The sequence below is a fragment of the Acidihalobacter sp. genome, from assembly GCF_037381185.1.
Classification (GTDB): domain Bacteria; phylum Pseudomonadota; class Gammaproteobacteria; order DSM-5130; family Acidihalobacteraceae; genus Acidihalobacter_A.
In genome coordinates, this window is record NZ_JARRQY010000010.1 from 1 (window position 1) to 56,658 (window position 56,658).

52 protein-coding genes and 3 pseudogenes (1 of these 55 only partly in view) are annotated in these 56,658 nt (G+C 64.0%); 36 read left to right on the plus strand and 19 right to left on the minus strand.

What is annotated here, in order from left to right; all coding sequences use genetic code 11:
- Window positions 1-134: 134 nt before the first annotated feature.
- The 3 genes from P8014_RS04505 to P8014_RS04515 all read left to right on the plus strand — a co-directional run bounded on the left by P8014_RS04505 (window position 135) and on the right by P8014_RS04515 (window position 2,936).
- Window positions 135-545 (plus strand): hypothetical protein, encoded by a 411-nt coding sequence (locus P8014_RS04505; RefSeq protein WP_337816112.1) that lies wholly within the window; start codon window positions 135-137, stop codon window positions 543-545.
- Window positions 546-813: 268 nt separating this feature from the next.
- Window positions 814-1,722 carry a sterol desaturase family protein gene (locus P8014_RS04510; RefSeq protein ID WP_337816113.1) on the plus strand — a complete coding sequence of 303 codons (909 nt, stop codon included), beginning with the start codon at window positions 814-816 and terminating at the stop codon, window positions 1,720-1,722.
- A complete protein-coding gene (locus P8014_RS04515) occupies window positions 1,719-2,936 on the plus strand; it encodes a cytochrome c peroxidase (RefSeq protein ID WP_337816114.1) in 1,218 nt (405 codons plus the stop codon). The genes P8014_RS04510 and P8014_RS04515 overlap by 4 nt, the downstream gene beginning before the upstream one ends.
- Window positions 2,937-2,954: 18 nt before the next feature.
- Here P8014_RS04515 and P8014_RS04520 read toward each other — a convergent pair.
- Window positions 2,955-3,469: pseudogene (locus P8014_RS04520) on the minus strand (DDE-type integrase/transposase/recombinase); the annotation flags it as partial.
- Here P8014_RS04520 and P8014_RS04525 point away from each other — a divergent pair.
- Window positions 3,465-3,590 (plus strand): annotated as a pseudogene (locus P8014_RS04525) (IS3 family transposase); the annotation flags it as partial. The pseudogenes P8014_RS04520 and P8014_RS04525 overlap by 5 nt on opposite strands.
- 40 nt (window positions 3,591-3,630) lie before the next feature.
- On the opposite strand, the gene alkB reads toward P8014_RS04525, so the two are convergent.
- The 8 genes from alkB to P8014_RS04565 all read right to left on the minus strand — a co-directional run bounded on the left by alkB (window position 3,631) and on the right by P8014_RS04565 (window position 9,876).
- Entirely contained in the window at window positions 3,631-4,290 is a 660-nt protein-coding gene (gene alkB, locus P8014_RS04530) for a DNA oxidative demethylase AlkB (RefSeq protein ID WP_337816115.1), read from the minus strand.
- Window positions 4,291-4,309: 19 nt separating this feature from the next.
- Window positions 4,310-5,401 carry a bifunctional DNA-binding transcriptional regulator/O6-methylguanine-DNA methyltransferase Ada gene (gene ada, locus P8014_RS04535; protein ID WP_337816116.1) on the minus strand — a complete coding sequence of 364 codons (1,092 nt, stop codon included), beginning with the start codon at window positions 5,399-5,401 and terminating at the stop codon, window positions 4,310-4,312.
- 110 nt (window positions 5,402-5,511) lie between these two features.
- The gene (locus P8014_RS04540) at window positions 5,512-5,727 is read right to left on the minus strand and encodes a hypothetical protein (protein ID WP_337816117.1); all 216 of its coding nucleotides are present in this window, start codon (window positions 5,725-5,727) and stop codon (window positions 5,512-5,514) included.
- A 106-nt stretch (window positions 5,728-5,833) separates the two neighbouring features.
- Window positions 5,834-6,877: an AarF/ABC1/UbiB kinase family protein gene (locus P8014_RS04545; protein ID WP_337816118.1), complete on the minus strand. Its 1,044-nt coding sequence runs from the start codon at window positions 6,875-6,877 to the stop codon at window positions 5,834-5,836.
- Window positions 6,783-7,151: a hypothetical protein gene (locus P8014_RS04550; protein ID WP_337816119.1), complete on the minus strand. Its 369-nt coding sequence runs from the start codon at window positions 7,149-7,151 to the stop codon at window positions 6,783-6,785. Before P8014_RS04550 ends, P8014_RS04545 begins: the two co-directional genes overlap by 95 nt.
- A 58-nt stretch (window positions 7,152-7,209) precedes the next feature.
- Window positions 7,210-7,620 (minus strand): desulfoferrodoxin family protein, encoded by a 411-nt coding sequence (locus P8014_RS04555; protein ID WP_337816120.1) that lies wholly within the window; start codon window positions 7,618-7,620, stop codon window positions 7,210-7,212.
- A 106-nt stretch (window positions 7,621-7,726) separates the two neighbouring features.
- Window positions 7,727-8,269 carry a peroxiredoxin gene (locus tag P8014_RS04560; protein ID WP_337816121.1) on the minus strand — a complete coding sequence of 181 codons (543 nt, stop codon included), beginning with the start codon at window positions 8,267-8,269 and terminating at the stop codon, window positions 7,727-7,729.
- Window positions 8,270-8,337: 68 nt separating this feature from the next.
- Window positions 8,338-9,876, minus strand: a complete 1,539-nt coding sequence (locus P8014_RS04565; protein WP_337816122.1) for a deoxyribodipyrimidine photo-lyase — start codon at window positions 9,874-9,876, stop codon at window positions 8,338-8,340.
- Between the two features lie 177 nt (window positions 9,877-10,053).
- On the opposite strand from P8014_RS04565, the gene P8014_RS04570 reads away from it, so the two are divergent.
- The 10 genes from P8014_RS04570 to P8014_RS04615 all read left to right on the plus strand — a co-directional run bounded on the left by P8014_RS04570 (window position 10,054) and on the right by P8014_RS04615 (window position 20,235).
- Window positions 10,054-10,641 carry a GMC family oxidoreductase gene (locus tag P8014_RS04570; RefSeq protein ID WP_337816123.1) on the plus strand — a complete coding sequence of 196 codons (588 nt, stop codon included), beginning with the start codon at window positions 10,054-10,056 and terminating at the stop codon, window positions 10,639-10,641.
- Window positions 10,631-11,512, plus strand: coding sequence for a GMC oxidoreductase (locus P8014_RS04575; RefSeq protein ID WP_337816124.1), 882 nt, complete (start codon window positions 10,631-10,633; stop codon window positions 11,510-11,512). The genes P8014_RS04570 and P8014_RS04575 overlap by 11 nt, the downstream gene beginning before the upstream one ends.
- 65 nt (window positions 11,513-11,577) lie before the next feature.
- Entirely contained in the window at window positions 11,578-12,723 is a 1,146-nt protein-coding gene (locus P8014_RS04580; RefSeq protein ID WP_337816125.1) for an MFS transporter, read from the plus strand.
- A 364-nt stretch (window positions 12,724-13,087) separates the two neighbouring features.
- A complete protein-coding gene (locus tag P8014_RS04585) occupies window positions 13,088-13,870 on the plus strand; it encodes an ATP-binding cassette domain-containing protein (RefSeq protein ID WP_337816126.1) in 783 nt (260 codons plus the stop codon).
- On the plus strand, window positions 13,867-14,949 hold the full coding sequence (locus P8014_RS04590) for an ABC transporter permease (protein ID WP_337816127.1): 1,083 nt from the start codon (window positions 13,867-13,869) through the stop codon (window positions 14,947-14,949). The genes P8014_RS04585 and P8014_RS04590 overlap by 4 nt, the downstream gene beginning before the upstream one ends.
- A 15-nt stretch (window positions 14,950-14,964) precedes the next feature.
- Complete coding sequence (locus P8014_RS04595) at window positions 14,965-15,963, plus strand: substrate-binding domain-containing protein (RefSeq protein ID WP_337816128.1); 999 nt, start codon at window positions 14,965-14,967, stop codon at window positions 15,961-15,963.
- 117 nt (window positions 15,964-16,080) lie between these two features.
- Window positions 16,081-17,016 (plus strand): hypothetical protein, encoded by a 936-nt coding sequence (locus P8014_RS04600; protein ID WP_337816129.1) that lies wholly within the window; start codon window positions 16,081-16,083, stop codon window positions 17,014-17,016.
- A gap of 307 nt (window positions 17,017-17,323) precedes the next feature.
- Window positions 17,324-18,418 carry a sugar ABC transporter substrate-binding protein gene (locus P8014_RS04605; RefSeq protein ID WP_337816130.1) on the plus strand — a complete coding sequence of 365 codons (1,095 nt, stop codon included), beginning with the start codon at window positions 17,324-17,326 and terminating at the stop codon, window positions 18,416-18,418.
- 6 nt (window positions 18,419-18,424) lie between these two features.
- On the plus strand, window positions 18,425-19,453 hold the full coding sequence (locus P8014_RS04610) for an ABC transporter permease (protein ID WP_337816131.1): 1,029 nt from the start codon (window positions 18,425-18,427) through the stop codon (window positions 19,451-19,453).
- Entirely contained in the window at window positions 19,450-20,235 is a 786-nt protein-coding gene (locus P8014_RS04615; RefSeq protein WP_337816132.1) for an ATP-binding cassette domain-containing protein, read from the plus strand. Before P8014_RS04610 ends, P8014_RS04615 begins: the two co-directional genes overlap by 4 nt.
- Window positions 20,236-20,285: 50 nt before the next feature.
- Here P8014_RS04615 and P8014_RS04620 read toward each other — a convergent pair whose 3' ends face one another.
- Window positions 20,286-21,062: an SDR family oxidoreductase gene (locus tag P8014_RS04620; protein ID WP_337816133.1), complete on the minus strand. Its 777-nt coding sequence runs from the start codon at window positions 21,060-21,062 to the stop codon at window positions 20,286-20,288.
- A gap of 139 nt (window positions 21,063-21,201) precedes the next feature.
- Here P8014_RS04620 and P8014_RS04625 point away from each other — a divergent pair, with 139 nt between their 5' ends.
- On the plus strand, window positions 21,202-22,932 hold the full coding sequence (locus P8014_RS04625; protein ID WP_337816134.1) for an IlvD/Edd family dehydratase: 1,731 nt from the start codon (window positions 21,202-21,204) through the stop codon (window positions 22,930-22,932).
- A gap of 452 nt (window positions 22,933-23,384) precedes the next feature.
- On the opposite strand, the gene P8014_RS04630 is transcribed toward P8014_RS04625, so the two are convergent.
- On the minus strand, window positions 23,385-24,329 hold the full coding sequence (locus P8014_RS04630; RefSeq protein ID WP_337816135.1) for a LysR family transcriptional regulator: 945 nt from the start codon (window positions 24,327-24,329) through the stop codon (window positions 23,385-23,387).
- Window positions 24,330-24,459: 130 nt separating this feature from the next.
- On the opposite strand from P8014_RS04630, the gene P8014_RS04635 reads away from it, so the two are divergent.
- From P8014_RS04635 to P8014_RS04660, 6 genes are all read left to right on the plus strand, one after another.
- Entirely contained in the window at window positions 24,460-25,353 is an 894-nt protein-coding gene (locus tag P8014_RS04635) for an SMP-30/gluconolactonase/LRE family protein (protein ID WP_337816136.1), read from the plus strand.
- 91 nt (window positions 25,354-25,444) lie between these two features.
- Window positions 25,445-26,440, plus strand: a complete 996-nt coding sequence (gene araD1, locus P8014_RS04640) for an AraD1 family protein (protein WP_337816137.1) — start codon at window positions 25,445-25,447, stop codon at window positions 26,438-26,440.
- The gene (locus P8014_RS04645) at window positions 26,437-27,618 is read left to right on the plus strand and encodes a fumarylacetoacetate hydrolase family protein (protein ID WP_337816138.1); all 1,182 of its coding nucleotides are present in this window, start codon (window positions 26,437-26,439) and stop codon (window positions 27,616-27,618) included. Before araD1 ends, P8014_RS04645 begins: the two co-directional genes overlap by 4 nt.
- A 37-nt stretch (window positions 27,619-27,655) precedes the next feature.
- Window positions 27,656-29,197 carry an aldehyde dehydrogenase (NADP(+)) gene (locus P8014_RS04650; protein ID WP_337816139.1) on the plus strand — a complete coding sequence of 514 codons (1,542 nt, stop codon included), beginning with the start codon at window positions 27,656-27,658 and terminating at the stop codon, window positions 29,195-29,197.
- A complete protein-coding gene (locus tag P8014_RS04655; protein ID WP_337816140.1) occupies window positions 29,197-30,195 on the plus strand; it encodes a 2-dehydro-3-deoxygalactonokinase in 999 nt (332 codons plus the stop codon). The genes P8014_RS04650 and P8014_RS04655 overlap by 1 nt, the downstream gene beginning before the upstream one ends.
- Before the next feature lie 15 nt (window positions 30,196-30,210).
- Window positions 30,211-30,849: a bifunctional 4-hydroxy-2-oxoglutarate aldolase/2-dehydro-3-deoxy-phosphogluconate aldolase gene (locus tag P8014_RS04660; RefSeq protein ID WP_337816141.1), complete on the plus strand. Its 639-nt coding sequence runs from the start codon at window positions 30,211-30,213 to the stop codon at window positions 30,847-30,849.
- A gap of 169 nt (window positions 30,850-31,018) precedes the next feature.
- Here the strand turns inward: P8014_RS04660 and P8014_RS04665 are convergent.
- A pseudogene (locus tag P8014_RS04665) lies at window positions 31,019-31,546 on the minus strand (DUF1697 domain-containing protein).
- 85 nt (window positions 31,547-31,631) lie between these two features.
- On the opposite strand from P8014_RS04665, the gene P8014_RS04670 reads away from it, so the two are divergent.
- Complete coding sequence (locus tag P8014_RS04670; protein ID WP_337816142.1) at window positions 31,632-32,300, plus strand: hypothetical protein; 669 nt, start codon at window positions 31,632-31,634, stop codon at window positions 32,298-32,300.
- A gap of 228 nt (window positions 32,301-32,528) precedes the next feature.
- On the opposite strand, the gene ubiM is transcribed toward P8014_RS04670, so the two are convergent.
- From ubiM to P8014_RS04705, 7 genes are all read right to left on the minus strand, one after another.
- The gene (gene ubiM / locus P8014_RS04675; protein ID WP_337816143.1) at window positions 32,529-33,743 is read right to left on the minus strand and encodes a 5-demethoxyubiquinol-8 5-hydroxylase UbiM; all 1,215 of its coding nucleotides are present in this window, start codon (window positions 33,741-33,743) and stop codon (window positions 32,529-32,531) included.
- Window positions 33,744-33,837: 94 nt separating this feature from the next.
- Complete coding sequence (locus P8014_RS04680; protein ID WP_337816144.1) at window positions 33,838-34,866, minus strand: M14 family metallopeptidase; 1,029 nt, start codon at window positions 34,864-34,866, stop codon at window positions 33,838-33,840.
- Window positions 34,867-34,906: 40 nt separating this feature from the next.
- On the minus strand, window positions 34,907-35,416 hold the full coding sequence (locus tag P8014_RS04685; RefSeq protein ID WP_337816145.1) for a hypothetical protein: 510 nt from the start codon (window positions 35,414-35,416) through the stop codon (window positions 34,907-34,909).
- 328 nt (window positions 35,417-35,744) lie between these two features.
- Window positions 35,745-37,748 (minus strand): ABC transporter ATP-binding protein, encoded by a 2,004-nt coding sequence (locus tag P8014_RS04690; RefSeq protein WP_337816146.1) that lies wholly within the window; start codon window positions 37,746-37,748, stop codon window positions 35,745-35,747.
- Window positions 37,749-38,130: 382 nt separating this feature from the next.
- The gene (locus P8014_RS04695) at window positions 38,131-38,931 is read right to left on the minus strand and encodes an ABC transporter permease (RefSeq protein ID WP_337816147.1); all 801 of its coding nucleotides are present in this window, start codon (window positions 38,929-38,931) and stop codon (window positions 38,131-38,133) included.
- Window positions 38,932-38,963: 32 nt separating this feature from the next.
- On the minus strand, window positions 38,964-39,920 hold the full coding sequence (locus P8014_RS04700; protein WP_337816148.1) for an ABC transporter permease: 957 nt from the start codon (window positions 39,918-39,920) through the stop codon (window positions 38,964-38,966).
- Between the two features lie 13 nt (window positions 39,921-39,933).
- Entirely contained in the window at window positions 39,934-41,517 is a 1,584-nt protein-coding gene (locus P8014_RS04705) for an ABC transporter substrate-binding protein (protein WP_337816149.1), read from the minus strand.
- Between the two features lie 246 nt (window positions 41,518-41,763).
- On the opposite strand from P8014_RS04705, the gene P8014_RS04710 reads away from it, so the two are divergent.
- The 14 genes from P8014_RS04710 to flgL form a co-directional block, all read left to right on the plus strand.
- Window positions 41,764-43,380: a glycerol-3-phosphate dehydrogenase/oxidase gene (locus tag P8014_RS04710; RefSeq protein WP_337816150.1), complete on the plus strand. Its 1,617-nt coding sequence runs from the start codon at window positions 41,764-41,766 to the stop codon at window positions 43,378-43,380.
- 97 nt (window positions 43,381-43,477) lie between these two features.
- On the plus strand, window positions 43,478-44,101 hold the full coding sequence (gene rhtB / locus P8014_RS04715; RefSeq protein ID WP_337816151.1) for a homoserine/homoserine lactone efflux protein: 624 nt from the start codon (window positions 43,478-43,480) through the stop codon (window positions 44,099-44,101).
- A gap of 227 nt (window positions 44,102-44,328) precedes the next feature.
- Complete coding sequence (locus P8014_RS04720; protein WP_337816152.1) at window positions 44,329-46,215, plus strand: methyl-accepting chemotaxis protein; 1,887 nt, start codon at window positions 44,329-44,331, stop codon at window positions 46,213-46,215.
- 331 nt (window positions 46,216-46,546) lie between these two features.
- Window positions 46,547-46,948 (plus strand): flagellar basal body rod protein FlgB, encoded by a 402-nt coding sequence (flgB, locus tag P8014_RS04725; RefSeq protein WP_337816153.1) that lies wholly within the window; start codon window positions 46,547-46,549, stop codon window positions 46,946-46,948.
- A 3-nt stretch (window positions 46,949-46,951) separates the two neighbouring features.
- A complete protein-coding gene (flgC, locus tag P8014_RS04730) occupies window positions 46,952-47,383 on the plus strand; it encodes a flagellar basal body rod protein FlgC (protein ID WP_337816154.1) in 432 nt (143 codons plus the stop codon).
- A gap of 20 nt (window positions 47,384-47,403) precedes the next feature.
- Window positions 47,404-48,105, plus strand: a complete 702-nt coding sequence (locus P8014_RS04735) for a flagellar hook assembly protein FlgD (protein ID WP_337816155.1) — start codon at window positions 47,404-47,406, stop codon at window positions 48,103-48,105.
- Window positions 48,106-48,140: 35 nt separating this feature from the next.
- Entirely contained in the window at window positions 48,141-49,409 is a 1,269-nt protein-coding gene (flgE, locus tag P8014_RS04740; protein ID WP_337816156.1) for a flagellar hook protein FlgE, read from the plus strand.
- A gap of 32 nt (window positions 49,410-49,441) precedes the next feature.
- Complete coding sequence (gene flgF, locus P8014_RS04745; RefSeq protein WP_337816157.1) at window positions 49,442-50,182, plus strand: flagellar basal-body rod protein FlgF; 741 nt, start codon at window positions 49,442-49,444, stop codon at window positions 50,180-50,182.
- A gap of 24 nt (window positions 50,183-50,206) precedes the next feature.
- A complete protein-coding gene (gene flgG, locus P8014_RS04750; RefSeq protein WP_337816158.1) occupies window positions 50,207-50,992 on the plus strand; it encodes a flagellar basal-body rod protein FlgG in 786 nt (261 codons plus the stop codon).
- Window positions 50,993-51,003: 11 nt separating this feature from the next.
- A complete protein-coding gene (gene flgH, locus P8014_RS04755) occupies window positions 51,004-51,699 on the plus strand; it encodes a flagellar basal body L-ring protein FlgH (RefSeq protein ID WP_337816159.1) in 696 nt (231 codons plus the stop codon).
- 68 nt (window positions 51,700-51,767) lie between these two features.
- Complete coding sequence (locus P8014_RS04760; RefSeq protein ID WP_337816248.1) at window positions 51,768-52,829, plus strand: flagellar basal body P-ring protein FlgI; 1,062 nt, start codon at window positions 51,768-51,770, stop codon at window positions 52,827-52,829.
- A 1-nt stretch (window position 52,830) separates the two neighbouring features.
- Window positions 52,831-53,781, plus strand: coding sequence for a flagellar assembly peptidoglycan hydrolase FlgJ (flgJ, locus tag P8014_RS04765; RefSeq protein WP_337816160.1), 951 nt, complete (start codon window positions 52,831-52,833; stop codon window positions 53,779-53,781).
- A gap of 41 nt (window positions 53,782-53,822) precedes the next feature.
- Window positions 53,823-55,751 (plus strand): flagellar hook-associated protein FlgK, encoded by a 1,929-nt coding sequence (flgK, locus tag P8014_RS04770; protein ID WP_337816161.1) that lies wholly within the window; start codon window positions 53,823-53,825, stop codon window positions 55,749-55,751.
- A 10-nt stretch (window positions 55,752-55,761) separates the two neighbouring features.
- On the plus strand, window positions 55,762-56,658 hold the 5' portion of the coding sequence (flgL, locus tag P8014_RS04775; protein ID WP_337816162.1) for a flagellar hook-associated protein FlgL. It continues 306 nt past the right edge of the window; only the first 897 of its 1,203 coding nucleotides appear in the window; its start codon is at window positions 55,762-55,764; its stop codon lies off the right edge, out of view.

The window sequence follows — 56,658 nt, forward strand, 5'->3', positions numbered from 1 at the left end:
CGCCAGGAAAAGGTTCTGTTCATGGGGAAAGACGTCAATTTGGTCATTACCCCTCTGGACCCAGGTTCGTATGACTACTTCGACGACTTCGCACCGGGCGTGAACGGGAAGATCGTTGCTAAACCCGGGAAGGAATGAAGTATGGGCCAAGTTATTTTCGTTGTTTGTCGCGAAAGCATCGAAGCGCTGCTGGCTATCTCGGAGATTCTAAAAAGGCGCTGTCCCTGCTGATCAATGCCATGCTCGAGAGCATCTACAAGACACGCGACTGGCGCATCGCTCAGGTCAGCGGTCTGAACAAGCAGACTCTGGGGCAATACCTGCCGCAGAACCAGCAGTACCCCTACAGCAAGGCGTCGTGGGCGGCCATCGGCGCAACCATCGATACCTACGCACAGCTGATCGGCGCAGACCGGCAACCCAATATAGCGACTATCGCGCACGCGAAAAATGCCGATAGCGGTCTGCTCGCGGTCCAGAAAGCGCTGGCGATGACGCAGCAAGCTTATCGCGATACGCCGCCTGGACGGGCGTTCCAGCTTTGAGGAAATGATTCCGCTGTTCCAGGGCCTGCAGGACATGCAGAAGGCGTTCTATCGGCATCTGGTCGGCAGTGTCGGCGTTACCGCCAACATCCTCGACGCCGACGCCGACTAGGGAATCTCTGATCGAAACATGAACGACGATCTGCCAGCCCGCTCTCCGAGATTCGAGCAGAGGCTCCCTAGCGTGCATGCGGTTTGGCGCAGAGAGCGTCGGCGTTCGGTGTCCATGCACGGCCGAACGGTTTCGGACGCAAGCGGATAAGTGCCGATGCACTCGCCATTGCACGCATTGTTGGACGGAGGAGAGCGGCTTTTCTGGGGGTACCTCCTGGCCAGTGCCGCCATCGCTCTGCTGCTGTCGCTGCACAGGGGACAGAGGCTTACGTTAGCACGGGCAAAGGCCTATTTCTGGAGCGCCGATGCGCAGCTCGATTACCGCTATTTTCTGTTCAACTGGCTGATCAAGGCGCTGCTGATCGCTCTGTTCGTCGTTTCCGCGCAGAGCATCGCCCTGTGGACGCTGGATGTCCTGAATGCGTACGCCGAACCTCCGTTCCTGCCATGGCGTTATCGCCATATTGTGTTGGCCTACACGCTGACTTTGTTCGTCGCGGGAGATCTCAGCCGTTACTGGCTGCACCGCCTGATGCATGCCAATCGCTGGCTGTGGCAGTTTCACAAGGTTCACCACAGCGCGGAAAGCCTCAACCCGTTTACCTACTATCGCCTGCATCCGGTGGAGAATATGCTGTTCGCGTTGCGTCATGCCATGGTCGTCGGCGCGGTGACGGGCGGCTTTGTCTTCTGTTTCGGAGCATGCCTGGATCTCTATCCCATCCTGGGCAGCAATCTGTTCATCGTCGCCCTGTTCGCATTCACCAGTAATCTTCGGCACAGCCATATTCGCCTCGGTTACGGCCGGTGGCTCGAGTATCTGCTCGTTTCGCCTGCGCAGCATCAGGCCCATCACGACCTGCGGCACATGCGGCGCAGCTTCGGCAGTGCGCTGGCGCTGTGGGACTGGCTGTTCGGTACGTTGACGCTCTCGCGCAACGTCGAGCGTACGCATCGATTCGGGCTCGGCCGCAATCAGCGGGAGCGCTACGACAGCGTGACGAAGCTCATCGTCAGGCCCTTTCAGGACATTCGGACACGTATGCGGCGGACGGTCTCATGAGGAAGTATCTGTTTTTGTTGTTGCTGGCGCAGTTCGGTGCGCAGGCCATGGCTGGGGAAGCTGCCTCCGAGGCCGAGTTGGGCAAGATGCTGTTCTTCGATCCTTCGTTTTCCGTCAATCGCACGATGTCCTGCGCGACCTGCCACGATCCCGGCAAGGGCTTGGCGGATCACCGCAGCAATTTCGGAGAAGGGATGGTATCTCTAGGAGATGACGGGCATTCGCTCGGCAATCGCAATGCCCCGACCGCAAGCTATGCCAATACGATTCCAAGGTTCCACTACGACGCCAAGCAGAAGGAATACGTCGGCGGGCAGTTCCTCGACGGCCGGGCGGCAACGCTGGCGGAGCAGGCGATGCAGCCGCCCCTCAATCCGCTCGAAATGGCCATGGCGAGTCCGGCGGAAGTGGTCAAACGTCTGCGGGAAAACCCCATCTACAGAAAACTGTTCGTCCGGCTCTACGGAGAGCACGTTTTCGACAGGCCGACGAACCCGAGTGCCGTGCTTCCCGCTTATGCGGCTTTCGGCAAGGCCATACAGGCGTTCGAGAGAACCGATGCCTTTTCGAGTTACGACAGCAAATACGATCGCTATCTGAAAGGCGAATACCAATTGACGGTGCTGGAGGATTTGGGACGGACCTTGTTCTTCTCCAACAACAACGTCAATTGCGCCTCTTGCCACAGGCTAAGGCGCGAGGACGGTACGCATGAGCCGTTCAGCAACTTTCGCTATCGGAACATCGGCGTTCCGTCGAATCCGAAGCTGCTGGCGCTGGGGAATCTGAAAAAAGGCTATATCGACCACGGACTGCTGGAGAATCCCGCGGTCGCCGATCCGAAGTACGACGGCAAGTTCAGGGTGCCGACGCTGCGCAACGTTGCGGTCACCGGCCCCTACATGCACAACGGCGTGTTCACGGATCTGCGCACAGTGCTATTGTTCTACGATCACTACAACAACCCTAAGCGCAGAATCAACCCGGAAACCGGCAAACCCTGGCGTGCACCCGAAGTGCCGCGTACCGTCGACAGGGAAGAACTCATGGCGCATGCGCTTTCCGACCGCAAGATCGAAGCGCTGGCGGCATTCCTGAAACTGCTGACCGACAAACGCTACGAGCCATTGCTCAAGCAACGGACGCACGAATGCACGGGCGGAGTGAAATGTCAGAGGCACGACACGGCGCGCGCGGGTGGGGCGTCGAGGTAGGGCTGCAACTCGGGGCGGTGCCTCGCCCAAGCGCTCGGTGTAGCGGAGGCTCACATATTGCGAGCCTCTGTCGGAGTGATCAATGATGGGGTGGGAGTCGTGAGGCCGACGCGCATAGAGCGCCTGTTCCAGTGCATCGAGCACGAAGTCGGTGGTCATGGCGGTGCTCACGCGCCAGCCCACGATGCGCCGCGCAAAAACGTCGATGACGAAGGCGACATACACCCGCCCCGCCAGGTCGAGACATAGATGAAATCCGAGACTTAGAGCTGATTGGGCCGCTATGCCGTGAACCGGCGCATCAGGCGTTCTACCGTGCAGCGGACGACGGCAACACCCTCACGGCGCAACGGCTTCCAGACCTTGTCGGCGCCATACACGCACAGGTTGGCCTGCCAGAGACGTTCGATCTGCGGCATCAGCAATTTATCGCGCTGAGCGCGAGCGCTGCGTCGATCAGGGTTGCGCTGCCTCGCGGCATGACGCCGATAGGCCGACGGGGCGATCTGCAACACGCGGTAGATCGGCTCGACGGTGATTTTGCATTCAGATCGAGGCTGTCAGTTCACCAATGGCGACTATCAGCGTTTTCTGCGCCAGAACGCGCGGATCAGCAGCATGAGTGCTGTAGGTCATTGCGGGGACTCGTCCTCTGCCTTTGTCGTTTTCTTCATCGTTGGATGAAGATCGGGATTCAGCGCGCCCGGCGCAGGGTCAGGTTGATCCTGCAGGTGCCGGTCAGCGGGTGCTCGCCCTCGGGCAGCGGTGCGATGCCGTGGAAGTTCAGGCGGGCGGACCCGCCCCAGACGATGACGTCGCCGCTTTGCACCACGATGCGGCGGGGGCGTTCGTTACGTTTCGATCCGCCGAACAGGAAAGTGGCGGATAGTCCCAGCGAGACGGACACGATCGGCGCCGAGAAGTCCTGCTCGTCCCTGTCCTGATGCAGTGACATTTTGGCGCCGGGCGCATAGCGGTTGATCAGGCAGGCGTCCGGTTCGAAGTCGGCATGGCCGGCCGCTGCCGCGGCGCGGCGGGCGAGCGTTGCGATGACGCCGGGTATGGGCGGCCATGGACGGCCGGTGTCGGGGTCGGTGGTCTCGTAGCGGTAGCCACGGTGATCGGTAACCCAGCCGTAGCGGCCGCAGTTGCTCATGGCCGCCGACATGCGGTGCCCTCCGGGGGTGATCATGTGGCGCGGCGGCGCTTGTGCGTATACGCCGGTAATCGCCTCCATCAACTGCGTGGCTTCCGCAGCGGCGAATCCGTGCAGCAACACGGCGCCTTCGCAGATGGTCGTTGAACCCGTATCCGCGAACAGATCGCCTGTTGCTGCATCGGGAATTCTGCTCACGTCCGTTGCTCTGCGCCCATTATTCGGAGGCTTCGCGTTCGAGCAGCGCCTGCTTGCGTTCCACACCCCAGCGATAGCCGGACAGCGAGCCGTCCGTGCGTATGACGCGGTGGCAGGGGATGGCGACGGCGAGCGGGTTGGCTGCACAGGCGCGGGCAACGGCGCGGGTGGCGGCCGGTTGGCCGATGCGTCTGGCGATGTCGGCGTAGTTCGCGGTCGAGCCGGATGGAATCTCGCGCAGGGCCTGCCACACGCGTTGCTGGAAGGCGGTGCCGCGGATGTCGAGAGGCAGCTCGAGGCCGCGCTCGGGAGCCTGCAGGAAGCCGATGACCTCGGCGATCGAGCGCTCGAAGTCCGCATCCCCGCCGATCAGTTGAGCCTTGGGAAAACGCTGCTGCAGCTCGCGCAGCAACACATCGGGCTCGTCGCCCAGGGAAATCGCGCAGACGCCCTTGTCCGTGGCCGCGACCAGCACCGTGCCTAGCCAGCATTCGCCGAGCGCGAAACGGATGCCGAGGCCGGTGCCGCCGTCGCGGTACGCAGTAGGTGTCATGCCGAGCAGTGCGGGGGCGGCTTCGTAGAAGCGGCCGCTGGAGTTGAAGCCGGCGTCGTACAGCGCTTCGGTGACGCTGGAACCTTGCGCCAGCGCCCTGCGGGCACGACCGCCGCGATGGGCCGCCGCGTAGGCGCGCGGCGTGATGCCGGTCAGTTCCTTGAAAACGCGTTGGAAATGGAAGCGGCTCATGCCGACTGCGCCGGCCAGCGCATCGACGCCGGGCGGGGTGTCGGCCGTTTCGATCATGCGGCAGGCGGCGGTGATCGCTGCGGCATGCCGTTCGGTCAGCGTGGCCTGGTCGGGACGGCAGCGCTTGCAGGCGCGAAAGCCGGCCTGCTCGGCCTCGCCGCAGGTGTCGTAGAAACGGACGTTCTCGCGGCGCGGTCGGCGCGAGGCGCAGGACGGACGGCAGTATACGCCGGTGCTGACGACGGCGTAGTAGAAGCTGCCGTCGGCGCTGCGGTCGCGGGTCAGGACGGCCTGCCAGCGCTGCTCTTCGTCCGGCTGGACGGCGCTTTGTCGTTCGTCGCCGGCTGTTGCCCGATTCGTGTCCATGCGTGCCTCCCGGCTCTATTCCATCACCGAAACGATATGGGAGGCAAAATAGATCGTTCGCCGAAGTTTGGCGCTCCGCATTGTGCTTTCGAATCCCGTTGCGGCGCGGATCAGCTTTCCGCCTGCGTATCGTCGCTGCCGCAGCAGCTTGCGGCCGTGTGCCGCAGAGCGTCGGCAGCGCGCTGCATGAGCGCAGCCCAATCCGTGTGGCCGGCCTGGACGCAGGCTTCGGCTTCAGTGGCGAGCGCCTCGACGAGCTTGACCTGCTCCCGGCCTTGCCGGCACAGCCGCGACAGGCGCCGGCAACTGCCGTCACACGCGCGCATGGCGGTGGCCTCCGGTTGCGAGTTGGGTTGAAAAGCGAGGCTTCATGAATCCGAGCGTAGCATGCCGAGGTTGGGTTTGATGCCCAATAGGAACATCCTGATTTGATCAGCGTGCCTCCAGCACTTCTCTCACGATCGTCCTCATTGGCAGCGTCGCGTTCAGGCGCGCCATCAGCAGGTACTGCCCGCTGATCTTGCGGTGCAGGTAGAGCACGTCCATCGGCGGAAGGCGGGTGAAATTGTCGCGCAGGCGCAGTTGCACCAGCGCGTCGCGCATGCGCTGGGGCAGATCGGAACCGGCGAAGGTGAAGGACGCGTCCCGGCGCGCGGGTTCGGCGGCTATGCGCAGGAGTTCTACAAAGGCCTGGCGATAGCGCTGCGGGTCGTCTTCGGCAAGGTAGCCGACCTGGATGGCGGCGCGGGCGACGTCGTCGTCACCGCCTTCCACGGTGGCCAGCAGCAGGTTGCGCATGGCGTCGCGGCGCGCCGGTGGGTAGATCCGGGTGGCGCCGAAGTCGAGCAGCTGCAGTTGGCCGGTAGCGGGGTTGTAGCGATAGTTGGCGAAGTTGGGATCGGACTGCACCAGGCCCCAGCGGAAGACTTCGCGCAGGGCGAGTTCGAGAAGGGTGGCGGCGAGGCGGGTGCGCTCCGGCGTCGGTAGTTGCTCGACGGCTTCGATCGGCTGTCCGTCGAGAAACTGCATGCACAGCACTTCGGCGGTGCTGCGTTCGTTGAGCGGCAGGGGGAGTTCGAAGCGCGGGTCGTCGCCAAGGCGCTCGGCGTAGCGGAAGATGTGCGCCGCCTCGAGCAGGTAGTCGGCTTCCTCGTGCAGTTGGCGCTTGGCTTCGGTGAGCAGGGGCATGAGATCGAGTTCTTCGGGTAGCGCCCGGGTCAGGCGCAGCAGGGTGGCCATGTTGTCGACGTCGCTGTCGATGCTGCGGCGTACGCCGGGATACTGCACCTTGACCGCCACGCGCGGGCCGTCGCGCAGCTGCGCATCGTGGACCTGGCCGATCGAGGCGGCGGCGAGCGGAGTGAAGACGAAGCGTTCGAAGTCACGGTCCCACCCAGTGCTTGCCCCAGGCGCTTTCGAGCACCTGGGCGACCTGGCCCAGCGGCATGTAGTGGGCCTTGTCGCGCAGATGGGCAAGCGCGTCGCTCAGTTCGGGCGGCAGCACGGTGCCGCCGTCCATGGAAATGAGCTGACCGAGCTTCATGGCTGCGCCGCGCATCTCGGACAGGCGGTCGCCCAGACGGCGGGCGTTGTCGGGGGTGAGCAGCAGCCGGTCGAGTCGTGGGCGCTTGCCGCTGGCGAGCTGGCGCGCGCCTTCGCTCACCATGCCGGTGGCGAGGCCGCCGGCAAGCCGGCCCATCTTGGCGAGCCGTGCGAGGCGCGAGCTGGGCATGCGGTGTTCGTTGGACATGGCTCTGCCTGTTGAAGAGAGGGCGCCAGCCGGAGGTTTCCGGTCGGCACAGTATGGATCAGACGCCGATTTCCTTGACCCAGAAGTCGTGCAGGTTGCAGGTGCTGGTGACGTAGACCTTGCCTTTGTAGCCCGTCGGCAGCTTGTGCTCGGACACGGGCTTGTCCCTCCAGTTGAAGGTTTTGCGGCCGAGGAATTTACCGCCTTCGAGTACGACGGTGTGGCTGACGATGTAGTGAGGTTCGCTCATCGGGTGCGGGGTGGTGACCTTGAGCATGCCGCCCATGCTCTCGACTTCCGGGACGTGCAGTTTCTCCAGCGCGGCCCAGTGGCCGGGATCTTCGGCGGTGAAGACGAGGTTGGGCAACTGGGTGTACGGACCGCCCATCGAGGCGGCGTGGCCGACGGCGGGCAGAGCGGCGGCGGCGCCGGCGATGCCCCCGAGGGCGATGAAATGGCGACGGTTCATGGCGATTCTCCGAATGCGGAACGGTCGTTTGGCCTTTCCCGGGGCAACGACCGCCCATGCGACGCCGAGGTGGCGCCTGGCGGCCACACGTCCGTGTGCGGTGTCTTTAGCTTGAGACCTTCATCAGGCTCTGAAGTTTGATGACGATCTGTTGAGGATTCTGCGCCGGGTCGACATTCAGGTATATGGCGGCGATGTGGCCCCGAGGGTCGATGATGAAGGTATGGCGCTTGGCGAACTTCAGGATGCCGAAGATGTTGTAGAGCGATTCGTAGGCAGCGGCGACCTTGCCCTTGTCGTCGGCGAGCAGGGTGTAGTCGAGGTGGTAGGTCTCGGCGAATTTGGCGTGGTTCTTCACGCTGTCCTCGCTGACGCCGATCACGGCGGCGCCGAGTTTTTCGATGTCGGGCACGGCGTCGCGGAAATGCTGCGCTTCGGTGGTGCAGCCGGGCGTGAAGTCCTTGGGATAGAAATACAGCACCAGCCACTTCCCTCGGTAGTCGGCGAGGCTGACGGTTCTGCCGGTCTGATCGGGCAGGCTGAAGTCCGGCGCGGGTTGGCCGACTTCGAGGGCGGACTTGGCTGCGGCGCTGCCGGGTAGCACCAGCAGGTTGCACGATGCGAGCAACAGGCGGATGGTCTTCTGCACGAGTGATTCCTCGGGATATGCGGCAGACGTAGTGAGCGGCGGCCGCGGTGTTATTGGTGAAGTATGGATCACTCAGCCTGTTTGATGGTTGCGTACGCGCTCAAGGCGCGGCTCCTGCTGGCGGCGAGATCGACGATGGGCTGCGGATAGTCCTGCCCCAGCCGCAGGCCGGCGCGTTGCAGGGTATGCGGTGGAGCCTCCCAGGGCGCGTGCAGGTCGCGATCCGGCAGGGCCCCGAGTTCGGGCAGCCAGCGGCGCAGATATCGGCCCTCGGGGTCGAACTTGCGGCTTTGCAGCACGGGATTGAAGACGCGGAAGTAGGGCGCGGCATCCGCACCGCAGCCGGCCGTCCACTGCCAGCCCTGGGTGTTGTTGGCCAGGTCGGCGTCGAGCAGCGTGTCCCAGAACCACTGCGCTCCCTCCTGCCAGGGGATCAGCAGGTTCTTGGTGAGGAAGGACGCCGTGACCATGCGCACGCGGTTGTGCATCCAGCCCGTGTGCCAGAGTTCGCGCATGCCCGCGTCGACCAGCGGGATGCCGGTGCGGCCGCGGCGCCAGGCGTCGACGGCCTCGCGGGCCCCGCTGTCCCAGGGGAAGTGCGCGAAGCGTTCGTCCAGACTGTGTTGCGGGGTATGCGGGAAGTGGTACAGCAGATGGTGGGAGAACTCGCGCCAGCCGAGTTCGCGCATAAATCCTTCCAGGCCGGAGACGAGTCCTTCGCGCCCGGCAATGGCTAGGCACTCCTGCACCATGGAAACGATCCGGCGCGGACTCAGTTCACCGAAGTGCAGATGCGGCGATACCCGCGAGGTGGAGCGTGTGCCCGGATGATCGCGTCCGTCGGCGTAACTCGCGGCGGCGGTGTCCAGAAAGGTGTCCAGCATGTTCCGTGCGCCGGCTTCGCCGGGCTGCCAGTGTTCGCGGAAGCCCTTGTCCCAGGGAATGCGTGGCAGCAGTTCCAGGGATTCGAGCGCTGCGGATTCGGCACTGGCCAGCGTGAGCGAAGCCGGTGGCGGGCCCGCATCCTGCGGCAGCCCGAGCTGTAGGCAACTCTTCCAGAACGGCGTGAAAACCCTGTAGGGGCGCCCGTCCCGGGTGCTGACGCTCCAGGGTTCGAACAGCAGCGCGGCGTTGTGGCTGTGCGCGGCGATTCCCCTGTCGCGCAGCGTTCGCTTGACGAGGCTGTCGCGTTCGATGGCAGCCGGCTCGTAGAGGCGGTTCCAGTGTATTTCTCTGGCGCCGGTCTGCTCGGTAAGCCCGAGCAGCGTGGTGAGGCTGTCACCGGTGCTGACGATAAGACGCCCGCCGTAGCGTTGCAGGCTGTCGTCGAGCGCGGTCAGGCTGTGATGCAGCCACCAGCGCGAAGCGCCGCCGGGAGCCCACGGCCGCTCTTCGTCGGGGGCATGGATATAGACCGGCAGGATGCGCGCGCCGCTCCGGGCAGCGGCCTGCAGGGCGGGATTGTCGTCCAGACGCAGATCGCGCCTGAACCAGACGATGACGACAGGTGTCGATCCGCTGCGAATGGGGGCGGTTACGTTGGGCGGTCCGTTTCGTGTACTTGCCATGCGTGCAGGATAGCGGTTTGCAGCACTTTGTACGTTCATGGCCCGTGATGGATGGGAATTCCAGCCGGGCCGGGCCGTGGCTGCGGCACCGTCTTTACCGCATTCCGGCAGAAATCATCCACTGCCGGTGACAAACGCTAAACTCCTGAGGTCGCGCCGGCGAGGCGCTTTGCGGGTTTGATTCACGGCCGGGTGTCGCGGACAAAGAGGGGGTATATGACCGATTCGGATTCCAGGCCATACGATTACGTCATCGTCGGCGCCGGTACTGCCGGCTGTCTGCTTGCCAACCGGCTCAGCGCCGAGCCGTCGTTGCGGGTTCTGCTGTTGGAAGCCGGCGGACGCGACAATTATCTGTGGATTCACATCCCGGTCGGTTATCTCTTCACCATGAACAACCCGCGCACGGACTGGTGTTTCCGTACCGAGCCGGAAAAGGGACTGAATGGCCGTTGGCTGAACTATCCGCGCGGGCGGGTACTCGGCGGCAGCAGCTCGATCAACGGCATGATCTACATGCGCGGCCAGGCGGCGGATTACGATCACTGGCGCGACCTGGGCAATCCGGGCTGGGGCTGGGACGACGTGCTGCCGGAGTTCCTGAAGCACGAGGATCATGGCGTGCTGCGCGACGAATGGCACCGCCAGGGCGGTGAGTGGCGCGTGGAGCACCAGCGTCTGCGCTGGGATGTATTGGACGTGTTTCGTGCCGCGGCGGCGGAGGCCGGCATTCCCCCGGTCGAGGATTTCAATCGGGGAGACAACGAGGGACGGGGAACAGCGGCAGGCGAGGGTGGCCGGTGAGCTGTTGCTGGCTGCCGGTGCCGTCGGTTCGCCGCATCTGCTGCAGGTTTCCGGCGTCGGGCCGGCCGCGCTGCTGCGCGAGAACGGTGTGGCGGTGGAGCGGGATCTGCCGGGCGTGGGTGAGAACCTGCAGGATCATCTGCAGATCCGCACGGTGTACCGCGTGGAGGGAGCGGTCACGCTCAATCAACGCGCCAACAGCCTGTGGGGCAAGGCGGCGATGGGGCTGGAATATGCGCTGCGGCGGTCGGGACCGCTGTCGATGGCGCCCAGCCAGCTCGGCTGCTTCGCGCGCAGCGATGCCGGGCAGGCGAGGGCGAACCTCGAGTACCATGTGCAGCCGCTCAGTACCGACAAGCTCGGCGAGCCGCTGCATCCCTATCCGGCGATTACCGCCTCGGTCTGCAATCTGCGCCCCGAGAGCCGCGGGAGGGTCGTCATGCGCGGTCCGGATGCACGCGAGGCGCCGGCGATCGCGCCGAACTATCTGTCCACCGAGGGCGACCGCCGCGTGGCCGCGGACGCCATCCGGCTGACGCGGCGGATCTTTGCGACGCAGGCCATGGCCCGGTTCAACCCGGTGGAACTGCTGCCCGGGCCGGATTGCACGGATGAAGTGTCGTTGGCCCGTGCCGCCGGCGATATCGCCACGACCATCTTCCACCCGGTCGGAACCTGCGCGATGGGGCCGGATCCGGCCGCTGGGGCCGTGGTGGACGCCCGCCTGCGCGTGCACGGCGTAGCGGGACTGCGCGTGATCGATGCCTCGATCATGCCGACGATCACCTCCGGCAATACGAACTCCCCTACGCTCATGATCGCGGAGAAGGCGGCGGGTATGATCCTGCAGGACAGGCGCGCTGCCGGCTGAGTCTCGGAGGCGCTGACAAGGGCACCGGCGTGCTTTCGTAGCGCGGCGCACCGTACGACGGCAATATGAATTCTCTGGACAAGCCGGCCATGTGGCGGCTCGCGGCGGCGATCACGATCTCCGCCACCGTGTTTACCGCGATGCAGGGGCTGACGTACCCGCTGTTGGCACTGATCCTGGAGCGCCAGGGCGTGTCAGCCTGGCTGATCGGGGTCAATGCGGCGATGATGCCGCTCGGCGTGATCGTCGCCGCGCCGCTCACGCCCTATCTGATGCAGCGTCTGGGCGCTCTGCGTTTTGTGGTGTCCAGTCAGCTCGGTACGTTGCTCTGCCTGTTGCTCATCGGTGCTCAGCACGACGCTTGGCTGTGGCTGCCTCTGCGTTTCATGATGGGGCTGTTTCTGGCGTCGCAGTTCGTGGTCACCGAGACCTGGATCAACCAGATCGCCAGCGATGCCTATCGCGGCCGCATCCTGGGTTTCTATGCCACCGTGCTGTCGGCCGGCTTCGCTGCGGGACCGGCCATTCTGCTTGGCGTCGGCACGCAGGGTTGGGCGCCGTTCACCGCCGGAGCGGCGCTATTGCTGGGCGCGTTTCTGGTGTTGTGGTCGGTGCGCAGGGCCCTGCCGGCGGCGCGCAGCGAGCGGCCGATGTCGGTGTTCGCTTTCCTGCCCCTGGCGCCGTTGCTGTTGCTGGCGGTGGCTGCGGTGGCGTTCGCCGACGAAGGATCGATGTCGCTGCTGCCGATCTACGTCATCCAGCACGGCTATGGCGAACAAGTCGGTACTGCTGCGCTGATCGCGATGATTGCGGGCAGCGTGAGCATGCAGTACCCGATCGGTTGGCTGGCGGACCGTTTTTCGCGCCGACGTGTGATGCTCGGCTGCGCCCTGGTGGCGGCGGTCAGCGCCATGGTGCAGGGCATCGCCGTGGGCGTGCCCTGGTTGTTCTGGAGCGTGGTGTTCGTCTGGGGCGGGTCGTATTACGCCCTGCACGTGCTCAGCCTGATCCGACTCGGGGAGCGCTTCAGCGGCGCGGCCCTGATCGCCGGCAACAGCGCGATGGGAGCGATGTGGGGCGTCGGTGGCATCGTCGGTCCACCGTTGCTGGGCGGTGCCATGTCCTCGTTCGGCCCGAACGGCTTGCCGGTCGTACTGGCGTTGTTGTTCGTCGCGATCGCGCTGGTAATCGCCAGAAGCGGTTCCGAATAAGCGCTATCCGGCGCTGTCCTTGCTGTGCGGTAAGCAATCCGTTCGATCGTTCGGAACGCGGCAGCAAGCTGTTCCCCCGCGGGCAGAATCGATCGATCGCCTGACAGGGCGGGGCGCCATATCGCCGTGTCGACAAGACGCATGCGGTCGCATTGCCGCCAAAATCGAATACGCCCTCCGTACCCTCGATTGAGTAGGGTGCCTGCTATTCGTATAACAAAATAAATATCAAAAAGGGCATGAATTCGTATTTGTAGGTTATTGGTTTCCGCTCTATACCTTTGCGAACCGGCATTGCCGGGATGTTGCACCGAGGCGGACCGCGAGGTCCGGCACATCCAGACAAATGTTTCGCGGTAAGGATATGGACAAAAACTACAAACACATCATCCGCGCCGAGCGGCTCTGCGTTTCCTTCGGTAAGGTCCGTGCACTGAGCGATATCGATCTGGCGATCGGACGCAACGAGATCGTCGGCTTGATCGGCGACAACGGCGCCGGCAAGTCCACTCTGATCAAAGCGTTGACCGGTGTTATCCCGCCGACCTCGGGGCGCTTGTTCATTCGCGACGAAGCCGTAGATCTTCACAACTATTCGGTGAGCCGGGCGCACGCACTGCGCTTCGAGACCGTCTACCAGGAGAAGTCGCTCGGCGAGAAGCAGCCGCTGTGGCGCAATTTCTTCGTCGGACGGCAGATCACGAACCGCTTCGGTTTCATCAACGTGCGGGAGCAGCGGCGGATAGCCAACGAGATCCTGCAGCGTCAACTGGGTTTCCGCGGTGTCGGCATCGATGCCGATTCGACCGTTTCGAAACTCTCGGGCGGCGAACGCCAGGGTATCGCGATCGGCCGCGCGATGTACTTCGATGCGGATCTGATCATTCTCGACGAGCCGACCACGGCGCTGGCGATCAAGGAAGTGCGGAAGGTTCTGGACTTCGTCCGTTCGATAAAGGAGGCAGGGCGCGCGGCCATCTACATCGAGCACAACCTGGCGCATGTGCATGCGCTCGCCGATCGGCTTCTGGTGCTCGACCGCGGCCGCATCGTGGCGGACATCCGCCCGGCCGACATGAGCTTGCAGGATCTCACCACCTTTCTCATCGAGCAGCAGCAGTCGCGTGAAGTGGAGTCGGTCGCATGAGCGAAACAAAGGCTGGATATACGGACAGCCCCCGTGTGGCCGTCACGGCCGACGCTACGCCGTTGTGGCGGCGCTTCAAGCTGGAAAGTCTGCCGATCATCGTCGTGTTCTTCGTCCTGATCGGCGTGTACATAACGTTTGCGCCAAGCGTCTTCCTGCGCTGGCCGATCTACAATTCCTTTCTGATTACCATTCCGCCGCTGATGGTGCTCTCGCTGGGCCTGACGCTCGTTATCGCCGCCGGTGAGATGGATCTCTCGTTTCCGGCCGTCATAACGCTTTCGGGATTTCTGTTCGCTTATTGCACCCTGCACCTAGGGTCGCCTTGGCTAGGGCTTCTGGCGGCCATCGCCGGCGGCGCGCTGGTCGGAGCGATCAACGGTTTCCTGGTGGCGGTCATCGGCATCCCCTCGATCATCATCACTATTGGCACTTCGTTTTTCTGGACTGGGGTGGCGACCGTGCTGTCGGGCGGCATGTCCTATGCCCTGCAGAACCTGGCCGAGAAGCCGATTGCGGCGATTTTCTCCGGTACGCTGTTCGGGATTCCGACCGAGGCGTTATGGGCGCTCGCCGTCGCAGTGGGCATTTGGTTCATCCTCAACCGCCACCGCTTCGGCGAGCATCTGCTGTTCATTGGCGATGCCCGGGAGGTTGCCCGCGTGGTCGGCATCAACACCACACGCGAGCGCGTCAAGCTGTTCACTCTGATGGGAGCGCTGGCCGGCTTCTCCAGCTTCCTGCTGACCATTCAGAACCTCAATTATTTCGCCACTCAGGGGCAGGGCATGCTGCTGTCCGCTCTGGCCGCCGTGTTCATCGGCGGCTCCTCGGTTTTCGGCGGCGCGGCCACGGTGGTCGGCAGTTTCTTCGGCGCCTTGATCATCGGCATGCTCAACGCCGGGATCGTGGCCACCGGCGTGGCCGGTTTCTGGGTCGAAGTGATTGTCGGCCTCGTGTTCGTGATCGCCGTCGTACTTCATACCGTGCTGGGCAGTCCGGGACGGATGAAGCAATTGCGCGCGCGTCTGTCGTTGGACGGCATGCTGCGCCGCGACAAAAACCACGCACGATGGTGACAGGGAGAGAGCGACATGAAGTCAGTACATTCGATGACCTACGCGGTGGCCGTTGCAGCTGCGGCCGGCCTACTGGCGTTTGGTACGGCCCAGGCTTCGACTCAATTGGGGCATGGACTCAGGATGTATTTCCAGATGGGCGGTAGCCCTGGAGATGCATCGACGCTGCCGCGCGAGATCGGTGCCAAGGACGCTGCCCAGGCGCTGGGCGTGAAGCTGATTTCGCAGTATTCCAGCTGGCAGCCGCAAAACATGATCAGCCAGTTCCGGCAGGCCATGGCGGCCAGTCCGGACTGCATCGAGATCATGGGGCATCCAGGCAATGCCGCATTCACACCGCTGGTGACGCAGGCGGAGAAGCAGGGCATCGTGGTGACCGCCGGCAACGTGCCGTTGCCCAAGCTGGAGGCGCGCTACCGGGCCAACGGCTTCGGCTATGCCGGAACCTATCTGTTCAAGGGCGGCGAGATCACCGCACAGTCCATGATCAAGGCCGGGCATCTGAAAAAGGGCGATGAGGCGCTGGTCTACGGCGTTTTCGCGGAGGGTATCCGCGGGCAGTCGGCCAAAGGTGTGGTCCACGGTCTCGAAAAGGCCGGGCTCAAGGTCTTTAAGCTCAATATCACGGATGCGGTGAACAACAATCCCTCGCAGGCCGTGCCGACGCTGGTGGCGTTCATCGAGCGTCACCCGAACCTCAAGGCGATCGGCACGCAGCAGGGGCTGGTGACCTCGTTCATTCCCCAGGCGCTGAAGGAAGCCGGCAAGAAACCGGGCCAGATCACCGTCGGCGGTATCGACCTCGCGCCCTCGACGCTGGCCGGAGTCAAGGACGGCTATATCGCCGCGACGCTGAATCAGCAGCTCTACCTGCAGGGTTTCATCCCGGTCCTGCAGTGCGTGCTCACCAAGCGTTACGGGCTCGAGGGGATGAACGTCAACACCGCCGCAGGCACCGATGCCAAGGCGATGATCGGCAAGCTCACGCCTCTCATCAAGAAGGGAATCTACTAACTCTCCTCCACAGAACTGGGGTCGGCGCGGCGGTATGCCGGCGCCGACCTCCATTTTTGAGTCATGTGATTGCGGTCGGCATGCGATTTGCGCTGGCGTGGGATGGAGGAGGTCGGCTTGACGGTTCTGGGCAACAGGAAGGTCGGGCGTTACGAGGCGTATTCGCTGCGCGATGCGTCCGGCTGGGGGATCGAGGTGATGCCGGAGTTCGGCGCCCGTCTCAACGCCCTATGGCTGCGCGACGGCCCGCTATGCCTGAACGTCATCGACGGCCTGGACGGAGAGGAGGAGCCGCAAAAGAACCGGCCCTACTACAACGTGCTGCTGTTTCCCTTCGTCAACCGCCTGGCATCCGGACGCTACAGCCACGGGCAGCGCAGTTACCGCTTTCCGATCAACGAGCCGGCCAGGGACAACGCACTGCACGGATTTCTGTTCGATGCGCCGTTTCGCATCGTTCATGCCAAGGCCGACGCCGACGAGGTGTCGTTGGCCTTGTCTCATGAGTACGCCGGAGACCGGGTCCATTACCCGTTCCCTTTTCTCATCGACGTTACTTACCGCGTGCGCCGTCGGCGGTTCACGCTGGAATTGATCTTGCGCAACACCGGGCCGGACGCCGCTCCGGTCGCCGTCGGCTGGCATCCCTATTTCACGCTGGGCTGTCCGGTGGACGCGCTGCGTCTCAAGGCGCCGACGGCCGAACGAATCGAGGTCGACGAGGAGCGCCTGTTGCCGACCGGAGACGTGCAGGCCGACGCCGAGTTCGCTGCGGGCAGGCAAATCGGGCGGGAACATCTGGACAGCTGTTTCGTGTTGTCGCGAGATGCGCCGCCGATGATCCGGATGGAGTCACCGGAGGCGTGCTTGAGCGTGATTCCGGACGAGTCGCTGGGTTACCTGCAGCTGTTTACCCCGCCGCACAGACGTTCGCTGGCCGTCGAGCCGATGAGCGCGAACATCGATGCCTTCAACAATGGCTCGGGACTGATGGTCCTGCCGTCCGGCGCCCGTTTTTCCACTTCGGTCGAGGTGTTGCTCGATCGTATTTGAATCCCGTGAGGAGGCCGTTGGGATTTCCGGAGTTTGTGGGGTACGCGTGGTTTTGGGGGCGGTGTTGAACGGTATATGTATATACAAATTGTTATCTTTAAGTCTTTAAATAATATTTGAAGGTTATTGAAAAGCCTTCTATAGCTTTACATAGCGGTGCTCTTTGCGAGTTCGTTCGCCTAGGGGGCTGCGCGAGGAGGGAGTTGCGCGAGTGGCCGGGTAGACGCTGTCGGCGTCGCGGTATATGCCCGCAGACTCCGCATAAAACCAGCGTATCAGCATGGATACGACAATGAGGAGGAATGAGATGAAAGGAAACGGATCCAACGACGAGGTCGGTGCGCAGTCGCCTTCGCGGCGAACAGTGCTGAAAAGCACCCTGGCTGGAAGCGCTCTGCTGGGCCTTGCTGCGGCGACCGGTATGCCCGAATTCGCCCGTGCCGCCGAAACGGGTAGCAGTCCTTTCCCGATGCATCCGAAGTGGCATTTCGTCTTCGTCAACCACGTGACGACCAACCCGTTCTTCGTGCCCACGCAGTACGGTATCCAGGATGCGTGCGAACTGCTTGGCTGCACTTACCAGTGGACGGGGTCGCAGCGCTCCATCGCCAGCGAGATGGTCAACTCGATGAACGCGGCAATCACCTCGCATGCCGACGCCATTGCGGTCGCCCTGGTCGATCAGCACGCCTTCAATGGGCCGACGGATCGGGCGCTGAAAGCCGGAATCCCGGTGTTTTCCTACAACGCCGACGTGGCCTCTAACCATCGTCTGGCCTACATCGGTCAGAATCTCTATGACGCCGGCAAGGCGCTCGGCGAACGTATCGCGAGTCTGGTGGATTCGGGCGACGTGGCCGGCTTCATCGCAACGCCCGGGCAGCTCAACATCCAGCCACGCCTCGACGGCGCCAAGGATGCCATCAAGGCGTCCGGCAAGAACATCAAGCTGTTCGAGGTGGCCAGCGGTGCGACGGTCAACGAGGAGTTCTCGCGCGTCGAATCCTTTTATCTGGGGCATCCGAACGTCAAGGGCATGTTCGCAGTGGATGCCGGCAGCACCGAGGCGGTGGGGGCGACCATGCGCAAGCACAACCTAGTCAAAAAAGGTGTCAAGGCGGGCGGCTTCGATCTGTTGCCCGGGACCCTCAAGGATATCCACGAAGGCTACCTGGATTTCACCATCGACCAGCAGCCCTATCTGCAGGGTTTCTACACCGTGTTGGAAATGTTCCTGTACAAGATGTCCGGAGGCCTCACCGGGCCGGCCAACATCAATACCGGTCTGAAGTTCGTGACGGCCGGCAGCGTCATGCCTTACCTGCAGACGAAGAGCCGCTATGAAGGCAATTCGAGCGCGGTGGAAATGATTCACCGTTCCGGACCGATTGCGGCGGGTTGATCGATCATGACTGTAGGTAATGAAGATAGCCCGGCCGCATCCGTGCGGCCGGTTTCCAGCCCGGCATATCGCTACGTCAATGCATTGCGCAAGGTGTTGCATTGGCGGGAAACGGGGATTCTGCTCGCCGTGCTGGCCTTGTTTGTTTATTTCAGGTTTTCCTCTCCGTATTTTCTGACGCAGGACAACCTTGGAGTGATCGGTCAGTACGTCGCTGCAGCGGCGATCATTGCCGCCGGTGAGGTCATGGTTCTCATCTGTGGCGAATTGGACCTGTCGGTAGGGCAGGTCTACGCATTGGCCCCATTCATCATGTATTTCGCCCAGCATGCGGGGATCGGGCTGTTGCCGGCGGTCGTTCTGGGGTTGGTGGCTGCGGCGCTGGTCGGCCTGATCAACGGCGTCATCACGGTGGGGTTGGGCATCCCGTCCTTCGTCACGACGCTCGGAATGTTGTTCTTCCTGAACGGCTTCAACCTGACCATTTCCGGCGGCTACCCCGTGCAGCCGCAGGGCAGCGGCATGCTGGCGATGGTGTTCGGGGCACAGGGCGGTGCGATCGAAATTCTCTGGGCGATCGGCATCGCGGTGGCGTTTCAGTTCCTGTTGATGAAAACCCGCTGGGGACTGCACACCGTCGCCACCGGCGGCAATCCGGTCGGTGCGGCCGAGGTCGGGATTCAGACGGGCCTGATCAAGATCGGCAACTTCATGTTGTGCAGCACCCTCGGCGGACTGGCGGGCGTGCTCGATGCGTTTCGCATCGGCTCCATCGATCCGCTTGCCGGGGGAACACAGATCATGTTCATGGCGATCGCCTCGGCGGTGATCGGCGGCACGCTGCTCACCGGCGGTTCGGGAACCGTCATCGGCGCGCTGCTCGGCGCGGTAGCGCTCGGCGTACTCAAGGATGGCTTCACCATCCTGGGTGTGAATGCCTACACCTTCGACATGATTCTCGGCGTTGCCATCGTGGTGACGATGTTCATGAACGTGCGGCTCAACCGCATACGTGAGAAAGGAGGCAAGTCATGAGTGCTGTTGCATCGGACGGCGCCGTGTTGCGCGGCGAGAACCTGTCCAAGTCGTTCGGCGCCGTGACCGCTCTCAAGGACGTGTCGTTCCGTCTCGAGCCCGGCGAGGTGCTGGCGCTGCTGGGCGACAACGGTGCCGGCAAGTCGACGCTGATGAAGATACTGACCGGCTTTCACAAGCCCAGCAGCGGTGAACTGTTCATGGACAGCCAGCCGGTGAGCTTTCAGTCGGTGCGGCATGCCCGCCAATGCGGCATAGAAGTGGTGTACCAGGACCTCGCCGTGGTCAGCACTTTGAGCGTCTACCGGAACATGTTTCTGCGCCGCGAAATTACCCGCGGCGGCTTTCTGCGCGTGCTGCACGACAAGGAGATGCGCCGGATCGCGGAGGATCAGCTAAAGCGCATCGGTGTGAACGTGCCCTCGGTCGACGTGGACATCTCCAAGCTCTCCGGCGGCCAGCGACAGGCGGTCGCCGTGGCGCGCGCGGTCTACTCGGATGCGCGGGTGCTGCTGCTGGACGAACCCACCGCAGCGATGGGCGTGCGCGAGAGCGCGCAGATTCTGGATCTCATCCGACGTCTGAAGGAGGAGGGCGGCGTATCGGTGATCATCGTCGCGCACAACTATGCGCAGGTGTTCGACGTGTGCGATCGGGTCAATCTGCTGCAGAACGGTCGTATCGCCTTCGATTGCCGCACCAAGGACACCTCGATCCGGGAACTCACGGATCTGGTGGTCAACGAGTATCGGGAAGCGCAGCAGCAGGTCAGGGCGTCGTAACCGACCGATTGCCGGCCCGCCTGCCTCCGCAGGCGGGCCGCGGAGGCTTTCTAGGAAGAGACCCAGCCGCCGTCGACGATGAACTCCTGCGCGTTGCATAGCGCGCTGTCGTCCGCGGCCAGAAACAGCGCCATGTTGGCGATGTGTTCGGGCTGCACGCGCGCTTTCAGGAACTGATTGGCGTCGATGACCTTTTCGGCTTCGTGGGTCACCCAGAGCGTGAGCTGGCGTTCGGTCATGACCCAGCCGGGCACCAGGGTGTTGACGCGGATGTTGTGCACCCCGAGGTCGCGGGCAAGGCTGCGCGTGAGGCCGTGCGCGGCGGCCTTAGCGGAGGCGTAGGCGGGTACGTCGGGAGTGCCCATGCGCCAACTGACGGAGCCGAAGTTGATGATCGAGCCGCCGCCGAGTTCGCGCATCTGCGGCAACACTGCCTGCGCGGCGAAGAACATCGGTCGCAGGTTCACCGCCATACGGTCGTCCCAGTACTCGACGGTGACGTCCTCGATGCGGTGGCGCTGGTCGTTGGCGGCGTTGTTGACCAGGGCGGAGATGTTGCCGTGACGCTGGCGCGTGGTTTCTATGGCCGCTTGCAGCGCGGTGATGTCGCGGATGTCGCAGGGCAGATAGTCGGGCCTGACACCCGTTTCCGCCGCCACGTCCTCGGCCAGGGCGCGGCTTTCCTCGTCGGCGATGTCGACGAAGGTGACTTTGGCTTGTTGGCGGCAAAAGGCGCGCGTCAGGCTGGCGCCGATGCCGCTGCCACCGCCGGTGATGAAGATCGCCCGGCCGGCCAGGCTGGGATAGACAGCGTGCTGTGATGCCATCGGCATTCTTCTCCTAATTGATATACAAAATGTTATCGAACAATAAACATAACAGGTCTATTCGGTTATGTTTCTCTATTGATAGCATCGAAGCCGGCAATTGTCATCCCGGTTAGAACCGTCTCAGGAGTAGCGCAAGATGAATGATGAGAAGAAGGCCACCAGGCGTAGCCAGAACTGGTTCGGGCGTGAAGGCAAGGACGGGTTTCTATACCGGAGCTGGATGAAGAATCAGGGGCATCCGCACGATCTGTTCGACGGACGCCCGGTGATCGGCATCTGCAACACCTGGTCCGAGCTAACCCCCTGCAATGCGCATCTGCGCGAGTTGGCGGACTGGGTCAAGCGCGGCGTCTGGGAGGCCGGCGGATTTCCGCTGGAGTTTCCCGTCATGTCGCTGGGCGAGACCCAGATGCGGCCGACGGCGATGCTGTTCCGCAATCTCGCCAGCATGGACGTGGAGGAATCCATCCGCGGCAACCCCATCGACGGGGTAGTGCTGATGATGGGCTGCGACAAGACGACGCCATCGCTGCTGATGGGGGCGGCCAGCTGCGACCTGCCGACCATCGGCCTGTCCGGTGGCCCGATGCTCAACGGGCGCTATCGCGGCAAGACGCTGGGTTCGGGCACCGGCGTATGGCAGATGTCCGAAGAGGTGCGGGCAGGCACCATGTCGATGGAGGAATTCGTCGAAGCAGAATCGTGCATGCACCGCTCCAAGGGACATTGCATGACCATGGGCACGGCCTCGAGCATGGCCAGCATGGTCGAGGCGCTGGGCATGGCCCTGCCGGGCAACGCCACCATCCCGGCGGTCGACGCGCGGCGCTTCACCCAGGCGCAGCTCACCGGCCGGCGCATCGTCGACATGGTGCGCGAGGACCTGTGCATGTCCAAAATCCTCAAGCGTGAGGCTTTCGTCAACGCCATTCGCGCCAATGCCGCGATCGGCGGCTCCACCAATGCGGTGATCCACCTGCTGGCGCTGGCGGGGCGGCTCGGCGTGGAGCTGAAACTGGACGATTGGGACGAGTTGGGTTCGCATCTGCCCTGCATCGTCGACCTGCAGCCTTCGGGCAAGGCCCTGATGGAGGACTTCTATTACGCCGGCGGCCTGCCGGCAGTGCTGCGGGAACTCGGCGAACAGGGTCTGCTCGAACGCGACGCGATCACCGTCAACGGCAGCACGCTATGGGACAACGTGCGCGATGCCGAGTGCTTCGACCGCGAGGTCATCCGCGAGTGGCACAAGCCGATGCGCGAGCAGGCCGGCATCGCCGTGCTGCGCGGCAACCTGGCGCCGGACGGCGCCGTCATCAAGCCGTCGGCGGCCAGCCCGCATCTGTTGCAGCACCGCGGCCGGGCCGTGGTGTTCGAATCCATCGAGGAGTTCCACGAGCGCATCAACGACGAGTCGCTGGACGTCGACGAAAACTGCGTGCTGGTGCTCAAGAACTGTGGGCCGCAGGGTTATCCCGGTATGGCCGAGGTGGGCAACATGCCGCTGCCGCCGAAGCTGCTGCGCAAGGGCGTGCGCGACATGGTGCGGCTGTCGGATGCGCGCATGAGCGGCACGGCCTACGGCACCGTGGTGCTGCACACGGCGCCGGAAGCGGCGGTGGGCGGCCCGCTGGCGCTGGTGCGCGACGGGGACGTCATCAACCTGGACGTGCCGGCCAGGACGTTGACTTTGGAGGTCGACGACGAGGAACTCGATCGCCGCCGGGCGGGATGGCGGCCGCCGCAGCCTCCCGAGCGCGGCTGGGCGCGCCTCTACGTGGATCACGTGCTGCAGGCCGACCGAGGGGCCGATCTGGATTTTCTGGTCGGCGGCAGCGGAGCGGAGGTGGCCAGGGACTCGCACTAGACGCTATCGTTTTGCCGGCTATGTGTTCGTTCGAGGCGGGTATTTTTCGATAGGCGCCAGCGGTTTGTTTCGTGTGCGAATCCGGCGCCGCGCCCGAAAGGCCCCTGGCGGGCAAACCTCGAGCGCACACCCCATTACGGGGCACTGCAGGCACTCGCTCTCCAGGCGAAAACCTGTTCGGCCGACCTCCCTGCCGCCCGACCCCGTGCCGGGGCGCACGCTCGAGGCAAGGCCTAAAAGGCAAAGCATGTTGTGTCCCGAACCTCCGAGCTACGTATTCGGCTTATGAGAAGTAGGTTGAGGTAAGCGAAGCGCACCCCAACGCGGTGGGCGTGGGTGATGTTGGGGTTCGCTTCGCTTACCCCAACCTACGAATTAACGCTTCAGAGTTTCAGAACCCAACGGTTTTGTCTTTGACATAACCTCTTCCTCTCGCCGCGCGGGACACGGCATTAGCCGCCGCTCTCCGCCCGGGCGATAGCATGCACGGTCTGGATGAGCTGCAGCGCTCCCGGCGAGAGCTTGCGTCCCTGCAGGCGGACGATGCCGAACGGTTTGAGTTTGAGCGGGGACGCGAAGGGCAGGACGCAGAAGCGTTCGGGGTCGAAGGCCAGGTCGACGATGCCCTGCGAAATGACCGTGATTGCGTCCGTGCGGTCGATCAGCGCCATCGAAACCAGCACTGAACGGGTATCGATGATCTGCTGCGGTGGCGCGATACCCGCTTCCAGCAACAGGTCGTTCATGCGCTGGCGCAGCAGGCCGTCGGGAGGCTCAAGCACCCAGGTGAACGAAGCCATGTCCTGCAGGGTGACGTTCTCCCGCTCGGCCAGCGGATGTTCGCGACGGCAGACGAAACATAGGTTTTCCCTGCCGATTTCCTCGTAGATGAAGCGGTTGGGCGATATGTCGTCTGGTATGCGAGCCAGGACGAAGTCGTAATCCCCTTCGGCCAGTCCCTGTACCAGCATGTGGCTGACGTTGATGTCGATGGCGATCTGCACGCGCGGATGTTCCCGCTGCACCTCTTCGACCGAACGGCCCAACAGGGCGATGCCGGGCGCCACCGTGCCGACCGCGGCGCGTCCGCCGTTGCCGTTGCGCAGCGCCGAGAGCTCTTCACCGGCATTGTTCAGCTCGGCCAGGATCGCGCGCGAGTGGCGAATGAGCACTTCCCCATACCAGTTCGGTTCCACTCCGCGCGGCTGGCGCTCGAACAACGGTACGTCGAGTTGGTATTCGAGTTCGCCGAGCAGCTTGGAGGCGGCCGGTTGGCTCATGCCCAGCGTTTCGGCGGCGCGGTGGATATTGCGGTGCTCGTCCAGTGCGGCGAAGAGCTGCAGATGGCGCATCTTCAGGCGGGCGCGTAGGAACCAGTCGGCCGGCAACTGTTTCATCGTCATGGAACTCCACGTTATTTGATACTCAAATATATATCAAAACCTAGCGATTTATGGATTGGAAGGTTATTGGTATGGCGTCTATGTTTCCTCTACCGGTGTTTTTCGTGCGCCGCGAGAGTCGGGGGTGAGTGTGGAAGAAGTCGAATGTCTATGGGACGCACGCGCCGAGTTGGGCGAAGGGCCGCTTTGGGCGTCGTCCCTGGAAGCGTTGCTGTTCGTCGACATCCTGGGTGCGCGGCTGCTGCAGTATCGTCCGGCCGAAGGTGCCAAGCGGGAGTGGCCGCTAGACGAGGCTTGCTGCTGGTTGATCGAGCGCGGCGACGGCGATGGTTTCATCGCCGGGCTGCGTTCGCGCATCGTGCATCTGCGGCTGGACGAGTCGGGGCCGCGGGTGGTCGAGGAACTGGCTCGGCCCGAAGCGCATCTGCCGGGCAACCGTTTCAACGATGCCAAGGCGGACCCCGCCGGACGGGTCTGGGCCGGCAGCATGGACGCTGCCGAGCGCGACGCCAGCGGGGCGCTCTATCGCCTCGACGATCGCGGCATGGTTGCCGTCGACCGCCCCTACGTCATCGCCAACGGCCCCGCGTTCAGCCCCGACGGGCGCACGCTGTATCACACCGACACTGCGGTTCGCACCGTCTATGCGCTCGACTGCTCCGAGCAGGGCGTGCTTTCCGGCAAGCGTGTGCACATCCGCTTCGATGCGCAGGACGGCTTTCCCGACGGCATGACCTGCGATGCCGAAGGCGGTTTGTGGGTCGCCCATTTCGGAGGCTCCTGCCTGAGTCGTTTTCATCCCGACGGGCGGTTCGACCGGCGCGTGCGGATTCCGGCAACGCAGGTGACTTCCTGCACGTTCGGCGGCGCCGGGTTCGATGAGCTGTACGTCACGACCGCGGCCCGCGGCCGCGACGACGAGCCGCTGGCCGGCGCCTTGTTCCGTCTGCGCCCAGGCGTTCGCGGCCTGCCGCCGAACCGCTTCGGCCGCCCGGACGACGGGCGACCGTCGCCGTAGCGGCATATCCGACGAATGAGCGAGCCGGGAGCACTGCGCGTAGACCGCTCGATCAGCCGTTCAATCAATGCGTTTCCGAGGAGAAACCAGCATGTCATTGAGATTGATCCAGGCCCGCAGCCGAACCGGCGAGCGTATGGTCGTCGCCGACCGCGAAGCCGTAGGCGCCGTGCGCCTGAGCGACGTATCCAGCGTTTACGAACTGGCCCGCCGCGCGCTGTACGAAGGCGTGGGACTGGCGACGATGATCGAAGGTCTTGTAGGCGGTGAAGAGGTCGATCTGCAGGCGCTGGCGACCGAGGGACGCCTGCTGCCGCCCATAGATCATCCGGACGCAGCGCACGTGATGGTCAGCGGCACCGGCCTGACCCATCTCGGCAGCGCCGAAGGGCGCGACCGCATGCACCGCAGCATCGAGGCCGGCGAGCCGCTCACCGATTCCATGAAGATGTTTCGACTCGGCCTTGAGGGAGGCAAGCCGACGGCGGGACAGACCGGGGTGCAGCCCGAATGGTTCTACAAGGGCGACGGCAGCATCGTGGCCGCCCCAGGCGAGGAGTTGTCTCTGCCGAGTTTCGCGCTGGACGGTGGCGAGGAGGCGGAGATCGTCGGCGTGTACGTCATTGCCGACGACGGCACGCCGGTGCGTCTGGGCTTCGCGCTGGGCAACGAGTTTTCCGACCATGTGACGGAACGGCAGAACTACCTCTATCTGGCGCATTCCAAGCTGCGCGCCTGCTCGTTCGGGCCGGAACTGCTGGTGGGGGAGCTGCCCGGCGACGTGCGGGGGCGGGTGCGTATCCTGCGCGACGGGGAGGTGCTCTGGGATAGTCCGTTCAGTTCCGGCGAGGACAATATGAGCCACAGCATCGCCAACCTGGAAGCGCATCACTTCAAGTATGCCGCACACCGCGTTCCGGGCGACGTGCATGTCCATTTCTTCGGTACCGCAACGCTGAGTTTCGCCGAGGGTGTGCGGACCAGGCCGGGCGACGTCTTCGAATTGCAGGCCGATCCCTTCGGGCTGCCGCTGAGCAACCGTATCGTGCAGACCGACGGTCTGGCGCCGCCGGTGCGCATGTTATGAGCAATGCGCTGGAACTCGACCCGCAGCGTGTTCTGCCTGCCGATGCCGACGCCGTGCTTCTGGGGCGCGTCTGGTTGCCCGAGTGCGCCGGACCCGCGGTGGTTGCCGTGCGCGGCGGGGAGTTGTTCGACGTTACGACGTCGATGGCGCCGACCGTGCGCGACGTGCTGGAATCGCCCGATCCGAAGGGACTGCTGGACGACACGCGCGGCCGTTCCATCGGTGGGATCGCCGAGGTGCTCGCCAACAGCGACGAGAAAGCGCGCGATCCGCAGCGCCCGTGGCTGTTGTCGCCCGTCGACCTGCAGGCGGTGAAGGCGGCCGGCGTGACTTTCGCGGCGAGCATGCTGGAGCGTGTGATCGAGGAGCAGGCCAAGGGCGAGCCGCAGCGTGCCGCCGATCTGCGCCGCGAGATAGTCGGCATGATCGGCACCGAACTCGTCGAGCTGGTGCCGGGTTCACCGGCGGCAATGTCGCTCAAACAAACCCTGATCAAGCGTGGCCTGTGGTCGCAGTACCTGGAGGTCGGCATCGGGCCGGACGCCGAGATATTCACCAAGGCTCAGCCCTTGTCCAGCGTCGGCATCGGAGCCCACGTCGGCATCCATCCGGCTTCGCGCTGGAACAACCCCGAGCCCGAGGTGGCGGTGCTGCTCGCCAGCGACGGACGGATGGTGGGCGCCACGCTGGCCAACGACGTCAACCTCCGCGATTTCGAGGGACGCTCCGCCTTGCTGCTCGGCAAGGCCAAGGACAACAACGCGAGTTGCGCTATCGGCCCCTTCATTCGGTTGTTCGACCAGCGCTGGGGTGTGGAAGATCTGCAGCATGTCGAAGTCAGCGTTCGCGTCGACGGCAGCGACGGCTTCCGTCTCGACGGCACCAGCAGCATGGCGCAGATCAGTCGTTCGCCGGCGGCGCTGGCGCAAGCCACGCTCAACGAGAACCATCAGTATCCGGACGGTGTCGTGCTGCTGCTGGGCACGCTGTTCGCCCCGGTCCAGGATCGCGGTGAGGCCGGCAGCGGATTCACTCATCATGCGGACGACGTGGTCGGCATATCGGCACCGGAGCTCGGCTGTCTGTCGAATCGCGTGCGTACCAGCGACCGCTGCGCCCCCTGGACCTTCGGCGCGGGCGCGCTGATGCGCAACCTTGCCGCGCGTGGAGTGCTGTAAGACGACGCCGGAACACATACACGGAAAAGGAGGATTTATGGACGAGTATCGAGGGCATGACATTGCGGGCCAGGCGAGCGCCGAAGGTCCGGTGACGGATGCCGGCTATCCTGAGGCCACGGCCGCGGAGATAGACCGCGCCTGCCGTGCCGCGGCCGAGGCGGCCGGGGCCTATCGTGCCCGCCCGGTCGAGGCGCGCGCGGGCTTTCTGGAGCGTATCGCGGACGAGCTCGAGACCGAGGCCGACCGCCTGGCCGAGACCATCCCCGCCGAGACCGCACTGCCCGAGGCGCGCGCCCGCGGCGAGCTGGCCCGCACCACCGGCCAGCTGCGCCTGTTCGCCGAGGTGGTGCGCCGCGGCGACTACCTGGGCGCGCGCATCGACCATGCCGATGCGCAGCGCACGCCCCCGCGCCCTGACCTGCGCCAGTACCGGGTGCCGCTCGGCCCGGTGGCCGTGTTCGGTGCCAGCAACTTCCCGCTGGCCTTCTCGGTGGCCGGCGGGGATACCGCCTCGGCGCTGGCCGCGGGCTGCCCGGTGGTGTTCAAGGCCCATCCGGGCCATCCGCTGACCTCGGCCGTGGTCGGCGCGGCGCTGCGGCGTGCGGTAGCGGCCGCGGACATGCCAGCTGGCGTGTCCAGCCTGCTGTACGGGGCCGGCAACGCCGTCGGCGGTGCGCTGGTCGAACATCCGGCGATTCAGGCGGTGGCCTTCACCGGCTCGTTCGCCGGCGGTACCGCGTTGGCGCGCTTGGCGCAGGTTCGGCCCGAGCCGATCCCGGTGTACGCCGAGATGGGCAGCGTCAATCCGTTGTTCCTGCTGCCCGGGGCGCTCGAGCGCGACCCCGAGGCGCTGGCGCAGGCCTACTTCGCCTCGCTCACTCTGGGCGTGGGTCAATTCTGCACCAACCCCGGACTGGTGTTCGCGGTGCGCGGGTCGGCGCTGGAGCGCTTTTGTAGCGCGCTGGGGGCAGCGGCCCAGGCGCAGGCCGCGCAGTCGATGCTGCACGTCGGCATCCTGGCCGCCTACGAAACCGGCACGCAGCGCCTGAGCGGCGCCGGCGGCGTGCAGGCGATCGCCACCGGCGCCGAGGCCGATGGGCGTGCGGCCGCGCACGTGTACCGCGTCAGTGGCGAGACCTTCGCCGCCAACCCGCAGTTGGCTGAGGAGGTGTTTGGTCCGAGCGGGCTGATCGTCGAACTCGATGGCCTCGATCAGATGGCCGCCATCGTCCGAGCGCTGCCCGGTCAGCTCACCGCCACCCTGCACGGCACGGCGGAGGAATTGCCCGCGCAGGCCGAACTGATCGGTGCGCTGGAGCGGCGCGTCGGGCGGGTGCTGTTCAACGGTTTCCCGACCGGAGTGGAGGTCTGCGATGCGATGGTGCACGGCGGGCCGTGGCCGGCGACCACCGCCGCGCAGACGACCTCGGTGGGCACGCTGGCGATCGAGCGCTTCGTGCGTCCGGTTTGTTACCAGGACTGCCCCGATGCGCTGCTGCCCGAGGCCCTGCGCGAGCACAACCCCCTCGGATTGCGCAGACTCGTCAACGGAGCCTGGCAAGCGCCGGTGACGTGATGGGCACCTATCTGGTCGTCGATTCCGGCACCAGCAACACCCGCGTGCGGTTGTGGCACGGCGGTCGCATTGTAGCGACCGCGCTGCGCGCCGTCGGTTCGCGCGACACCGCCGCTGCCGGGCACAACGGTGCGCTCGCCGCTGCACTGCGCGAAGCGATAGGCGAAGCGCGGCAGGGTGCGGAGCCCGTCGCGGTGATCTGCTCCGGGATGATTACCTCCAACCTGGGGCTGTACGAGGTGCCGCACCTGCGTGCGCCGGCAACCCTGGATGATCTTGCCCGCGGCATGGTCGGAGCACGCTTTCCTGAACTGTGCGAACTGCCGTTCCATTTCGTGCCGGGCGTGAAGACCTTGCCCGAGGGACCGATCGACGCCGCCAATCTGCACACGGTAGATCTGATGCGTGGCGAGGAGACAGAGATCGCCGGTCTGTTGGACCAGTCGCGAATCGTCATGCCGGCGTTGTTTTTGCACCTCGGGTCGCACCACAAGGCGATTCTGGTGGATGAGGGGCCGGCGATCGCAGCGTCGAGCACGGCGCTGACCGGCGAACTGCTGGATGCCGTGCGATGCCATACGGTGCTTTCCGGCAGCACGCTGAGCGCACTGGACTTCGAGCCGGCGCCGGAGATGTGGCGTCTCGGCCTCGATCTGGCCCGCCGCGAGGGCCTGGGACGTGCGCTGTTTCTGGTGCGTGCGGCGGAGCAGCTGTGGGCCCGCCGCCATACCGAGGCTACTGCACTGCTGCTCGGCGCGCTGACCGGACTCGATCTGCAGATGCTGGAGGGATATCGCGGGCGTGCCGTGACCACGGTGATTTACGGCAAGGGCGCGTTCGGTCCCTTGTTGCATGATTGCCTGGGTGGCGCGGAGTACGGTGAGGTGCGGCTTGTCGATGAAGCGACGTCGGACGAAGCCGCCGCGCGGGGTGCAGTGGCGCTGTTCGAGCGTGCCGTGGAACTTGGCGTCGTCGAAGCCGCGACGGCGCGGGCGTAGGGAGGTCGATTCGATATGTCCATCGAGACGTTTCTAGCGACGCTTCGTCGGCACCGTATACTCGCCATTCTGCGCGGGGTGCCGCCGGCATATGCCGAAGCCATGGCACAGGCGCTGTATGCTGGCGGCATTCGCCTGCTGGAGGTGTCCTTGAGTCGGCCGGCCGCGCTGGACGGCCTGCGCGCGCTTGCTGCGGCGCGTCCGCCCGATATGCTTGTCGGCGCAGGCACGGTGGTGTCCGGCGCGCTGGCGGAGCAGGCAAAGGAAGCCGGCGCGATGTTCTTCGTCACGCCTCACGTTGTTTCTGAAGTTGCAGCGTATGCGGGCGCGTCCGGAATTCCGGTGCTTTGCGGCGCCATGACGCCGACGGAGATTGCCGCCGCACGCGAGCAGGGCTGCGGCGTCGTCAAGCTGTTTCCCGCCACCGCGCTCGGGGCGGATTACCTGCGCAGTTTGCGTGGACCGTATCCCGATCTCGAGCTGCTTGCGGTGGGTGGTATCGGCGCAGACAACCTGGCTGAATATCTGGCCGCCGGCGCGCTTGGTGCCGGCATCGGCGGCGCACTGACTTCCGTGGACTGGAAGCAGCCGGATTGGGGGCGGGTCACCCGCCTTGCCGCTGATTTGACCCGGATCGTTGCGGAGTTTTCCTGAGTCGAAGCTTATGCGCGTTGTCCGTGATAAACGAAAGACGTGACGCTATAGAGATAGTCTCCTCGTTCACGGTTTGCGGACAACTCGCGGCGAAACCGTTCGTATTCACTTTCGTCCTTCCTTCTCTCGAGCGCGCCTGAACGACGACAACAGTCAGTTACGGGTGTGCCTATGCACTCAGCTCTATACAACGAGACATCGTGTTGAAGTTCCGAGTGGTCGTGGCAAGCTTCAGTTTTCGCTCGAAGAAATTATTGTTGAACTTCGAGTCGCTGTATTTCGTTGCGTACAAGGTGTAGATGATGTCGTTGACGATTCTCACGCTATCGGGCGAAAAGTCGAGCTGGACCAGGTTTTCCACCTGTTGCGTTGCCGGAGTCGTCGTGAGCAGAGAAAAGTACGTCCGAGAAGCCGCGTTCGAAGGAAATGGATTGCCTCCCATGATCCGCTTGAGTCGATCGTGTGTCCGCGCAATTACAGAGATATCGGCTCCGATTTCACGGGCAATGACGTCGTGGACGAGGGCTTGCGGCGACGATCGATCCAGGTTCTATTTGGCAATGACGTTGCCGCTTTGGATGTACGTCCGCACATCCAGCAATCCGGAGTCACCCAGGGCGGCGCGTAGCTCAGCCATCGGCACCCGGTTCTTGCCGCTGGGAGCGACGCCGCGCAGAAAGATTGCCCAGTGTTTCATTGTACTCGGTGGTTATACGCTCAGCAGTAAATATAGAGGCTGATGGGGCCGGGTACACGCAAGCCAAGAGTCCGGATAGCTCTGTTTGAACTCGGAGCGGACATTCGCCTGCCGGGCAGGTGCGGTCGAAAACGGTTTGCAGCCTCCGGGTAGCTGCAGGCGCATCGCGTCCGCCGCAGTATTTGGGACGGCGTCTCAAGTCAACAGCAGCATCTACAATGTGCCGATTGGAGCGGCCACGGTGGCGGATAAATCTGGCTCGGCCTGGGGATTCGCGTTCTCGCTCAACCTGAAATGCGCGGGTCTGACGCCCAATGACATGACCACATCGTTGCAGATGCAGGATATGGTGAACGGTACGACCGGTAACGTCGACGCTTTGGCCATCCCCGACAACTATGGCTATAGCAGCTCTGGCAGGGATGGAGGCTCAGCTTCGAACCCCCTCAACTCGTCGGTTGACTACCGGGTTCAGAATGCCGAAGCATTCTCCTACGCTTCGGTCGCCGGTGCGTTCGGCGATCCCGGATACGACATGAACCAGAACGACGTGTACAAATCCACGTTCTCGGCTACATGCATTACCGATAGTTGCGCGGGACGGTCGCTTGTGTCAGTGAGTTCCACCGTCATTGCCGGAACGGGCGTACCGGTTCCCGAGCCTCCTGATATCGGCATCTTCGGCACCGGGTTGCTGGCGCTGCTGGGACAGGGCCTGGCAGGGCGCCGGCGTGTGTGCCACCGGTACGCATGAGGCTTGACGCTTTCCTCCATCATCCGATCCCGGGCAGGGGCGTCTAACCTGCCCGGGCGGATCAGGCGTGAACTGATGCAACAAACGGTGCGCGACGCCGTTGCGTTATCCCCTCCGCCAGAACGAATGTCCCCGGGTACGATGTTCCCTCGTTGCGCCCATGCTCGGCCAAGCACTGGTCAGTTCCATCGCAATGAAGACTCCTCCGGTTCTAAGCCGGTGGAGTTTTCACTCAGCCCCTCGCAGCTTTCCACCGCGCCACGGCGGCAGCACCGGATCGCCGGTCAGCGTCGCGGCCAGGGTTTGCTTGAACGGCGCGAAGTTTTGGCCCAGGCGCAGGGCGATGCTGCGCAGTGTGCGCGCGGGCAGGGTGTCGTTGGTATAGAGCTGGGCGATGGCCTGGGTGGCCAGATAGAGCGGGCGCGTGGCGAGGCGGTGGTCGCGTTCGTAGCGGGACAGCAGGGCGGAGTCGGCGATGTTGCGGCCGGTTTCGTGGGCGTTGAGGATTTCGCGCGCCAGCGCTTCCTGGCCGCGCAGCCCGAAGTTGAAGCCGTGCGCGGTGACCGGGTGCATGCCGACGGCGGCGTCGCCGATCAGGGCGAAGCGGCGCGCCACGAAGCGCTTGGGATAGACGCCGACCAGAGGATAGGAACAGCGCGGGCTACTCATCTGCATGCGCCCGAGGCGGTACTGGAAGCGGTTTTCCATGTCGCGGTTGAAGGCTTCTTCGGGCATGTCGAGCACGGCTTGCATCTGCCGCTGCGGCAGGGTCAGCACGACCGAGGAACGCAAGCCGTTGAGCGGCAGCAGGGCCATGGTCTGGCCGTAGTCGAACCACTCCCAGGCGACGTGTTCGTGCGGCACGCTGTGTGCCATGCGGCACACCAGCATGGTCTTGCCGAAGTCGTGCATGGTGGCGCTGATGCCCATGGCGCGGCGGGTGTCGGAAAAGCGGGTGTCGGCGGCCACGGCCAGTCGCGCGCGCAGTTGCCGTCCGTCGGACAGATCCAACTCGGCATGCGTGTCGTGCGTGCGGATGCCGGTGAGGCGGGTCTCCGTCAGCAGGGTCAGGCCGTCCTGTCCGCGGGTCGCCTCGTAGGCGGAGCGGCGAATCAGGTAGTTGGGCACGAGGTAGCCCAGTTCGTCCTTGCGGCTGATCTTGTGGTCTACGCGCATGGCGTAGGTCGAGGGGCCGTTGAAGACCTGCGCGTCGCGCAGCGGCGAGATGTCTTCCTCAGAAATCCGTTCCCACAGGCCCAGGCGGTGCATGATGTCGGCCGAGTGATGCGTGAGAGCGATTTCGCGTCCGTCGAAGGGCGGGTCGGCCAGCGTCGCTTCGGGCTGCTGTTCGATCAGGGCGATGCTCAGGCCGCTGGCGGCGAGCGAGCGGGCGAAGCTGAGGCCTGCGGGGCCGGCGCCGACGACGGCGATATCGAACTCCATGGTCTTCCTCGGGATGGCGCGTACGGCGATCCGCCGAGTTTAACCATCGGCGGGGCGAGGATATTGATCTGGGTCAGTATCGGCGCCGATCCGTCTATTGATCCGACAGCGGTGCCGTCAGGCGTTCCATCAGGTAGCACAGACAGTCCTGGCGCACTATCCGAGGGTCCAGGGTCAGCATGGACGGCATGCTGGGGCGGGTCAGGGTGATGTGGCCGTCGACGTGGGAGAAGAAGCGTTCGGTGACGTCGCGTCCGTCTTCGTCGTGGGCCTCCAGTCTGGCTATGCTGTCCGGGCGCAGCGCGGCGAAGCGGGTGCCGGCGTAGAGTTCGCGGAAGTTGTAGTGATCGATCTCGGGTTCGAAGGCGATGTCGGCCGCGCCGGGTTCGAAGCTGAAGCTGAAGCGCTCCGGTATCTTGACGGTGGCGACGGTGTGGAACAGGTCGATGTCCTGCGGGGCGACGGCATGATCGGGAATGTCCGCCAGATTCAGGCTGGCTTCGATGAATTCCGCGGCGTGTTCGGCGCCGGCGGCGACGCCGGGTTTGCCGCACTCCAGCGTGGTGGCCGGGCATAGTTCGGCCATGGCCATGGATTGCACGCCGCGCGGGCGGATGAAGTACACCACGGTGCGTCCGAACAGCGCGGCCAGTTGCATGAAGCGGTGGTCGAGCCGGTTGATGCAGGCGTAATGCGGATTGAGTCCGGTGTTGTTGTGTACGTCGATGCTGGCGAATACGCCTCGCGCACGCATGGCTTCGACCACTTCGGTCATCAGACGCCGTTCGGGGCTGTCCGGCGCTTCGCCGCCCGGCCACACGCGGTTGTAGTCGGGTTGGCCCTCAAGGACGCGCAGACCGTGCGCGGCCGCGTCGACGTTGCCGAAGAACACGGACAGGGCGCGGGGCAGTTCGCGGGAGTGGTAGCGGCGCAGCACCTGTTGGATGGCGCTCAGGCCGCTGTCTTCGTTGCCGTGCAGCAGCACCGACACGAACAGCGGCGCCTCGCGACGGCCGGGCAGGTGCATCAGGGTGGGGCCGGGGAGCACGGTGTGCAGTTCGCGAGCGCCGACGTTCAGCAGCCCCGGGGGAATGTCGCCGATCTGGTTCAGTTGCGTGGTCATGATGTTGTAGATGCCATTTTGCGTCCGGCGTTCACAGAGGCTAAGCGTGTACCGGCAAGTCGCTGTTCTGGTGTGTTAGATAGGTCGCCTTAAGCTGCTGGAGGTCATGCCCGTGGTCGCGCAGATAGCGGCGCTGCCAGGCCGCGCCGTGTTGGCGCGATGCGGTTCGCTGCGCGATGACGTCCAGCCATCGCCCGGCATCTTCCAAACCCAGATGGGCGAGACCGCGCTGCGCCATGGTAAGCCGGGAATTCAGGGCCGGATAGCGGTTCATGTCCGACATGTGGCGCGTGCCGAGATCGGGTTGGGGCAGGGTGGGGAGGATGCTGATCATGGCCGGTTGCAGCTCAAGATCGGCCGTGCAGGATTCGGCGTGCCGCCAAAGGGCGGGGAGTTGGGCGTGAAAGTCGCTCAATGCCTGTCCGCTCAATATGTGCGGTTGGTTGTTGAACTCGACGTTGAAGCGGGCGAGTTCGGGCACGGCCAGGGGGCTGTCCAGTGCGGCGAGGAAGTCGCTGTTGCAGGGGGCCGGGCGCAGCTCGCGGTCCACCAGACAGGCTTCGATCTCGAAGCCGCCGACGGGTTGGCGGTAGGGAAAGCGCTGCCGTTCCAGCCACTCGCGCAGCAGCGCGGTTTCCTCGCGCAGCCGTTCGCCGTAGCGCTGAAAATCCCGCTCCGAAAAGCGTGTTGCGCCGATTTCCTGACCCCCGCCTTATCTGTCTTCGGCATCCCGCATCCGGCCGCCCTATCCGGAAGCGGAAGGAACCGCTTGGGGCGGCGTGATCCTCGCAAGCCACGCCGTTCTCCCCCTTGCTGCGGTGCATGACCTCTATGCTGATCATGGCCGGCTGCGGCGCCGGCATGAAGTTATTTGGTAGTCAGCGCCGATCGGTTTGCAGGCTGCGTAGTTCCTCGGGAGGGATATGGCAGAGAATACGGTGGTCGTCGACGGGTTCGTGCGCTGGTGGAGCTTGCCGGGAACAGATGTCGCGCGCGTGCGGGCAGCGGGTGTGAAAGGCGCAGCCGGTGGGGCGGTTTGCGGCGCCGGGATTCTGACCGCGCAGGCGTAGCGGTGCGGCAGTGTCATCGTGAAGTCGCGGCGCGGCGGCGATCAGCGCTTCGGTGTACGGATGATAGGGCGGGGCGAAGACCTGCGCCGTGGGGCCGACCTCGACCAGTTCGCCCAGGTACATGACGCCGATGCGGTGCGCGAGGTGATAGACCACGGCGAGATCGTGGGTGATGAACAGGTAGGACACGCCCCGGTTGCGCTGCAACTCTGCGAGCAGGTTGAGAATGGCGGCCTGCACCGATACGTCCAGCGCGGAGGTCGGCTCGTCGAGGATGACCAGCTCGGGGTTGCCAGCGAAGGCGCGCGCGATGGCCACGCGCTGGCGCTGACCGCCGGACAGCGCCGCTGGCCGGCGGCGACTCACGCTCTCGGGCAGGCTGACGTCCTGCAGCAGGCTTTGCAGCTTCGTCGCCGTATCGTCGCCGTCGCCCAGCACCCGGATGGCCCGCTTGAGGATGCCGCCGATGCGGTGACTGGGGTTGAGCGTGCCGTCGGGCGACTGGAACACCATCTGCAGCGCGCGACGCTGCGGGCGGCTGCGTCCCGCGGCATGTTTGGCCAGCGGTTCGCCGTGCAGGCGGATTTTGCCGCCGTCGGGGTGCAGCAGGCCGCTGAGCAGTTTGGCGAGCGTGGTCTTGCCGCTGCCGGATTCGCCGACCAGACCGAAGGTTTCGCCGCGGCCGATGTCGAGGTTGACGCCGCTGAGAACGGTGGTTCTTGCGTAGTCGAGGCGCAGGTTGCGGGTCTGCAGCAGTGGTTCACGGAATCCAGTGACGGCGGCTTCGCCGGCATCGATCGTCTCCTGCGCAGTCCGCGGTTCGGGAACCTCGGCCGCATGGAAACAGCGGCTGAGGCGAGTGTCGGTGATCGGCGCGAGCGGCGGGTGATGTTGGGCGCAGTCGGTCTGCGCCTGCGGGCAGCGTTCGCGGAAGCGGCAGCTCTGAATGTCGGCGCCGGGTTCTGGGAGCAGGCCGGGGATATGCGCCAGGGGCTCGCGACCGGCCAGGGCCGGGCCGGTGGTATCGGGTATGCAGCCGAGCAGGGCGGCCGTATAGGGATGGCGCGGGCGCCGGAATACGCTTTCCGCTACGCCCTCCTCGACCAACTCGCCGGCGTACATTACGCCGATGCGGTCGCAGACCTGGCGCACCACGCCGAGGTTGTGGCTGATGAACAGCAGCGCGGCACTGAATTCGCGGCGTAGAGCAGCGAACAGGTCGAGAATCTCCGCCTGTACGGTGGCGTCCAGTGCGGTGGTCGGTTCGTCGAGGATGAGCAGGTCGGGATCGGTGGCGAGCGCCATGGCGATGACCGCGCGCTGCTGCATGCCGCCGGACAGTTCGTGCGGGTAGAGCGCGGCGACCTGCGCGGGATCGGCGATCTGCAGGCGGGCGAGCATGTCGACGGCGGCCGTTTGCGCGGCGCGCCGGTCTAGGCCGCGGTGGGTGGTGTACAGCTCGGCAATCTGGCGGCCGATGCGCAGCGACGGGTTCAGCGCGCTGCCGGGGTGCTGGTAGACCATGCCGATGCGGTCGCCGCGCAGCTTGCGCAGGCTTTCGGCGTCTAGCGCCAGCAGGTCGCGCCCGTCGAAGCGGATGTCGCCGGCCTCGATGCGGCCGTTGCGCGACAGGTAACGCAGCACGGCCATCGCGGCGGTGGTCTTGCCGCAGCCGGACTCGCCGACCAGGCCGTAGGCCTCGCCGCGGGCGATTTCCAGTGTGAGGTCGCTGACCGCGCGGCGCCAGCGGTTGCCGCGGCGGTAGGCGATTGAGAGGTTGGAAAGGGAGAGCAAGGGAGCGGTGTATTCCACTAGTTACTCTCCTGTTGGAGAGTGGGTGTTTTGGTGAAGGTGCATGCGTCGTCGGGCGAGGGGAAGAGACCACGTTGGAGTTGAGCAAGGCGGCAGCTTTTCGCACGCCGGACACTTCCGGGTTCTTGCTTGCCTAATGGTGCAAGCGTGCGAGCGACTGTCTTTGCTTGTCCAAAGAAAGTCGCCAAAGAAAGGACACCCGGAATGCCAAGCGATCCCGGGGTGCGTTTCTTCCGCAGCCTATTTCTTTGCGCGATCAAAGAAATGGGCTCGGACGCGTTGCCGCGTTTAGATGGAAGCAATGACACTGATTCGCGCCCGAAATATTGCCCGCTACGTTGAACAGTGGGTCTCTGTTTCACGGAAAGTGGAAGCGCACGCCTCATCCCTGCAACCGCTCCCGTAACCCATCAGCCACCAGACTCACCGCAACCACCACGAACACAATGGCCAACGCCGGAAACAACACCACCCACGGCGCCACGGTGAGCTGCGCCTGCCCCTCGCTGACCATCAAGCCCCAGTCGGGCGTGGGCGGCTGCACGCCCAGGCCGAGGAAGCCCAGCGTGGCGGCGGTGAACACGGCGTAGCCGACGCGGATGGTGCCCTCGACGATCAGCGGACCGCGTACGTTGGGCAGGATCTCGACGGCCATGACGTAGAGCGCCGACTCGCCGCGCAGTCGGGCCGCGGCGACGTATTCCCGGCGTGTTTCGACCAACGCCTGAGCGCGTACGGTGCGCGCGATCAGCGGCGAGAACACCAGGCCGATGACGAGGATGACGTTGAGCGTGGAGGGGCCGAGCACGGTCAGCGCAAGCAGGGCGAGCACGACGATCGGCAGCGCCATGACAGCGTCGAGCACGCGCATGATCGCCTCGTCCACCCAATGGCCGAAGTAGGTCGTGGCGAGACCGATGGCGGCGCCCAGGGTCAGCCCCAGCAGGGTGGCGGCCGGTGCGACCAGCAATACTTGCCGGCCGCCGTACATGACGCGGCTGAGCACATCGCGGCCGTAGTTGTCGGTGCCGAACCAGTGGGCCCAGGAAGGTGGCTGCGCCAGGGCGCTGAAATCGATGCCGACGGGCGAGTAGGGGGCGAGCCAGGGCGCGCCGAGCGCGGTGACGATCCACACGAGCAGCAGGGCGCCGCCAATGCCGAGGGTGATGTTCGCGCGGTGCATTTGGGACGTATGTCTCCTGGTGAAACTGGTTCTCAACTGCCGGCGATCGCCTGGCGCGCGCGCGGATTGAGCGCCGCGTAGAGCAGGTCGGCGAGGAAGTTCGCGCAGGCGAAGACGAAGGTGATGGTCAGCGTGCAGCCGACCAGCAGCGGTAGGTCCTTGTGCGTGGCGGCGCTGTAGGTGAGGCTGCCGATGCCGGGGTAGCGGAACAGCGTTTCGACTACGACCAGGCCGCCGACCATCCAGCCGATCTGTGCGCCGGCGACGGTGATGGTCGGCAGCAGGGCGTTGCGCAGCACGTGGCGCAGGATCACGGTACGGCCCGGCAGGCCCTTGAGCGTGGCGGTGCGTGTGTAGTCGGCGTCCAGCGCGTCGAGCATGCCGCTGCGCGCCATGCGGAAGAGATAGGAGAACAGCGTCAGCACGAGGGCCAGCGCGGGCATGAGCAGGTGTGCGAGCCATTGCAGGAGCGTGGCATGGTCCGGCGGCAATGCCTGGATCGGCAGCCAGTGCAGCGTGATACCGAACAGCAGAATCAGAAATACGCCGGTGACGAATTCGGGAATGGCGCCGAAGGCCAGGCCGCCGACCGAAAACAGGCGGTCCAGCCAGTTGCCTTCATGCAAGGCGGCGTATATGCCGGCGCCGATGGCCAGCGGCAGCAGCAGGGCGAGGCTGAAGGCGGCGAGCAGCAACGAGCGGCCGAGGCGGTCCAGCACCAGAGGCAGCACCGGGGTTTCGTAGGTCAGCGAGCGGCCCCATTCGCCGCTCAGTACGCCGCCGAGCCAATGGACGTAGCGGTCGGTCAGCGGCCGGTCCAGGCCGAGCTGGTGGTTGAGTACGGCGACGGCATGATCCGGAGCGAACGGGCCGAGGATGATGCGACCTACGTTGCCCGGCAGTGCGTTGGTCAGCGCGAAGACCAACGCCGAGGCGACGAACAGGGTCAGCCCGAGCAGGAGTAGCCGTCGGGCCAGATAGCGCAGCATCTTCCGGAACGGATCAGGCGAGCCAGGCGCGGGTCAGGTCCAGATAGTTGGACATATTGCCCTGCACCCCCCGCACCTTGCGGTTCATCGGCCGCAGCAGATCGATGAAGTAGGCAATGGCCGCCGGTGTTTCCTCGAGCATCAGTACTGCGATTTCGTGGGCCAGTTCGTTGCGGCGCTTGGCGCCGGTCGCAGCTTCGAGTTCGCTGACCAGCTTTTCGAACTTGGCGTTCTGCCAGTGTGAGGCGTTCCAGTCGGAGCTGCCGGAGAAAGCCGCGTTGAGGATCTGCGAGGGCGTGCTGCGGCCGGTCCAGTCGGTCAGGCCGAAGCTGACCTTGGTCCAATGCGAGTAGTAGACGCTGAGCGGTTCGATGCGCAGTTTCACGCGGATACCTGCTGGCGCGAGCATCTGCTGGGCGAGCACGGCGTACTGCGGCAGTTCGAGGTAGTTGCTGGTGTGTAGGTCGATGTCGAAGCCCTGCGAATAGCCGGCCGCAGCGAGCAGCTTGCGCGCCTGGGCGATATCCTGCTTACGCTGCTGCACGTCGGTTTTCAGGCCAAAAATCGGCGCGATGGGACTGTCGTCGGCGACTTGGCCGGCACCCGCCAGCAGCGCCTTGACCATGGCTGGGCGGTTGAGGCACAGCGCGACGGCCTTGCGCACGCGGGCATCGTCGAAGGGTTTCTGGTCCACGCGCATGCACAGCAGCCGGGTGGCCGAGGAGTGGGCGCGGTCGATATGGATGTTCTTGTCCCTGGCCAGCGGCTTGGCGTCGTTGGCCGAGACGGCGAGCATCATGTCGGTTTCGTCCCCTTGCAGCGCGAGGATCATCGGCTGCGGGCTGCCGTACAGGCCGATCTCGACCTTGTCCAGATAGGGTTTGCCCGCGTCCCAGTAGTGCTCGTTGCGCACGTAGCTCACGCTTTGCTGGGGCTTGTAGCTGATGAGCTTGAACGGTCCCGTGCCGACCGGATTTTCGGCGAAGTTGCCGGCATAGTCCTTGGGCAGGATGACCGCGTTGTAGATCTGGGTGTAGTAGGGGAACTGCCCGATGGCGCGTTCCAGGCTGAACTTCACGGTGTACTTGTCGACGCGGGTGGTGCCGCCGGGTTTGAGGAAGCTCAACTGGCCACGCGCGACGGAGGCTTTATTCGGGTCGACTAGGCGCTCGAAGGTGGTGACCACGTCGTCGGCGGTCATCTCGCGGCCGTCATGGAAGCGTACTCCCTTGCGTAGTTTGAATATCCAGGTCTTGCCGCCGTCGGTGGTGTGCCAGGCGGTGGCGAGCACGGGGCGCAGGCTCAGGTCCGGCTCGGCCCAGACCAAGTATTCACCCACCTGTTGCACGATTGCGATGGCGCCGGCGTTGTCGATCTTGAGCGGATCGATGGACTTGGTGGCTGGCGCCGCCACGCGCAGCGTGCCGCCGCGTTTGACGTTTGCAGCTTCCGCCGTTGACGGATTCAGCGCTAGTGCGCCACCGGCGACGAATCCTACGCCCAGCGCGCCGGCCGATTTGAGGAAGTCGCGGCGATCTATTTCACCCGCGCGAAAGCGGGAAATCAGAGTGCCGAGCGGGTCATTGGAGTCGTGCATGGGAGTCTCTCCTGTGCGACATGCGTCAGGTGGAGTCTGGGGCGGGGTGGAATAGCGGCGTGGAGCGTCGGCTGGCGAACGTTTCGAGTTGGTATTTTTTCACTCTAACCCGTCGTGCCCAGCAGATAAACCCCGCTCGCATCGGGTTTGTGGAAACTGACTGTGAAATGTTCTGTCTAGTAGTGGCAATGAGGGTAAAATACTGTGCTATCGGAATGATAAACACGAGCAGCAAACGGATTTTGCATGTCTCTGAGACAGACCAACCTGGCGCGACTGAAGAGCGAGGCGTTCGACGTGCTGATCGTCGGCGGCGGCATCAACGGCGCGGTGGCCGCTGCGGCGTTGGCCGGGCAGGGCGTGCGTGTGGCGCTGATCGATCGTGGTGATTTCGCCGGCTTCACCAGCAGCCAGTCCTCGAACCTCGCCTGGGGCGGCATCAAGTATCTGGAAAGCTACGACTTCGGTCTGGTGCGCAAGCTGTGCCTGTCGCGCAACCGGCTGATTCGTGCCTACCCCTCGACGGTGCAGGAGATCCGCTTCCTTACCACGCTCAAGCGCGGCTTTCGCTATCCGCGCTGGTTCATGTGGGCCGGAACGTGGCTGTACTGGCTGTTCGGCAACGCTTTCACGCGCCCGCCGCGGCTGCTGTCGCGCGCGGACATCGCCGCCGAGGAGCCGGCGATCGACGTGGCCGACAGCGTCGGCGGCTTCGAATACTCGGACGCCTATCTGTTCGACAACGACGCGCGTTTCGTCTTCAACTTCGTGCGCTCGGCGCTGGATCGCGGCGCGGCGGCAGCGAACTATATCGAGTCCCTGGGGGCCGAGCGTGATGCAGGTGGCGACTGGGTCTGCCGTGCGCGGGACGTGGAGGGGAATGGCGGTGAGTTCGAAATCCGCGCGCGGGTGTTGATCAACGCCGCAGGGCCCTACGTCGACGAACACAACCGCATGACCGGCGAACACACCGATCACCGCCATCTGTTCTCCAAGGGCATCCATCTGGTCGTCGACCGTATCACGCCGAATCGGCGCGTACTGGCGTTCTTCGCCAGCGACGGGCGCTTGTTCTTCGTCATTCCGATGGGCATGAAGACCTGCATCGGCACGACGGATACGCGGGTCGAACGGCCGGAGACCGAAGTCACCGATGCCGACCGCGACTTCGTGCTCGGGAACATCAACGCTCGCCTGCAACTCGAGCAGCCGCTGACGCGCGAGGACATCATTGCCGAGCGCTGCGGAGTGCGTCCGCTGGTGGTCAGCGGCCCGGGCGGCGGCGAGCGCGACTGGATGCAGCTCTCGCGCAAGCATGCCGTCGAAGCCGATGCGGCCAATCGTCATCTGAGCATCTTCGGCGGTAAGTTGACCGACTGCCTCAACGTTGGCGAGGAAGTGACCGGGCATGTTGCCGCGCTCGGTATCGAGGTGCCGCATCGCGGTCATCGCTGGTACGGGGAACCGCCCGAGGCGGTGCATCGGGAGTTTCTGCACCAGGCACGTCTGATGGAGTTGGATGCGCGTACCGCGCCGGAGTCCTCAGAGGTGCTGAGTTCGCGTCTGTGGCGGCGTTATGGATCGCATGCGCTGACGCTGCTCGAACTCATTCGCGAAGATCCGGCGCAGGCCGAGGTTTTGATCGAGGGCACCGAATACCTGCGCTGTGAACTGGTTCAGGCCGCCCAGCGTGAAATGGTGGTGCGGCTGGAGGACTTTCTGCGCCGGCGCTCCAAGATAGCTCTGGTCGAGCGCCGTGACACCATTCGGGCCGCGCCGGGGCTGCTGGAGGCCTGTCGGATTCTGTTCGGCGGCGAGGCCGAGCGGCGCTATGCGGAGTATTTTGGACGGGAAGGTCGTTGAGCGTTGAGCGGTACCTGACCTGACGTACCAACGGCGGTACGTGGGCGTATGAGAGCACGCCCTGGTTGATGCTTTCCAAGTCAGTGAAAGTGAGTGTATGGAATTCAATGTCTGGTTGACCTTGCTGGCTGCTGCGCTGCTCATCAGCGTGTCGCCGGGTGCCGGGGCGATTACCTCGATGAGCTATGGTTTGAGCCATGGGATGCGCAATGCGGTGTTCGCCGTTTTGGGGCTGCAGGTCGGTTTGCTCATGCAGATATTGATCGTGGGCGTGGGGTTGGGCGGTGTCATCGCGACTTCCGAAACATTGTTCCATGTCATCAAATGGGTCGGTGTCGTGTACCTGATCTGGCTCGGGATCAGCCGCTGGCGTGCGGCGGGGACGATACACCTTCACGCGGCCGGATCGGGATTCAAGCCGCATCGTGCATTCATGCAGGCGATGCTGGTGAATCTCACCAATCCCAAGGCGACCGTGTTTCTGGTCGCGTTGCTGCCCCAGTTCATCGATCCGGCACGAGCGCAGGTGCCGCAACTGCTGATCATCGGGGTCACGCTGGTCGCGGTGGATACGCTGGTCATGAGCGGCTACAGCGGTTTGGCATCGCGCCTGCGCCGCATGACCGCCAGTCCGCGCGCGATCACGCGCCTGAACCGGATCAGCGGTTCGGCCCTGATCGGCGCGGCCATGCTGCTGTCGACGATTCATGGCCGCAACTGAGGGTGTACCGCGTGATGAGGGAACGCTGCGCGCGTCGGCAGATCACTTCTGCAGACATTTGTCCGGTATGTGCTGAGAGGGAGTAAGGGAACAGGATCGCTACCTCAAGTTTGCAGTGGCGGCGCCGATATTTGTGTAGCGCTTGCAATGGTTGTGAGGCGGTCTGGGCTGGCCGTCTCGTTGCGAGAGTAGTTCGACCTAAAATAACCAATATGGGGTCTTCAGGTATGAACCGTTTGTCCTTCAGCCAAAAGCTGTTGCTTTCGTTCGCCCTCTTGCTCGTGCTTGTGGTCGGCATCAACTCCTGGCTCTCCGAGAGTACTCTCAGCAAGACATCGAATGTCTATCTGCAGGAGATGGGGGACACCCTTGCGTATGCCGGCACCACGGATGTGGAGGAGTGGTTGCAGACGCGCCTCGACCTGCTGAAGGCCGTTGCCGGGCAGGTGACCAAGGTCGGCGACGACGCGCAGGCGCGCAGGATTTTCATGACCGCCAAGGAAGGGGGCGGTTTCAAGTCCGTATACGTCGGCACGACGAGTGGCAAGATGCTGATGGAGTCGACCCAGGATGAAGCCAAGCTGCCCGCAGGCTACGATCCGCGCACGCGTTCCTGGTATAAGCAGGCCGAGCAGACCCAGCAGGCCGGTTTCACTCAGCCCCATGTCGACGCCAGCACCGGCCAGGTGCTGATCTCCGTCGTGGCGCCGGTTACCACGGGCGACTATCGAGGCGTTGTCGCCGCCGATATCCCGCTGTCGGCCCTGGACGGGATGCTCAAGCCTCTGGGCATCGGCCAGGACGGTTATGCCATTCTGGTCGATAAGGACGGCACCATCCTCTCCGCGCCGCAGCAGGATCTGTTCGGCAAGCCGATCAAGACTCTGCTGGGAACGGCTGCGCCGCTGGTTGCACAGACGCACTTCTACGGCATAGACGGTAAGGAATGGCGCGTGAGCTTTCATCCGGTAGAGGTTGCCGGTACGAAGTGGTACCTCGGCCTGCTGACCGAGCAGTCGGTGGTGGATAAGCCGTTGATCACGGCGCGCTGGCAGGTTGCGCTGGTGACCCTGATCGGTCTGGCGCTTGCTTTGGTGATCCTGTACCTCAGCTTGCGTACGCTGCTGCAACCCGTGCGTATGCTGCTGGCCGCGTTGCACGATCTCGCCAGCGGCGAAGCCGATCTGACGCGGCGGCTTACGGCGCATACTTCGGATGAGTTCGGCGAAATGGCTGAGGCCTTCAATCGTTTCGTCGAGCGCATCCACCAGTCCTTCGGGCAGGTGGCCGGATCGACCTCGCAGCTGGCTGCGGCCGCCGAGGAGCTTTCTGGTACCAGCGAGGAGGTCAGCCGCACCGTCGATCGCCAGCAGAGTGAGACCGAGCAGGTGGCCACGGCGATGAACGAGATGTCGGCTACGGTCAATGAGGTGGCAAAGAATGCCGCGGACGCCGCGCGTTCGGCCAAGGAGGCGCAGGAAAACACCTCCGATTCAGCACATCTGGTGGAGGTCAACGCCAACAATATGCGGCAGTTGGCCGGAGAGATCGAAAATGCCAGCCAGATCATCGATGAGCTGCGCCGTGGTACGGAGTCGATCGATAAGGTTCTCGAGGTCATCAACAGCATCTCGGAACAGACCAATCTGCTGGCGCTGAACGCGGCGATCGAGGCGGCGCGCGCCGGCGAGCATGGGCGAGGTTTCGCTGTGGTTGCGGATGAGGTGCGTACGCTGGCGCGGCGCACCCAGGACTCGACGGCGGAAATCCAGACCATGATCGAGAGCTTGCAGAGCGGGGCGCAGAATGCGGTGCATGCCATTGGGCAGGGCCGTGACCGGGCGCATGAGAGCGCTGAACGGGCGAGCGAGAACAGTGCCCTGCTCAAGGCGACGACCGAGGCCGTGTCCCGTATCAACGACATGAATGCGATGATCGCCAGTGCGGCCGAGGAACAGTCGGCAGTAGCAGAGGAGATCAATCGCAACGTCGCCAACATCAATCAGGCCGGCGACGAAAGCGTACAGGGTGTGCGGCAGGTCGCCACGGCGAGTGATGAGCTTGCTCGTCTCGCGGCGCAGCTGCAGTCGCTGGTCGGCGGCTTCAAGATCTGAAACGCGTTTGTTCTTAAGGCGTGGCCGGTTCCCTATCCGGCTGCGTCGCCCGCCGTTCTCCGGGCTAGTCGACGCAAAGTCGAATTCTTGACGTAAAGTTTTTCTTCTACGCACTGACGCCGATCTTTTGACGTCGGCAAGCGGCCAGCCGCCGTTTGCCGCGTGGCGGTGACGCATTGCCGCTCGCGCGTGTCCAACGCTCTTCACGGCCCGCCGTTGTTGTCTTCGCCTGGGCTCCAAGCCCTGTGCCGACACGTATTCACAGTCATATTCGATGCTTGGCATCCAAATTGCTTTTCCCTGTCGAGTAGAACATCACAGGACGCGAAACATGCCGTTCTCCATCGACAAAGCGCTGGCCACGTTTCCCCAGGCACTGCAGTTGGAAACCAAGCGGGCGGAGCTACTGGCCTCTAACATCGCCAATGCCGACACGCCGGACTACAAGGCGCGCGACATCAACTTCAAGGCGGCATTGCAGGCGGCGCGAGGTCAGCCTCAAGGTTTGCCACTGGCGCCTACGGATTCCGGTGTGAGTCTGCAGGCGGTCGGACAGAGCGGGACCGCGCAAGTGATGTACCAGGTGCCGCTGCAGCCTTCGCTGGACGGCAATACGGTGGACTTGCAGCGTAACCAGGCCGAGTTCGGGGAAAACGCCTTGCGTTACCAGGCGACGCTGAGTTTTCTCGGCAGTCGCATCAGCGGTCTGCGCAAGGCTTTGACGGGGCAATAAACCATGAGTCTCTACAACATTTTCGGTATTGCCGGATCGGGCATGAGTGCGCAGAGCGTGCGGCTAAACACGGTCGCCAGCAATCTGGCCAACGCCAACGACGTCGCGGGCAGTGAGAAAGACGCCTATCGCGCCCGCCAGCCGGTGTTCAAGGCCGTGCTGAAAGACGCTCAGGGTGGTGGCGGCGTCGCTGAGCAGGCCGCTGTGGGCGTTCAGGTGACCGAGATTCAGCAAAGCGAGGCGCCGGTGCGCAAGGAATATCAACCGGGCAATCCGTTGGCCGACAAGGAAGGTTACGTCTACACCTCGAACGTCAACACCGTCGAGCAGATGGCCAACATGATCTCCGCGTCGCGCAGCTATCAGAGCAACGTCAACGTGGTGAGTACTACACAGCAACTGTTGCTCAACACGCTGCAGCTGGCGAACAAATAATCCGCCCTGGAGGCCGGAACATGACAGTCGCAACCAGTAACACCTCCGCGTACAGCACCTATCAGCAGTTGGGGCTCGCACCGTCCACATCGAGCACCTCGTCGGGGGTCAGCGGTACGGGTGCGTTGGGTGAGGACGCTTTCCTCAAGCTGATGGTCACCGAGATTCAGAACCAGGATCCGACCAAGCCCGTCGACAGTCAGAGCTTTCTCGCCCAGTTGGCCCAGTTCAGCTCGGTGACCGGCATCCAGAACCTGCAGAAGACCGTCACCAATCTGGCCGGCTCGCTGACCACCAGTCAGTCGCTGCAGGCAGCCAGTCTGGTCGGCCACAACGTCCTGGTGCCTGCCAAGCAGGCGGAGTTGCCCGCGAGCGGTGGACTGAGCGGGGCGGTCGATGTGAGCACAGCCGCGCAACGCGTCGTCGTCGGCGTGTACAGCGCCAGCGGACAGCTGGTCAAACAGATCGACCTGGGGGCGCAGTCCGCTGGATTGGCCGGTTTTACCTGGGACGGCACCGACAGCAACGGTACGCCCATGCCGGCGGGTACTTATGCCATTCGCGCCGAGGCCGCTGTCGACGGAAAAGCCGAGGCAATGGATACCCTGGCCAGCACGCGCGTCAATAGCGTCACCTTGGGCAGCAACGGCGGTTCGATAACCCTGGGTCTGGCTGACGGGCTCGGGAACGTGGATCTCTCGAAAGTGCGGCAGATCAGTTGAGCGGAATAAGTACTCGTTTCTAAGGAGCAAACGACATGGCATTCGGAACAGCATTGACCGGCTTGAACGCCGCCTCCGAGGCGCTGAACGTTACCGGTAACAACATTGCCAATGCGGGCACCACCGGTTTCAAGCGCTCGCGTGCCGAGTTCGGCGATATCTATTCGACAGCCTACGGAGGTATGAGCAATCGCTCTGTTGGCTCCGGCGTTCAGCTGCAGGCGGTGACACAGCACTTCACCCAGGGCTCGATGAATAACACCGGCAACAGTCTGGATCTGGCGGTCAACGGCAAGGGATTCTTCGTTTTCAGCGATCAGGGCAGCCAGGTGTACAGCAGGGCGGGTGCCCTGCAGGTCGACCGGGACGGCTACGTGGTCAACTCGCAGGGCCAGCGCCTGCAGGTTTACGCGCCGATCAGCAATTCGGGCAGCAGTCCTACCTTCAACCAGGGCAATCTGACCGATGTGCAGCTGTCGACCAGCGCTGGAACTCCGCAGGCGACCAGCAATGTTTCCGCTCTATTGGATCTGAGCGCGCAGGCATCCGATCTGGGGGCGGGCACCATCAATCCCAGCGATGCGACGAGCTACACCTATTCGACTCCTGCCACGATCTACGACTCGCTGGGCTCGCCGCACACCGCGATCATGTATTTCCGCAAGGACACCACGACGCCGTCAACCACCACCACCGCGGGATCGTCGACCTGGGACGTTCTGACCCAGGTTGACGGCAACACCGTGACGACCGGCGGTGCCAACCAGACTCAGATCACGTTTGACGACAACGGTAGTCTGACCTCTCCCGCCAATGGTCAGATTGCCTACGACGCCTACTCGCCTTCCACCGGCGCGTCGCCACTGAACCTGACTCTGGATCTGACCGGTACCTCCATGTTCGGCGATACCAACAGCGTCAACAGCCTGACCCAAAATGGTTATACCTCCGGGCGCCTGTCCGGCATCGACGTCAGCGGTACCGGCGTTATCTCGGCCCGCTACACCAACGGCCAGTCGCAGGCGCTGGGCCAGGTGGCCCTGGCTGATTTCGCCAATCCGCAAGGTTTGCAGCCGGTCGGCAATACGGCCTGGGCGCAGACCTTCGCCTCCGGTGACGTCCGGCTTGGCGCGCCCGGTAGCGGTACCTTCGGGCAGGTGCAGTCCGGCTCGCTGGAGAACTCCAACGTCGATCTGGCCAAGCAATTGGTCAATTTGATCACGGAACAGCGCGACTATCAGGCCAATGCGAAAGTCATCACTACTGCCAACACCGTCACGCAGACCATCATCCAGATGAGCTGACCGGGAGTTGATGCACACAGCGAGGCAGACCTATGGACCGCATGCTGTACATCGGGATGTCGGGCGCCAAGGAGATCATGCTCCAGCAGGCGAACACGACCAACAACCTGGCCAATGCCAGCACGGTCGGCTTCAAGCGTGATATGGAGGCGTTCAAGGCCGTTCCCATTGACGGGCCCGGCTATGCCAGCCGCGTTTATACGCAGGACCAGGGCGTGGGCACGGACTTCAGCGCAGGGCCCCTTATCTCGACCGGCAATCCGTTGGACATTGCGGTCAAGGGGCAGGGCTGGATCGCCGTGCAGGGGCCGAACGGGCGCGAGGCTTACACACGCGCCGGCCAGCTCAAGATCGACGGCAACGGCATGCTGACCACCAGCCAGGGCTATCCGGTGATGGGCAGCTCGGGGCCGATTTCCATTCCTCCTAGCGAAAAAATCGACATCGGCACCGACGGCACCATCACCGTGCAACCGAACGGTCAGAAGCCCAATGCCCTGGCGGTGGTCGACCGCATCAAGCTGGTCAATCCGCCCGAGGCCGATCTCGTGAAGAGCGTTTCGGGACTGATGGAGACGCGCAACGGCGCGCCGGTGGCCGCGGACGCCAGCGTCAGCGTCGAGACCGGTATGGTCGAGGGCAGCAACGTCAACACGGTCGAAAGCATGGTGCGCATGATTTCGCTGGCGCGGCAGTACGAGCTGCAGGTCAAGACAATGAAGACCGCCGAACAGAACGATCAGGCGAGCGCGCAGCTCATCCGCCTCGGCTGACATTCACTTTAGGAGACTCCATCCATGAATCCCGCACTCTGGATCGCCAAGACCGGACTCGATGCGCAGCAGACCAACATGGACGTCATCGCCAATAATCTGGCGAACGTCAACACCACCGGTTTCAAGAAAGGGCGTGCGAGCTTCGAGGATCTGCTCTATCAGAATGTCCGCCAGCCCGGCGGGCAGTCCACCCAGAACACGCAACTGCCCTCGGGCCTGATGCTCGGCACCGGCGTGCGCATCGGCTCCACGGAGAAGATATTCACCGAGGGCAACATTGTGCAGACCGGTAACAATCTGGACATGGCCATCCAGGGCCAGGGTTTTTTCCAGATCCTGATGCCCGACGGCAGCACGGCCTACACGCGCGACGGCTCCTTCCAGCTCGACAGCAACGGGCAGATCGTCACTTCCAACGGCTACCCGTTGCAGCCCGCGATCACGGTGCCGGCCAACACTCAGAGCCTGACCATCGGCTCGGACGGTACGGTTACCGCTACCGTGGCGGGCAGCAACACGCCGACGCAGGTTGGGACAGTGCAGCTCAGCAACTTCATCAATCCCGCCGGCCTGCAGCCGATCGGGCAAAATCTGTTCCAGGAGACCGCCGCTAGCGGCGCGGCGCAGAGCGGCACCCCGGGGCTGACCGGTCTGGGAACCCTGCAGCAGGGGGCGCTGGAGACGTCCAACGTCAACACTGTGGAGTCGCTGGTCAACATGATCGAGACGCAGCGAGCCTACGAGATCAACTCGAAGGCCATCTCCACTACCGATCAGATGCTGCAGTACGTGAACAACAACCTTTGAGCGAAGCGTTGATGAAGCTGGTGTCGAGAGTACTGCTGTCCCTGTCCACCGCGGCGCTGCTGGCGCTGGGCGGCTGCTCGACCCTATTGAACGGCCCCATGCCGGGCAACGACCAGAACTACGCTGCGGTTCTGCCGCTCCCGCCCAAGCCAGCCGACCAGAACAACGGTTCTGTGTATCAGCCGAACACTGCCGTGCCTCTGTTCTCCGATCAACGGGCCCACCGCGTCGGCGACCTGATCACGGTGGTGTTGGACGAAAGCACCAACGCGACGAAGTCTGCGGATACCTCGACCTCGCGCGACTCCAGCGTCAGCGTGGGCGCCTCGACTCTGCTCGGTGGCCCGATCGGGGTCGCCGGCACCGATCCGCTGCAGACCGGGCTTTCGAGCACGAACGGCTTTACCGGCAAGGGACAGTCCAGCCAGAGCAACACCATGACCGGCACAATCACCGTAACGGTCGCGCGGGTGTTGTCCAACGGGGATCTCGTGGTGCAGGGACAGAAATGGCTGCAGATCAATCAGGGGCGCGAATACGTGCGCTTGCGGGGCATAGTGCGGCCAGCCGACATATCGCCGCAGAACACGGTTGATTCCACCAAGATCGCTGATGCGCACATCGGCTACAGTGGCCAGGGCATGGTCAACAACTCCAACCGCCCCGGCTGGCTGGTCCGCTTCTTCAACGCCTGGTGGCCGTTATGAGTCTGCCTCGTCCGCTATTTCACCGGAACTTGCTGTTGGCGCTTGCGGCAGTACTTGCCTGTGCGCTTATGAGCGTGCCGGCACAGGCCGAGAAGGTGCGCAACCTGGCCAGCATCGCTGGTGTGCGCAGCAATCAGTTGGTCGGTTACGGCCTGGTCGTTGGCCTAGATGGAACGGGTGATCAGACCTCGCAGACGCCGTTCACCATCCAGAGCATCAAGAACATGCTGCTGCAGTTCGGGGTTTCGGTGCCGGCCGACACCAATCCTCAGCTCAAGAACGTCGCCGCGGTCATGGTCAGCGCATCGCTGCCGCCGTTCAGCAAACCCGGTCAGCACATCGACGTGACCGTTTCGTCCATCGGCAACGCCAAGAGCTTGCGCGGCGGCACCCTTCTGATGACGCCGTTGCGCGGTGCCAATGGCCAGGTATACGCGCTGGCGCAGGGCAATATGGTGGTCGGCGGCTACGGGGCTCAGGGGGCCAGCGGCAGCAGCACGCAGGTCAATACGCTGACGGTAGGCCTAATTCCCAACGGCGCCAGCGTCGAGCGTAGCGTGCCGACCCCATTCGACCATGGCCAGTACATCACCCTCGACCTCAATACGCCGAGTTTCACCACTGCTGCACGGATGGCGCGGGCCATCAATCAGGCCGCAGGGCCGAACACCGCAGAGCCGATGGACGCGACCTCTGTGCGCGTTACCGCACCGGCCAAGGCCGGCCAGCGGGTGGCCTTCGTGTCCTTTCTCGAGAACCTCGAGGTCAATCCGGCCGCGCCGCGCGCACGCGTGGTGGTCAACGCGCGTACCGGCACCGTCATCATCGGCTCCAACGTACGCGTGCTGCCGGCGGCGGTGGCGCACGGCAACCTGACCGTGACCATCAGCGAAAATCCGCAGGTGAGCCAACCTTCGGCCCTGTCCGGCGGGCAGACCACCGTGACGCCCAGTTCCAGCGTATCCGCCAAGCAGCAGAAGGCGCACGCCTTCGTGTTCAAGCCGGGAACCTCGCTGGACTCGATCGTGCGCGCGATCAACCAGGTGGGGGCAACGCCCGACGATCTGATCGCCATTCTCGAAGCGCTCAAAAAGGCTGGCGCGCTCAAGGCCCAGCTCGTGGTGATCTGACATGACGCTGCCGACCGGTTCCGCCACGCTTGCCGCCACCTACACGGACTTTCAGGGCCTCGACAGCCTCAAGGCCGCGGCGCGGGCGCAGACGCCGGCGGCCAAGGTCGAGGCGGCGAAGCAGTTCGAGGCGCTGTTCATCCAGATGATGCTCAAGTCCATGCGCGACGCGACGCCGCATGACAGCTTGTTCGGCAGTTCGCAGGAACGACTCTATCAAGGGCTGTACGACCATCAGATCGCTTTGAATATGGCGCAGGGGCAGGGAATCGGACTGCGCTCGATGATCGAAAAGGCGCTGGGTGTGTCCGGTTCCCCCGAATCCTCGGCGAGCGGCACTTCAACCGCGGCCGTCGTGGCCCAGCGTGCCGCTACGCCTGATGCACCGGCAGCCGCAGCACAGGGCGCCACGGCGCAGACCCGGGCCGGCAGCTCCGACTGGCCGCCGGCCTCGCCGCAGGCATTCGTCGAGACCGTCATGCCCTATGCGCGTGCGGCAGCTGAGAAGCTCGGCGTTTCCCCGGAGGTGCTGGTCGCGCAGGCTGCGCTGGAGACCGGCTGGGGCAAGCACGTGCCGGCGGCGGCGAACGGCGCCAGCAGCAACAATCTGTTCGGCATCAAGGCCGGCAAGGACTGGAGCGGCTCCCAGGTCAGCGTGCCGACGGTGGAATACCGCGACGGACTCGCCACCCGCGAACGTGCCAGTTTCCGCGCTTATCCGTCGATCGCGGCCAGCTTTTCCGATTACGCCAAGCTGATCTCGCAACACCCCCGCTATCAGCAGGCATTGGCCAATGCCGGCGATCCGGCGCAATACCTCGCGGGGCTGCAGCAGGCCGGGTACGCCACCGATCCCGCCTACGCCGCCAAGATCGGCCACATTCTCGGGCGCGACGAATTTCTGGCGCTGTCCGCCGGGTTCAAGAATTCCGGCGACGCGTCGTTAACGTAAGACATCAGTAGTGGCTGCAGCAGCGGCCACGGGAGACGGAGATGGCAGGAGCAGACATTCTCGGTATCGGCACTTCGGCGCTGCTGTCCTATCAGCAGGCGCTGCAGACCACGAGCAACAACATCTCCAATGCGAACACCGATGGCTACAGTCGCCAGCGGGTGGATTTTTCGACCCAGCCCGGAGATCTCGCCGGCAGCTACTACCTCGGCAGCGGCGTGCAGGTCGACGGCGTGCAGCGCATTTTCAGCCAGTTCGTGAACGCCCAGGTCACCGATGCGACGGCCACGAACTCCCGCTATCAGACCTACAGCCAGTACGCGGAACAGGTCGATAATCTATTGGCGGACCAGACGGCGGGTCTGCAGCCCGCGCTGCAGTCGTTCTTCAACTCCGTACAGGGTGTCGCCAACGATCCGTCGTCGATTTCGGCGCGTCAGGACCTGATCAGCCAGGGCAATACGCTGGTCGGACGCTTCAACACGCTGTACCAGCAGATCGACAACATCAGCGGCCGGCTCAACGGACAGATCGGCAACGATGTGTCGAACATCAACAGCCTGGCGAGCCAGATCGCCAAGCTCAATACCCAGATCGTGTCGGCCAACAACAGCAACGTCGTCGGCCAGCCCAACGACCTGCTCGACAAGCGCGACGCCCTGGTCAACAAACTGGCGCAGTATGTCAGCGTCAAGACGGTGAGCCAGAGCGACGGCTCCATCAACGTCATGGTCGGCACCGGGCAGGCGCTGGTGGTCGGTGCAGACGTCACCAAGCTGGGTACGGCCAACCTCAGCGGCGATCCGAACCAGCTCGATCTGGTGTTCAAGACGCAGGCCGGCGACGTGCCTGTTTCGAACATCGTTACCGGCGGCAGTCTCGGCGGTCTTCTGGAAGCGCGCGATCAGGTCGTGGTGCAAGCCAAGAACGCGCTGGGAAGGCTCGCCATCGGCATCGGCCAGGAGTTCAATGCGCAGCAGGCCAAGGGTATCGATCTGACCGGCAGCCAGGGCGGCGACTTCTTCAACGTGCCGATGCCGACTACGGTGCAGAACAGCTATCCCTCTGAAAACAATGCCTCCAGCAGCGGCGTTGCGACCTATTCCATCAGCGACGTCGGCAAACTGACGACGAACGATTATCGGCTTTCCTACGACGGCACCAACTGGAGCTTGAAGGTGGCGGGTTCCGGGCAGACCGTGACGATGACTCCCGTGACGGGGTCGCCGGGCTCGTATACCGCGGACGGCCTTACCATCAACGTGCCCACTACCGCATCCGCCGGCGACAGCTTCAGCATAGAACCGACCCGCTACGCGGCGCGCGACATCACCATGGCGGCGACGGACCCCCGCGAGATCGCCGCCGCGGCGCCTGTGGTCGGCACCGCCACCCAGACCAATACCGGCACCGGCACGATCTCCGACATGCAGACGCTCGACCCCACCAACGCGAATCTGCGCGACCAGGTCACCATCACCATGACCTCGGCGACCACCTTCGACGTCGTCGACAACACGACGGGCGCGACGCTCGCCACCGGGCAGGCTTTCAACTCGAGCGGCACGACCGTCAGCTTCAATGGCTGGCAGACCACCATCGGCGGTAATGCGGCAAGCGGCGACACGTTCGTGATCGCGCCGACCGGTTCAGGCGACAACGGCAACGCGCTGCAGCTGGCGGCGCTGCAGCAGAAGACTTTCCTGCAGGGCGGCACGGCGAGCCTCGGCGACACCTACAGCCAGCTCGTCGCCGACGTCGGCACCAAGACCCAGGCCGCGCAGACCGACGCCAAGACGCACCAGTCCCTGCTCAACCAGGCGACATCCATGCAGCAGTCCATATCGGGCGTGAATCTGGACGAAGAGGCCGCCAACCTGCTCAAGTACCAGCAGGCCTATCAGGCTTCCGCGAAGGTCATCTCGACGGCCAACAGCCTGTTCCAAACCCTGATAAATGCGGTGAGTTGAGGATTTAGCCATGCGTCTTTCCACTGCCGAAATCAGCCAGACCAGCATCAGCGCCATCCTCGATCAGCAGTCACAGCTGAACCATACTCAGCAGCAGCTTTCCACCGGCAGGAGAATCGTCACGCCCGCCGACGACCCGGCCGGCGCGGCGCAGGCTCTGAACCTGCAGGCGGCCATCGACACCAACACGCAGTTGCAGAAAAACGGCGACGCGGCTACCGCGCGGCTCAATCTGGAACAGAGTACGCTGACCCAGGTGCAGAACGTGGTGCAGCGCGTGCGTACGCTGACCATCGAGGCCAACAACGGCACCCAGACCAACGAAAGCCGTTCGAGCATTGCCAGCGAGCTGAGCCAGAGTCTCAAGTCACTTCTCAGCCTCGGCAACACGCGCGACAGCAACGGCGAATACATCTTCGCCGGCTCACAGACGACCACCCAGCCCTTCACGCAGACGCCGACCAACACCTTCGTCTATGCGGGCGATTCCGCGCAGAGATTTCTGCAGATCGACAGCAGCCGTCAGGTGGCTACCAACGATCCGGGATCTTCGGTGTTCATGCAGATCACCAATGGCAACGGTACGTTCATCGCCACGCCGGCGGCGGCCAATACCGGCAGCGGCATCATCGATCCCGGTTCGGTGACGAATTCGAGTGCCTATACCGGCGACACCTATTCGATCCAGTTCACTGCCGCCAATACCTACGATGTGATGGACACGACGACCGGTACCACCGTTCTGAGCAACCAGACCTACCAGAGCGATTCGAGCATCAGCTTCGCCGGAATCCAGACCAGCATTTCCGGCACGCCCGCGACCGGCGATACTTTCACCGTCGCGCCGAGCGGGCGGCAGAGCGTGTTCCAGACGGTGCAGAACATCGTCGATACGCTCAATACGCCG

What these genes read in the sequence shown, in the direction of transcription:
- P8014_RS04505 (WP_337816112.1), top strand. Translation starts at nt 135, where the DNA reads ATGAAGTATGGGCCAAGTTATTTTCGTTGTTTGTCGCGAAAGCATCGA.
- P8014_RS04510 (WP_337816113.1), top strand. Translation starts at nt 814, where the DNA reads ATGCACTCGCCATTGCACGCATTGTTGGACGGAGGAGAGCGGCTTTTC.
- P8014_RS04515 (WP_337816114.1), top strand. Translation starts at nt 1,719, where the DNA reads ATGAGGAAGTATCTGTTTTTGTTGTTGCTGGCGCAGTTCGGTGCGCAG.
- ada (WP_337816116.1), bottom strand. Translation starts at nt 5,401, where the DNA reads ATGGACACGAATCGGGCAACAGCCGGCGACGAACGACAAAGCGCCGTC.
- P8014_RS04540 (WP_337816117.1), bottom strand. Translation starts at nt 5,727, where the DNA reads ATGCGCGCGTGTGACGGCAGTTGCCGGCGCCTGTCGCGGCTGTGCCGG.
- P8014_RS04550 (WP_337816119.1), bottom strand. Translation starts at nt 7,151, where the DNA reads ATGTCCAACGAACACCGCATGCCCAGCTCGCGCCTCGCACGGCTCGCC.
- P8014_RS04555 (WP_337816120.1), bottom strand. Translation starts at nt 7,620, where the DNA reads ATGAACCGTCGCCATTTCATCGCCCTCGGGGGCATCGCCGGCGCCGCC.
- P8014_RS04565 (WP_337816122.1), bottom strand. Translation starts at nt 9,876, where the DNA reads ATGAACGTACAAAGTGCTGCAAACCGCTATCCTGCACGCATGGCAAGT.
- P8014_RS04570 (WP_337816123.1), top strand. Translation starts at nt 10,054, where the DNA reads ATGACCGATTCGGATTCCAGGCCATACGATTACGTCATCGTCGGCGCC.
- P8014_RS04580 (WP_337816125.1), top strand. Translation starts at nt 11,578, where the DNA reads ATGAATTCTCTGGACAAGCCGGCCATGTGGCGGCTCGCGGCGGCGATC.
- P8014_RS04585 (WP_337816126.1), top strand. Translation starts at nt 13,088, where the DNA reads ATGGACAAAAACTACAAACACATCATCCGCGCCGAGCGGCTCTGCGTT.
- P8014_RS04590 (WP_337816127.1), top strand. Translation starts at nt 13,867, where the DNA reads ATGAGCGAAACAAAGGCTGGATATACGGACAGCCCCCGTGTGGCCGTC.
- P8014_RS04595 (WP_337816128.1), top strand. Translation starts at nt 14,965, where the DNA reads ATGAAGTCAGTACATTCGATGACCTACGCGGTGGCCGTTGCAGCTGCG.
- P8014_RS04605 (WP_337816130.1), top strand. Translation starts at nt 17,324, where the DNA reads ATGAAAGGAAACGGATCCAACGACGAGGTCGGTGCGCAGTCGCCTTCG.
- P8014_RS04610 (WP_337816131.1), top strand. Translation starts at nt 18,425, where the DNA reads ATGACTGTAGGTAATGAAGATAGCCCGGCCGCATCCGTGCGGCCGGTT.
- P8014_RS04615 (WP_337816132.1), top strand. Translation starts at nt 19,450, where the DNA reads ATGAGTGCTGTTGCATCGGACGGCGCCGTGTTGCGCGGCGAGAACCTG.
- P8014_RS04620 (WP_337816133.1), bottom strand. Translation starts at nt 21,062, where the DNA reads ATGGCATCACAGCACGCTGTCTATCCCAGCCTGGCCGGCCGGGCGATC.
- P8014_RS04625 (WP_337816134.1), top strand. Translation starts at nt 21,202, where the DNA reads ATGAATGATGAGAAGAAGGCCACCAGGCGTAGCCAGAACTGGTTCGGG.
- P8014_RS04630 (WP_337816135.1), bottom strand. Translation starts at nt 24,329, where the DNA reads ATGAAACAGTTGCCGGCCGACTGGTTCCTACGCGCCCGCCTGAAGATG.
- araD1 (WP_337816137.1), top strand. Translation starts at nt 25,445, where the DNA reads ATGTCATTGAGATTGATCCAGGCCCGCAGCCGAACCGGCGAGCGTATG.
- P8014_RS04645 (WP_337816138.1), top strand. Translation starts at nt 26,437, where the DNA reads ATGAGCAATGCGCTGGAACTCGACCCGCAGCGTGTTCTGCCTGCCGAT.
- P8014_RS04650 (WP_337816139.1), top strand. Translation starts at nt 27,656, where the DNA reads ATGGACGAGTATCGAGGGCATGACATTGCGGGCCAGGCGAGCGCCGAA.
- P8014_RS04655 (WP_337816140.1), top strand. Translation starts at nt 29,197, where the DNA reads ATGGGCACCTATCTGGTCGTCGATTCCGGCACCAGCAACACCCGCGTG.
- P8014_RS04660 (WP_337816141.1), top strand. Translation starts at nt 30,211, where the DNA reads ATGTCCATCGAGACGTTTCTAGCGACGCTTCGTCGGCACCGTATACTC.
- ubiM (WP_337816143.1), bottom strand. Translation starts at nt 33,743, where the DNA reads ATGGAGTTCGATATCGCCGTCGTCGGCGCCGGCCCCGCAGGCCTCAGC.
- P8014_RS04680 (WP_337816144.1), bottom strand. Translation starts at nt 34,866, where the DNA reads ATGACCACGCAACTGAACCAGATCGGCGACATTCCCCCGGGGCTGCTG.
- P8014_RS04695 (WP_337816147.1), bottom strand. Translation starts at nt 38,931, where the DNA reads ATGCACCGCGCGAACATCACCCTCGGCATTGGCGGCGCCCTGCTGCTC.
- P8014_RS04700 (WP_337816148.1), bottom strand. Translation starts at nt 39,920, where the DNA reads ATGCTGCGCTATCTGGCCCGACGGCTACTCCTGCTCGGGCTGACCCTG.
- P8014_RS04705 (WP_337816149.1), bottom strand. Translation starts at nt 41,517, where the DNA reads ATGCACGACTCCAATGACCCGCTCGGCACTCTGATTTCCCGCTTTCGC.
- P8014_RS04710 (WP_337816150.1), top strand. Translation starts at nt 41,764, where the DNA reads ATGTCTCTGAGACAGACCAACCTGGCGCGACTGAAGAGCGAGGCGTTC.
- rhtB (WP_337816151.1), top strand. Translation starts at nt 43,478, where the DNA reads ATGGAATTCAATGTCTGGTTGACCTTGCTGGCTGCTGCGCTGCTCATC.
- P8014_RS04720 (WP_337816152.1), top strand. Translation starts at nt 44,329, where the DNA reads ATGAACCGTTTGTCCTTCAGCCAAAAGCTGTTGCTTTCGTTCGCCCTC.
- flgB (WP_337816153.1), top strand. Translation starts at nt 46,547, where the DNA reads ATGCCGTTCTCCATCGACAAAGCGCTGGCCACGTTTCCCCAGGCACTG.
- flgC (WP_337816154.1), top strand. Translation starts at nt 46,952, where the DNA reads ATGAGTCTCTACAACATTTTCGGTATTGCCGGATCGGGCATGAGTGCG.
- P8014_RS04735 (WP_337816155.1), top strand. Translation starts at nt 47,404, where the DNA reads ATGACAGTCGCAACCAGTAACACCTCCGCGTACAGCACCTATCAGCAG.
- flgE (WP_337816156.1), top strand. Translation starts at nt 48,141, where the DNA reads ATGGCATTCGGAACAGCATTGACCGGCTTGAACGCCGCCTCCGAGGCG.
- flgF (WP_337816157.1), top strand. Translation starts at nt 49,442, where the DNA reads ATGGACCGCATGCTGTACATCGGGATGTCGGGCGCCAAGGAGATCATG.
- flgG (WP_337816158.1), top strand. Translation starts at nt 50,207, where the DNA reads ATGAATCCCGCACTCTGGATCGCCAAGACCGGACTCGATGCGCAGCAG.
- flgH (WP_337816159.1), top strand. Translation starts at nt 51,004, where the DNA reads ATGAAGCTGGTGTCGAGAGTACTGCTGTCCCTGTCCACCGCGGCGCTG.
- P8014_RS04760 (WP_337816248.1), top strand. Translation starts at nt 51,768, where the DNA reads ATGAGCGTGCCGGCACAGGCCGAGAAGGTGCGCAACCTGGCCAGCATC.
- flgJ (WP_337816160.1), top strand. Translation starts at nt 52,831, where the DNA reads ATGACGCTGCCGACCGGTTCCGCCACGCTTGCCGCCACCTACACGGAC.
- flgK (WP_337816161.1), top strand. Translation starts at nt 53,823, where the DNA reads ATGGCAGGAGCAGACATTCTCGGTATCGGCACTTCGGCGCTGCTGTCC.